General features: G+C 71.1%; 36 protein-coding genes. 25 read left to right on the top strand and 11 right to left on the bottom strand.

Annotated elements, in window-relative coordinates; genetic code table 11:
* The 8 genes from C2L59_RS22070 to C2L59_RS22030 all read left to right on the top strand — a co-directional run.
* The coding region (locus tag C2L59_RS22070; protein ID WP_146060421.1) for an anti-sigma factor at positions 1-483 on the top strand (483 nt) is incomplete at its 5' end.
* A 299-nt stretch (positions 484-782) separates the two neighbouring features.
* Positions 783-1,598: a hypothetical protein gene (locus C2L59_RS22065; RefSeq protein ID WP_233223629.1), complete on the top strand. Its 816-nt coding sequence runs from the start codon at positions 783-785 to the stop codon at positions 1,596-1,598.
* Positions 1,599-1,604: 6 nt separating this feature from the next.
* A complete protein-coding gene (locus tag C2L59_RS22060) occupies positions 1,605-2,414 on the top strand; it encodes an oxidoreductase (protein WP_103351407.1) in 810 nt (269 codons plus the stop codon).
* Positions 2,415-2,682: 268 nt separating this feature from the next.
* Positions 2,683-3,324, top strand: a complete 642-nt coding sequence (locus C2L59_RS22055) for a hypothetical protein (RefSeq protein WP_103351406.1) — start codon at positions 2,683-2,685, stop codon at positions 3,322-3,324.
* A gap of 71 nt (positions 3,325-3,395) precedes the next feature.
* Positions 3,396-4,067, top strand: a complete 672-nt coding sequence (locus C2L59_RS22050; RefSeq protein ID WP_103351405.1) for a response regulator transcription factor — start codon at positions 3,396-3,398, stop codon at positions 4,065-4,067.
* The gene (locus tag C2L59_RS22045; protein ID WP_103351404.1) at positions 4,064-5,407 is read left to right on the top strand and encodes a cell wall metabolism sensor histidine kinase WalK; all 1,344 of its coding nucleotides are present in this window, start codon (positions 4,064-4,066) and stop codon (positions 5,405-5,407) included. The genes C2L59_RS22050 and C2L59_RS22045 overlap by 4 nt, the downstream gene beginning before the upstream one ends.
* A 192-nt stretch (positions 5,408-5,599) precedes the next feature.
* A complete protein-coding gene (locus C2L59_RS22040; RefSeq protein ID WP_103351403.1) occupies positions 5,600-5,851 on the top strand; it encodes a lasso peptide biosynthesis PqqD family chaperone in 252 nt (83 codons plus the stop codon).
* A 449-nt stretch (positions 5,852-6,300) separates the two neighbouring features.
* Positions 6,301-7,098 (top strand): GAF and ANTAR domain-containing protein, encoded by a 798-nt coding sequence (locus C2L59_RS22030; protein WP_103351401.1) that lies wholly within the window; start codon positions 6,301-6,303, stop codon positions 7,096-7,098.
* A gap of 137 nt (positions 7,099-7,235) precedes the next feature.
* Here the strand turns inward: C2L59_RS22030 and C2L59_RS22025 are convergent, their stop codons facing one another.
* Positions 7,236-7,448, bottom strand: coding sequence for a hypothetical protein (locus C2L59_RS22025; RefSeq protein WP_103351400.1), 213 nt, complete (start codon positions 7,446-7,448; stop codon positions 7,236-7,238).
* Between the two features lie 237 nt (positions 7,449-7,685).
* On the opposite strand from C2L59_RS22025, the gene C2L59_RS22020 reads away from it, so the two are divergent.
* Positions 7,686-10,358: a glycoside hydrolase family 9 protein gene (locus C2L59_RS22020; RefSeq protein ID WP_103351399.1), complete on the top strand. Its 2,673-nt coding sequence runs from the start codon at positions 7,686-7,688 to the stop codon at positions 10,356-10,358.
* Here the strand turns inward: C2L59_RS22020 and C2L59_RS22015 are convergent.
* Positions 10,322-12,376 carry a P-loop NTPase fold protein gene (locus tag C2L59_RS22015; RefSeq protein WP_103351398.1) on the bottom strand — a complete coding sequence of 685 codons (2,055 nt, stop codon included), beginning with the start codon at positions 12,374-12,376 and terminating at the stop codon, positions 10,322-10,324. The two genes, C2L59_RS22020 and C2L59_RS22015, sit on opposite strands and share 37 nt — an antisense overlap.
* Before the next feature lie 138 nt (positions 12,377-12,514).
* Here C2L59_RS22015 and C2L59_RS22010 point away from each other — a divergent pair, with 138 nt between their 5' ends.
* The 4 genes from C2L59_RS22010 to C2L59_RS21985 all read left to right on the top strand — a co-directional run bounded on the left by C2L59_RS22010 (position 12,515) and on the right by C2L59_RS21985 (position 18,143).
* Positions 12,515-13,339 (top strand): DUF72 domain-containing protein, encoded by an 825-nt coding sequence (locus C2L59_RS22010; protein WP_103351397.1) that lies wholly within the window; start codon positions 12,515-12,517, stop codon positions 13,337-13,339.
* 880 nt (positions 13,340-14,219) lie between these two features.
* Positions 14,220-14,522 carry a hypothetical protein gene (locus C2L59_RS21995; RefSeq protein ID WP_103351395.1) on the top strand — a complete coding sequence of 101 codons (303 nt, stop codon included), beginning with the start codon at positions 14,220-14,222 and terminating at the stop codon, positions 14,520-14,522.
* Entirely contained in the window at positions 14,519-15,025 is a 507-nt protein-coding gene (locus tag C2L59_RS21990; RefSeq protein WP_103351394.1) for a hypothetical protein, read from the top strand. Before C2L59_RS21995 ends, C2L59_RS21990 begins: the two co-directional genes overlap by 4 nt.
* A gap of 331 nt (positions 15,026-15,356) precedes the next feature.
* Positions 15,357-18,143, top strand: coding sequence for a hypothetical protein (locus C2L59_RS21985; RefSeq protein WP_233223627.1), 2,787 nt, complete (start codon positions 15,357-15,359; stop codon positions 18,141-18,143).
* 9 nt (positions 18,144-18,152) lie between these two features.
* Here C2L59_RS21985 and C2L59_RS21980 read toward each other — a convergent pair whose 3' ends face one another.
* The 8 genes from C2L59_RS21980 to C2L59_RS21945 all read right to left on the bottom strand — a co-directional run bounded on the left by C2L59_RS21980 (position 18,153) and on the right by C2L59_RS21945 (position 29,562).
* Positions 18,153-19,619 (bottom strand): arabinofuranosidase catalytic domain-containing protein, encoded by a 1,467-nt coding sequence (locus tag C2L59_RS21980; protein ID WP_199199187.1) that lies wholly within the window; start codon positions 19,617-19,619, stop codon positions 18,153-18,155.
* A gap of 19 nt (positions 19,620-19,638) precedes the next feature.
* A complete protein-coding gene (locus tag C2L59_RS21975) occupies positions 19,639-22,023 on the bottom strand; it encodes a ricin-type beta-trefoil lectin domain protein (protein WP_103351392.1) in 2,385 nt (794 codons plus the stop codon).
* Positions 22,024-22,061: 38 nt separating this feature from the next.
* Positions 22,062-23,504, bottom strand: coding sequence for an arabinofuranosidase catalytic domain-containing protein (locus C2L59_RS21970; protein ID WP_103351391.1), 1,443 nt, complete (start codon positions 23,502-23,504; stop codon positions 22,062-22,064).
* Between the two features lie 34 nt (positions 23,505-23,538).
* Positions 23,539-24,567 carry a LacI family DNA-binding transcriptional regulator gene (locus tag C2L59_RS21965; protein WP_103351410.1) on the bottom strand — a complete coding sequence of 343 codons (1,029 nt, stop codon included), beginning with the start codon at positions 24,565-24,567 and terminating at the stop codon, positions 23,539-23,541.
* Between the two features lie 107 nt (positions 24,568-24,674).
* Complete coding sequence (locus C2L59_RS21960; RefSeq protein ID WP_199199186.1) at positions 24,675-26,045, bottom strand: RICIN domain-containing protein; 1,371 nt, start codon at positions 26,043-26,045, stop codon at positions 24,675-24,677.
* 55 nt (positions 26,046-26,100) lie between these two features.
* Entirely contained in the window at positions 26,101-27,120 is a 1,020-nt protein-coding gene (locus C2L59_RS21955; protein ID WP_199199185.1) for an RICIN domain-containing protein, read from the bottom strand.
* Between the two features lie 30 nt (positions 27,121-27,150).
* Positions 27,151-28,494 carry a PHB depolymerase family esterase gene (locus C2L59_RS21950; RefSeq protein ID WP_103351389.1) on the bottom strand — a complete coding sequence of 448 codons (1,344 nt, stop codon included), beginning with the start codon at positions 28,492-28,494 and terminating at the stop codon, positions 27,151-27,153.
* Between the two features lie 324 nt (positions 28,495-28,818).
* Positions 28,819-29,562, bottom strand: a complete 744-nt coding sequence (locus C2L59_RS21945) for a FadR/GntR family transcriptional regulator (protein WP_233223626.1) — start codon at positions 29,560-29,562, stop codon at positions 28,819-28,821.
* 307 nt (positions 29,563-29,869) lie between these two features.
* Here C2L59_RS21945 and C2L59_RS21940 point away from each other — a divergent pair, with 307 nt between their 5' ends.
* From C2L59_RS21940 to C2L59_RS21890, 11 genes are all read left to right on the top strand, one after another.
* Entirely contained in the window at positions 29,870-31,195 is a 1,326-nt protein-coding gene (locus C2L59_RS21940; RefSeq protein ID WP_103351409.1) for an ABC transporter substrate-binding protein, read from the top strand.
* The gene (locus tag C2L59_RS21935; protein ID WP_103351387.1) at positions 31,192-32,064 is read left to right on the top strand and encodes a carbohydrate ABC transporter permease; all 873 of its coding nucleotides are present in this window, start codon (positions 31,192-31,194) and stop codon (positions 32,062-32,064) included. Before C2L59_RS21940 ends, C2L59_RS21935 begins: the two co-directional genes overlap by 4 nt.
* A complete protein-coding gene (locus tag C2L59_RS21930; RefSeq protein WP_103351386.1) occupies positions 32,054-32,980 on the top strand; it encodes a carbohydrate ABC transporter permease in 927 nt (308 codons plus the stop codon). Before C2L59_RS21935 ends, C2L59_RS21930 begins: the two co-directional genes overlap by 11 nt.
* Before the next feature lie 30 nt (positions 32,981-33,010).
* A complete protein-coding gene (locus C2L59_RS21925; protein ID WP_103351385.1) occupies positions 33,011-34,924 on the top strand; it encodes a hypothetical protein in 1,914 nt (637 codons plus the stop codon).
* A gap of 25 nt (positions 34,925-34,949) precedes the next feature.
* Entirely contained in the window at positions 34,950-37,319 is a 2,370-nt protein-coding gene (locus C2L59_RS21920) for a ricin-type beta-trefoil lectin domain protein (RefSeq protein ID WP_103351384.1), read from the top strand.
* An 11-nt stretch (positions 37,320-37,330) separates the two neighbouring features.
* Positions 37,331-38,791, top strand: coding sequence for an arabinofuranosidase catalytic domain-containing protein (locus C2L59_RS21915; protein WP_103351383.1), 1,461 nt, complete (start codon positions 37,331-37,333; stop codon positions 38,789-38,791).
* An 11-nt stretch (positions 38,792-38,802) separates the two neighbouring features.
* Positions 38,803-40,776, top strand: coding sequence for an alpha-L-fucosidase (locus C2L59_RS21910; RefSeq protein WP_103351382.1), 1,974 nt, complete (start codon positions 38,803-38,805; stop codon positions 40,774-40,776).
* A 10-nt stretch (positions 40,777-40,786) separates the two neighbouring features.
* Positions 40,787-41,872 (top strand): ricin-type beta-trefoil lectin domain protein, encoded by a 1,086-nt coding sequence (locus tag C2L59_RS21905; protein ID WP_103351381.1) that lies wholly within the window; start codon positions 40,787-40,789, stop codon positions 41,870-41,872.
* A 34-nt stretch (positions 41,873-41,906) separates the two neighbouring features.
* The gene (locus C2L59_RS21900) at positions 41,907-43,070 is read left to right on the top strand and encodes a ricin-type beta-trefoil lectin domain protein (RefSeq protein ID WP_103351380.1); all 1,164 of its coding nucleotides are present in this window, start codon (positions 41,907-41,909) and stop codon (positions 43,068-43,070) included.
* A 94-nt stretch (positions 43,071-43,164) separates the two neighbouring features.
* Positions 43,165-44,805 carry a ricin-type beta-trefoil lectin domain protein gene (locus tag C2L59_RS21895; RefSeq protein WP_233223625.1) on the top strand — a complete coding sequence of 547 codons (1,641 nt, stop codon included), beginning with the start codon at positions 43,165-43,167 and terminating at the stop codon, positions 44,803-44,805.
* Positions 44,806-44,940: 135 nt separating this feature from the next.
* A complete protein-coding gene (locus C2L59_RS21890) occupies positions 44,941-45,834 on the top strand; it encodes a LacI family DNA-binding transcriptional regulator (RefSeq protein ID WP_103351379.1) in 894 nt (297 codons plus the stop codon).
* A gap of 40 nt (positions 45,835-45,874) precedes the next feature.
* On the opposite strand, the gene C2L59_RS21885 is transcribed toward C2L59_RS21890, so the two are convergent.
* A complete protein-coding gene (locus C2L59_RS21885) occupies positions 45,875-47,707 on the bottom strand; it encodes an RICIN domain-containing protein (RefSeq protein WP_103351378.1) in 1,833 nt (610 codons plus the stop codon).
* A gap of 468 nt (positions 47,708-48,175) precedes the next feature.
* On the opposite strand from C2L59_RS21885, the gene C2L59_RS21880 reads away from it, so the two are divergent.
* The coding region (locus C2L59_RS21880) for a glycoside hydrolase family 6 protein (protein ID WP_103351377.1) at positions 48,176-49,159 on the top strand (984 nt) is incomplete at its 3' end.

Below are 49,159 nucleotides of genomic sequence, written 5' to 3'. Positions count from 1 at the left end.
GTCGCCGCCGAGCCGACCTCTCCCGCGCGACGCACCCCGTGGCGCAAGCGTGCACTGATCGGGATCGCGTCCGTCGCCGCGGCGGCAGCGGTGCTCGCCGGCGGCATCAGCATCGGGCTGGACCAGTCGGTCTCCGGCCGCCCGGTGCCGGTGGCCGACGGCCGCGCGGTGACGTCCGCGCCCGACGCGACCACCGTGCGCACGGCCGTGGCCGGCGGCGGCTCGGTCACGGCCACAGCCTCCCGGCAGCTGGGCAAAGTCCTCATCGCCGCGCAGGCCCTGCCGCGGCTGGACGCCGGCCACGCCTACGAGGTGTGGCTGACCGGCCCGGATGCGCCACGCTCGGCGGGCCTCATCCGCCCTCAAGGCACCGTCGAAGCCGTCCTCCCCGCCGGCACCGACGGGGTCGCGGTGACCGTCGAGCCCGCCACGGGATCCCTGCAGCCGACCACGCCATCGATCGCGAACCTCACGGTCAGCTGAACCAGCGCGAAGGCCCGGTCACCGCGGCGACCGGGCCTTCGGCCCTCTCCGGACTGCTCGTGATTCAGGGGAAACGCCGCGCGAGGGTGGGGCTCGTGGTTCGAGAAGCGCCATTCGGCGGCCTTCGCCGAGCACGATGTGACCGTTGCCGCGCAGTCACTGAATCGCGCATGCGATTTTGCGCTGCAGGCCGCCGGGTGACGCCAGCCACAAAGGAGCCGCGACCAACTTCCGCTCACGCACGTGATTGAGCGCTCACAGACGGTCATGTAGATGACCGACCATTGCAACATCCTCACATGCCGATGTGCGGACGCGAGCACGCGTGGGCGGCTCGTATCCGGTTCGGCGGCGCCGCGGTTTGTGCGAAGATGCCGATCATGGGCTCGGACTGGTCGTGGACATTGGTACTGCCCAGCGCGACGTTGAACTCCGCAACGATCGAACTGCTGCTGTCCCTGGCCGACGGGTTCGGGCTGTCGCCGCACCGGCCGGGTGGCGGGATCAACGGATTCGACAACTCGCCGGGCCGCGAGGGCGAACACCGGGTGCTCGACCGCGGACAGCTGGTGCAGGCCCTTGCCGTGGGTTCATGGTCGACCAACCTGTGGACCAGCGCCGCAGAAGATGTCTGGCTGTCCACCAAGCCGGACGGTGGAAGCGGCTGGGACTCCGTGTATCTGTCGTTGGACGCGTGCTACTGCTCGCGGACTCCCGGTGGTGCTCGGGCTGAACCGTTCCGGCAGCTGCACCGGCTGCTGACCGAACTGTGGATCGCGATCGCGGACGAGACCGGTGCGTTGTTCGGCCGCGTCGAGGACGAGTGGTCGTTGGAGCAGATCTGGTCCGAGGTGCCTGATCCGCTCGCCTGGGACGCTCCGCCGGCTCGGGGTGCCTGGCCGGACTGGCTGAGCTGGTGGACTTACTTCGACGCAGACCACCACCGGCTCCTGGCACCCCTCGCCACCGGGCTGGGCGCCGACATCCGCCGATCCCTTGGTGGCGCGACGGTGATCGAGTTGTTGATGGACCCGGCGGCAGTCGACGAGTTGAGGTTCGCTCGGCTGAACCAGGAGTACCGGCAGACCGTCGCAGCTGGTCTTCGTCGCGGCTAGGCAGCGTTGCGGACGGGGTGCGGCGCCCACGTCGTGCTCGCCGTCCGCGATACCGCCGCCGGCGAGGGGGCCGCCCGCCGGATCGGCGGCGACACCGAGGTGCGCGAGCTGGACCTGGCCTCCCTCGAGTCGGTCCGCGCGTTCGCCGCCGAACTGGCCGTCGACCACCCGGCGCTGGACCTGCTGGTCAACAACGCCGGTGTGGTTCTGCTCGGCCCGCGCCGTACCTCGGCCGACGGCTTCGAGCTGCAGTTCGCCACCAACGTGCTGGGCCACTTCGCCTTGACCGGCCTACTGCTGGACAACTTGGCCGCGGCGGGGGAAGCGCGGGTGGTCAACCTCAGCTCCCTCACCCACAAAGCCGCCGACCTGGACTTCGACGACCTGATGTTCGAACGCGGCTACCGGGCCGCCACCGCCTACGGCCGGTCGAAGCTAGCCACCACGATCTTCGGTGTCGAGCTGGACCGTCGTCTGCGCTCCGCGGGACTACCGATCGCGAGCGTGCTGGCCCACCCCGGTCTCACTCGAACCAACCTGACCCCGCGCGCCTGGGAACACCGTGGCCGGCTCGGGCAGGCGATCGCGCGGCTCGGTCTGCTGGCCACCCAGCCGGGGGAACGAGGCGCTCTGCCGCAGCTGTACGCCGCCACGGCACCCGGCGTGCAGAGCGGCCAGTTCTTCGGACCGGCCGGCCTCGCGGAGACGCGCGGCCGCGTCACCGAGGCTCGGCTCACCCCGAAAGCAGCCGACCCGGCCACCGGCCGACGGCTCTGGGCCGCGGCCCAGGAACTGACTGGGGTCGATTACCTCTGAACTTGGCCACCGGCCGAACGGGTCGTGCATCCAGACGCCCTTCTCATGCCGATGTGCGGACGTCGGCTGTCGAGCGCGGTCGTCGATGAGTCCCTCGATGGGGCTGGACGCGAGGTGCCCGGGGCCAGGCAAAGCTCGTGGCGGTCGGAAACCTGCGACGACGTTCCTTAGGTGATTCCAAAGTCGGGTGAAAGTCCCGCTGAAGTGCGGTTGGTGTGGTGGAGACGGCACCGGATGGGCCGGTGCCCTGCATCGAGCGAGGACACACATGGGGATTCGGACCAGACTCGTCGCCGCGGCCATGGTGGCCGGCCTGACGGCCGTGACCGGCGCGGCCGCCGCGTCGGCAGCGGCTCCGGCGGCTCCGTCGTCGGCACAGCCCGACAGCAAGAAGGACAACGGCAAGAAGGACGAAGGCAGGAAGAACGACGAGCAGCTCGCCAAGGTCGCCGCGAGCTTGCACGTGACGGTCAAGCGGCTGACCACCGCCTTGGGCAACCTGAAACGTGCTGTGGTCAACGGAACCGACAAGGCCGCAGCCATCGCCGCGTTCGCCAGGGAACTGGGGATCACGGTCGCCCGTGCGGAGAAGGTGCTGGAGGCACTGTCCGGTGATCCCGGCCCCGGCAAACCCGCTCCCGACAAGGAGGCGGGCGTTCCGGCCGAGGTGGTCAAGCTGCTGGCCGCCGAGCTGAAGATCAGCGAGGACCGGGCCCGGCAGGTGTTCAAGGACCTCGACAAGGTCGGCGGCAAGGGTGACGACGTCACGAAGGATCCGGCTTTCATCGCGATCGCCAAGGGCCTGGGGACCACCCCGCAGCGGCTGCTGGACGCGCTGCGCAAGGTGAAGGAGGAGTTCGCCAAGCAGGAGGGCGGCAAGCCCAAGGGCGGGGCGCCGAGCGGGAAGTGATCCTCTCCGCCGGGGTGTCCGGGCCGGCCGACGGCCGGTCCGGGCACCGTGGTCTGCTCCATACTGGGCGCGTGCGCGTACTGGTGGTCGATGACGACGAGGCCGTCCGCCGTTCGCTGGAGCATGCGCTGCGCCGGGACGGCTATCAGGTGTCCCTCGCGGCCGACGGCGTGCAGGCGCTGGACGAGCTCGGCCGGTCGCGGCCCGAGGTGATCGTCCTGGACGTGCTGGTTCCCGAACCGAACGGCCTGGAGATCTGCCGACGGCTGCGCCGCCGTGGCGACCAGACGCCGATTCTCATGCTCACCGCGCGCGACCTGGTCGAGGACCGCGTCGCCGGGCTGGACGCGGGCGCCGACGACTACCTGGTCAAGCCGTTCGCGCTGGACGAGCTGCGGGCACGGCTGCGAGCCCTGCTGCGGCGCAGCGGCGCGGTCCAGGAGGTGCTGCGGTTCGCCGGCATCGAGATGGACACCACCACCTGCCGGGTGCAGCGGGGCGCTCGGGCGATCGAGCTGACCCGCACCGAGTACTCGCTGCTGGAGTTGTTCCTGCGCAACCCCCAGCGCGTGCTGAGCCGCGAGCTGATCTTCGAATCGGTGTGGGGCTACGACTTCGGGCCCGCATCCAACCAGTTGTGGGTCTACATCTCCTACCTGCGCGGGAAACTGGAATCCACCGGTGAGCCCCGGCTGATCCAGACCGTGCGCGGCCTGGGATACGTGTTGCGGGAAGAACCATGACCTTGCGCGCCAGGGTCGGCCTCGCGGGTGGAGTCGTCGTGCTGCTGGCGCTCGCCGTGGCGTCGTTGGTGGTCTACCCGGCCGTGCGGTCGATCATGCGTCACCAGGTCGACGCGTCGCTGATGCAGAGCATCGGCGAGGGTGATTCCCTCGCCCGCCAGCTCAAGCAGAAGGTCGCCGAGTCCGGCGACAAGATCCCCATCGACGAACCGGTCGAACTGGGCAGCATGCTGGTCCAGTTCGTCGGCGGCCCGGTGTACCCCGGCTCGAACCGGGCCTTCGTCGAGATCACCCGACGGGACGCGGACGTCGCCAACGGCACGCAGCCCGCGTACTTCCAGGACACGACCTACAACGGCGTCGAATACCGCCTCCTCACCTCCGGGATGGGCAAGCCACCGGGTGGATTGATGCGGGTCGCCCAGCGGCAGGACGACCAGGCCGCCATCCTGGCCTCGCTGGCCGCGTTGCTGGTCGCGCTGACAATCGGCGGCGGTCTGGTGGCCGCGGTGACCGCACGGCTGGCGGCGCGCCGCGTGCTACGGCCGGTCCAGCAGCTCACCCGGGCCGTCGAGCACATCACCGCGACCCACGACCTGACCGCGCCCGTCGACCACCTGACCGGACGTGACGAGATCGGCCACCTCGGTCAGGCTTTCGCCGCCATGACCACTGCTTTGGACGCGTCCATGCGGGCACAGCGGCAACTGGTCGCCGACGCCTCACACGAGCTGCGCACCCCGTTGACCAGCCTCACCACCAACCTCGAACTGCTCGCCGACGGCGACGGCCTGCGCGCGCCCGAGGCCCCGGCCCTCGTGCAGGACGCGATCGGCCAGGCACGGGAACTGCGGTCGCTGATCAACAACCTGGTCGACCTCGCCCGCTACGGCAAAAACCCCGCCCACACCGAGGACACCCGGCTCGACCTGGTGGCGAAGACCGTGATCGCCAAGGCCGCCACGCGAACCTCCGCCCCCCGGTTCACGTCCGCCCTGACCCCGTGCCTCGTGCACGTCGACCCGGACGCGATCGAACGGGCCATCGCCAATCTCGTGGACAACGCGGTCAAGTGGAGCCCACCCGGCGGCGAGATCACGATCACCGTGGCCGATGGCCAGTTCTCGGTCACCGATGAAGGCCCCGGTATCCCCACGGCCGACGTGCCGTTCGTGTTCGACCGGTTCTACCGCTCCACCCGGGCCCGGTCGATGCCCGGTTCCGGGCTGGGCCTGGCGATCGTGCGCCAGGTGGTGGAGACCCACGGCGGGCAGGTCGCCGCCGAACCGCTGGACCACGGCCTGCGCATGCGGTTCCACCTGCCGGTCGTGCCCGACTGAGCGGGATCGGAGCTGGGACGCGCCGAACTCGGCGCCGGTGATGCCGGTGCGGATCGAGCCGGGACTGCCCATCCCTTCGGCACCACGCCACCAGCCCATGGGAGGGCCACGGGCGGCAACCGGTGGCGGGGCAGCCCATTCATGGACTGCCCCCTTCCTGCGCTCGCTCATGCCGACCTCACGTGCACCGGCATGACCGTGCGAATGCACCCCAGCGTCGTCGTGACAGCGACCGAGAACGGAATGGTCCTGCTCGACCAACGAGCCGGATGGTACTTCGAGCTGAACCCAGCGGGCGCGAGCATCGTGCACGCCCTGACCGAGGGCGCCGACCCGGTGCGGGAAGTGGTCGGGCAATCCGCCGTACCCGCGCAACAAGCGGCCGGGGACGTCAAGGCGTTCCTGGAAGCACTGCTCGGGCGCGGACTGGCGGTGCCGCGATGAGCAGGCCGACGGCTCTGCCCACCCGGCCGACGCTGGCCTGGTGGCGGCGTCCCCCGGCCCCGCTCGCGGTGGCCGGCGCGCGGTGCAGTGCCACGGCGAAGGCTGCCTGCAACGCTCCCTGGCCACGACGCTGCTGTGCCGGCTGCGCGGCACGTGGCCGACCTCGTGCACCGGGAACGGAGCCGGCGTCCCGCCGGGTTGCCCAGGCAGAGATGAGGACGGCCCTGCCGGCCCTGCGTCTGGACCCGGCAGGGCCTGGACCCGAAAGAACCCGTACGGGAGATCCGGATCCACGGTTCCCTTACCTCGTTGTCGGGCGGCGAAACGCGAATCGCTTTCGGCGCCCGGCTCGTTGAGGCTGGTAGCGGCTTGGCGCCCCGGCGGACTACGTTGGTCGTCGCGATGGTTGAGAAGGCAGCCGTCTTCCGCAGCAACTCGGGGAGACCGGCATGAGCAGTGATCAGGACTGGCGGCGCGACAAGGCGGAGTTCGTCGCCGACCTGGAGCCCCGGCGGCTCGGCCCCGGCCCCTTGGCCGAGCAGTTCGCCCAGCTGGCGCGCACCCTGCTCACCGCCCCCACCGTCGAAGACGTGCTGCAGCGCGTGCTCGAGGCCACGACGGTGATGGTCCCGGCGGCCGACCTGGCCAGCTTCACCCTGCTGGACGCCGACGGCCACTTCCACACCCCCGCCGAGACCGACGAGGTCGCCATCGAACTGGACCGGCTGCAGTACCGGTTCCGGGAAGGCCCCTGCGTCGAAGCCGCCGACCCCGGCGGCCCGGCCGTCGCGATCGCCCCGGACCTGACCGCCGAACCGCGCTGGCGCAAGTGGGCGCCGGCCGCCACGGAACTCGGGATGGGCTCCGTCCTCTCGACCGCGCTGATCAGCGGGCCGCCCGCCGGCGAGTCCAGTGGCGCCCTCAACGTGTACTCGCGCTCCCGGCACGGGCTCGACGCGGCCGACCGCGACGTGTTGCTGCTGCTGGCGACCCACGCCTCCCTTGCTCTGGCCGCCACCGATGCGGTCACCCGCGCGGACCTGCAGGCCGCACATCTGCGCAAGGCCATCGACAGCCGGGACGTGATCGGGCAGGCCAAGGGCATCATCATGGCGCGCCGGGGAGTTTCCGCGGACGCGGCGTTCGATGTCCTGCGGCGGACGTCCCAGAACCTCAACGTCAAGCTGGCCGAACTCGCCCGGACGCTCGCCGAGCGCCACACGGAGATCGACCTGCCCATCCGCTGAGCCGAAGAATCAACCGCAGTGCCGTGAACGACCAGGACCGCCGCCGCTTCCCCAAGGCAGCCGGGATGACCGGACTCGGGGTCGTCGGAGCGGGCGCCCTCGGCGAGCTCGCCGCCACTGGACTGGCGCGGACAGGATCAGGCTTCGTCCTTGCGCAGCAGTTCGGTGATCGCGTTGCCCTCGGTGACCGTGAGCGGCCCGGGACAAGGTATTCGCAGTTGGTCGGCGAGTGCCGGGCCGTGGAGATCGGCGGCGGTTTCGACCAGCAGACACAGCGTGTTCACCGCTGTGCGCGTCTTCTCCGTGGGCCGGTCGAACTGGCCACGGACGAGGACGCGGTAGGTCGGCATGGCGTCAGGCCGGCGACACGCAGCGTCAGCGCCGACGGATCATCGACGTGCTGAGAGCGCTCCCAGCTGCTGGCGGTAACAGTGGATCGCCGGCGAGCGGGTCAAGACCGCTCCGTTGCGCCGGATGGCCCTGCGGGGCGCCGCCGAATCGACCACCGAAAAAGTCGATGCTTTACACGGCGGATGCGGCTTCTTACCCTCTGATCCTGGAAGCGCTCCCAGAGACGAGGAGACGGCGTGCGCACTTCAGTGTCGAAGGCGATGTCCCAGGCGGTCGTGGTCGTGCTCGTTCTCGGCCTCGCGCTGGTCGCTCCGGGGGCGGCCGGCGGGGCCGGGAAGTTCAACTACGGTGAGGCGCTTCAGAAAGCCGTCTGGTTCTACGATGCCCAGCGGTCCGGGGTGCTTCCCTCCGGGAACCGGGTTTCGTGGCGGGGGCCTTCCGGGCTCGATGACGGGAAGGATGCCGGGCTGGATCTGACCGGGGGGTTCTACGACGCCGGTGACCACGTCAAGTTCGGGCTGCCCTTCGAATTCAGCATGACCATGCTCGCCTGGGGGGCGTTGGAGAACCGCGCCGCCTACCAGGACTCCGGGCAGTGGGGTGCCCTGCTCTCGAACCTGCGGTGGGGTGATGACTGGCTGATCAAGGCGCACCCGCAGCCCGACGTGCTCTACGGCCAGGTCGGCAAGGGCGACGACGACCACAAGTGGTGGGGGCCCGCCGAGACCATGACCATGGCGCGGCCCGCCTACCGGATCGACGACTCCTGCCCCGGCTCGGACCTCGCCGGTGAGGCCGCCGCGCAGATGGCCGCCAGCTCGATGGTCTTCCAGGGCAGCGACTCCGCCTATGCCGCCACCCTGCTCACGCACGCGAAGCAGCTGTACTCGTTCGCCGACAACCACCGGGGCGTCTACTCGAACTGCATCACCGACGCCCAGAACTTCTACAAGTCCTGGAGCGGCTACCAGGACGAGCTGGTGTGGGGCGCTATCTGGCTCTACAAGGCCACCGGCGACGCCACCTACCTCACCAAGGCGCGCGCCGAGTACGAAAAGCTCTCCACCGAACCGCAGACCAGCACCCGCTCCTACCGGTGGACCCTCGCCTGGGACGACAAGTCCTACGGCGCCTACGTCCTGCTCGCTCAGCTCACCCGCGACCCCGAGTACGTCGCCGACGCCAACCGCTGGCTGGACTGGTGGACCACCGGGGTCAACGGCCAGCACGTGCCCTACTCCCCCGGCGGGCAGGCCGTGCTCGACCAGTGGGGCTCGCTGCGGTACGCGGCGAACACCGCCTTCGTGGCGCTCACCTACTCGGACTGGTTGCGCGCCAGCGATCCGACGCGTGCCGGCACCTACCACGACTTCGGCGTCCGGCAGATCAACTACGCGCTCGGTGACAACCCGCGCGGGGCCAGCTTCGAGGTCGGGTTCGGCGTCAACCCGCCGCGCAACCCGCACCACCGCACCGCGCACGGCTCCTGGGCCGACAACATCAACGAGCCCGCGCAGAGCCGGCACATCCTCTACGGCGCCCTCGTCGGCGGCCCCAGCTCGGCCAACGACTCCTACACCGACGACCGCACCAACTACACCATGAACGAGGTGGCCCTCGACTACAACGCCGGCTTCACCGGCGCGCTGGCCCGCCTCTACGGCGAGTACGGCGGGTCGCCGCTGGCCGCCTTCCCGCCCAAGGAAACCCCGGACGGCCCGGAAGTCCTGGCCCAGGGCGCGCTGAACCAGCCCGACGGCGGCACGTTCACCGAGGTCAAGGCGTACGTGCTCAACAAGTCGGCGTGGCCGGCGCGCACGTTCACCGGCTCCCTGCGCTACTACTTCACCCTCGACGGCGCCACCACGCCCGGCCAGATCTCGGTCAGCTCCGCCTACAACCAGTGCGACGCGCCGAGCGTGCACCAGTTCTCCGGCTCGACCTACTACGTCGAGGTGCCGTGCTCCGGCGGCGTCGCGCCCGGCGGCCAGTCCCGCTACCGCAAGGAAGTGCAGTTCCGGATCAGCAGCGCCGGCACCTGGGACCCCGCCAACGACTGGTCGCACACCGGCCTCGCGCCCAGCGGCAGCGCGCCCGCCGACGCTTCGCGGCTGGTGCTCACGCAGGGTTCCACCGTGCTGTGGGGCAGCCAGCCGGGACCGTCCACAGCCGACACCACGCCGCCGACGGCACCGACCGGGGTCACCGCCACCGCCGGCCGCACCAGCGTCGGTCTCAGCTGGACCGCCGCCACCGACGACGTCGGCGTCGCCGGGTACGACGTGCTCGGCTCGGCCGGTACGGTGCTCGGCAGCGCGACGAGCACCAGCTACCAGGTCACCGGCCTCACCCCCGGCACCGCGTACACGTTCTCGGTGCGCGCCCGGGACGCCGCGGGCAACCAGTCGACCCCGAGCAGCCCGGTTTCGGTCACCACCACGACCGGCGGCGGCGACCCCGGCACCGGCTCGCTCGCCGTGCAGCAGCACGGCGGCAGCGTCACCGACAGCCAGATCCGCACCAGCCTGCAGGTCGTCAACCGGGGCAGCACGCCCGTCGCCTTGACCGGCGTCACCGCGCGGTACTGGTTCACCGGCGACGCCACCAACCCGGGTTACCAGATCTGGTGCGACTACGCGGTTCTCGGCTGCGCGAACGTCTCGCTGCGCGTGGTGAAGCTCGCCACGCCGCGGCTGGGCGCCGACGCTTACGTGGAAGTCGCCTTCAGCGGCGGTACCCTCGCCGCCGGAGCGGCGACCGGCGAGCTCCAGGTCCGGGTGGCCAAAGCCGACTGGTCCGCCTTCAACCAGGCCGACGACTACAGCTTCCGGACGGCGGCGTCGTTCACCGACCTGAGCACCGTCACCGCCTATCAGTCCGGCGCGCTCGCCTGGGGGACCGAACCGTGATGGTCGAAGGAGAACCGCCGGACGAGCGGCAGCCAATCGAGGTAGAGGCCGAGTTGCTGCGGAAGATCCTCGATCGCGCTGACCGTGGCGATGAGGCTCGCCAGCGTCGGGTCGTCCCATGGGTGCGACGCGACTTCCGCCCAGGTCTGCCGTTGAAGCACCTCGCGCGAGGTGAACAGCTCGCCGGTCGCGCGGGCGTCGTCGGCGTGCAGCGCGAGCAGGACGATGACCGCTTTGGCCGGCTCGGCCGCGCCGTGGGTGAACTCGGCCAGTTCGACGTTGGTCAGCCGCGACCGGATGAGCCGGTAGAGGTTCAGCAGCCGCTTCGCCGTCCGGGGGGTCGGTACCAGGTTCCCCACCTTGCAGAGGAAGTCCACCTCGGCCGCGGAGAGTTCCAGCTGTAGCGGGCGCACGTCGATCTCCGGGTCCTCCGGTGCGGGACGATCCCGGGCGCCCGGGGTGGCCGCGGGCGTCGGGCCGGCCGGCGGTCGCGGCAGCGTGGGCGCCATGCTCCGGATGAGGCCCTGGTAGGCGTCGTCGTCCATCGCGGACAGCTGGAACGGGATCTGGAAGATCTTCTCCAGGTACTGCTCGGGCGCCAGGTCCGTGAGCAGGTCCGCGTAGTGGGTCGTGATCGCCTTCCGCAGCCACCGGGGGTCGACGCCGACGACCACGACGAACACCGGCAGCGCGACCAGCAGGTGGATGGCTTCGAGGACCTTCACGACCACGTCGCTGGGGCAGCGGTCGAGGTCGTCGATGTACAGCACGACCCGCTCCAGCCCCCCTTCCTCCCGGGCGAGGATCGCGGCGAACGTCTCCAGGTCCCGCCGGAGCAGGGAGACGATGCCGAGGTGGCGGCGGTAGTCGTCGCTGGCGTAGCGGGACTTGGCGAACGCGGCCGCGTCGTGGCCGGGCGCGAGGTCGCCGACGGCCCGCTCCAGCCGCTCGGCTTCGGCGTCGAGTTCGGCGAGCCGCTGGTCGGTGGCGTCCTTCGCGCGGTCCGCCGCGTCGGAGATCCGGCGCACCGCCTTCCGGACGGTGGTGATGGCCGGGGTGGCCGCGGCGAGCAGCGAAGCAGCACCCACCACGGCCGGCCACAGTGGTCCACGGACCACGACGGCCAGCACGACGGCGAACGCGAGGCCGATGGCGAGCGTCGTCCACGCACGGACGTCACCGCGCAGGAGCTGCCACCCGCGCCGGAGTTCGGTCGTCACGCCGGCTGCCTCGCCGGCGAACTCCTTGATGTGGTCGGCCGTGGCGGCGTCGACACCGGTCTCCTGGGCGATCCACGCGAAGTCCTCGGCGGTCAGGCCCAGCCGGACCGGGGCACGCTCGTGCCTCGCCGCGACGAGCATGCGCTCCAGGCGCACGGCGCTGAGCTGCGTGAGCAGTGAACGTTCGGTGCGCCGCAGCTCGGCCAGCTCGTGGGCGCGGCGGGTCAGGTCGTCCTCCGACCCGCTGGCGGCGATGTGGTCGAAGATGTGCGTCGCGAGGCTCGCCCAGAGATTGGCCTCGGCGTAGTGCCACGCGTTGAAGGTGACCTGGCGGACCGACGAGCAGAACGTGGAGATTTCCGGTCCCCGGCGTCCCGCGGACCGTTCGGCGGTTTTCGCGGCCCCCGCCATCGCCCGGATCCGGCTTTGCATACTGCGCATGAAGAAGCTCTTGCCGGTTCCCCAGTTCCCGAACAACCCGATGGACAACGGCGGCGCGATCAGGCGCGACGCGACGAGGTCGGCGAGCATGTCGACGTCGGCGGCGATGCCCATCCGGTCCGGGCCGTCATCGGTGTCCGCGTGGAAACCCGCGGCGTGGCGCACCGGCGGCAGGTCGAACCCGTTCGGCGGCGTTTCGGCGTCGTCGGACGGGGATTGCACTCGATCGGGGGGCGGCGCGCTCGACGCGACCGCGGTGGACAAGACGTCGTCACGCCGCTTCCGGTATTGGTCGGCCGACACCTTTCCGTTGGCAAGCTGCAAGTCGAGTTCGCGGAGTTCGTCCTGCCAGGTCACCTGCGTCGTCCCCCGGGTGTCCGGTTGTCCCCACCAGGCCGGATGTCGTTTGCGCCGCGGGCCGCGTTACGGTCGCCCGGGAGGTTTCACCGATCCGAGGGAGCTGACGCCGTGGCAGGTCTTCACGTCGGCTGCGCGATGTGGACCCACAAGGCGTGGCCGGGCCGGTTCCTGCCGCCGTCGGTACCGGCCAAGGAACGGCTGCGGGCCTACGCCGGCTGGTGCAACGCCGTCGAGGGCAACACCACCTTCTACGCCACGCCCGCCCGGGACACCGTGGCCACCTGGGCGCAGCAGACCGATGACGACTTCCGGTTCGTGGTCAAGGTGCCCAAGGTGGTCACCCACGAACGGCGGTTCGCCGGGGTCGAGACCGAGATGCGGGCGTTCCTGGACGCGCTCGAACCGCTGGGTGACCGGGCCGTCCTGTGGACGCAGCTGCCCGGCTCGTTCGGGCCCTCCGACGTCGATTCCCTCGGGCGGTTCCTGCGGCGGCTGCCGGCCGGGCGGCGGCGGGCCGTCGAGGTGCGCCACCCGGCGTTCTTCACCGACGCCCGGTCGACGTCGCTGCTCGAGGAGACGCTCGGGACCGCGGAGGCCGAGTGGGTGCCGTTCGACACCACCATCTTCTTCGGGCGGCCGCCGGGCAGCAAGGCCGAGCAGGAAACCTGGGCCAAGAAGCCGCGGCTGCCGCGGCGGACGCGGGCGCTGACCGACCGGCCGATCGTCCGCTACCTGGGGCGGGACTCGGCCGAGGAGACCGCCGAAGGGTGGCAGCCGTGGACCGCGGTGGTGGCGGCCTGGCTGCGCGAAGGGCGGTCGCCGACGGTTTTCGTGCACACCCCGAACAACGACGAGGCGCCGGCGCTGGCCCGCCGCTTCCACGACGACGTGCGGGCGCTGGTGCCTGATCTTGAGCCGCTGCCGGAGCCGGAGCCGGTCGAACCGGCGACGTTGTTCTGAAGGATCTTCCGGTTCGGGCCCTGGTGACCGTGCCGGCCATGAATCACAGAAAGGCGCGGCCGGTGGAACAAGCGCGCTCCGGGGGGCGCCGGCGGACCCGGCGGCGCAGGAGGGAAGGGTGCCCTCGACACGAACGGCGCCCGACGTCCGGGCGCGGCGAGCGGGCCTCCCGGCAATGCCGGCCCGGCCGGGCTCGCGGGCAATCAGCAGACCCGGCAGCTTCCGGCCACCGACTTCTGGATGGTCGTGCGGGCCGAGCTGGGCGCCGACATCGCGACCAGCTCGGCCCACTGGTACGCCATTGCCCAGTACTGTTTCCGGCAGGTTCGCGGCACGCCCACGGCAGCCGAGGCGGATCGGATCATCGAGCTGCTCGATCTGGTCATCGCGACCTCGCCGGCCGCGGATCAGGCCCTCGCGACGAAACGGCAGTTCCTCAACGGGGACGATGCGATCGGGATTCCCCGCAACCTCGACGTCGTTCCCGATTTCGAGCGGTATCTGCGGCGGGTGACGCTGTACGGTCAATTGATCGACCAGCTTTTCGGCGACGCCAAGGACATGCTTTCCGCCGTCACGTCGACCGGTCTGACCGAGGCGCAGCTGAGGGTGCAGCTGAACAAGCTGGACACCACCGCGTCCGTGCTGAACGCCGCGCTGGAGGACGCCAAGGAGTCACTCGCCGAAGCGGAGACCGACGAAGCGAGGGGCAAAGCTGCGGTGGTCCAGACTCCGCACGGAGGGGGCCAAAGACGCCGCCGGGCACAGAACGCCGGACGGCCACATCGATGTCGACGCCTGGGCGGCGGCCGCGGGAGGCGTCCTCATCAGCTTCGCGAAATTCGTCAAGGACATCGACCAGGCAACCGGCGATCCGGCGTTGAAGTCGCTGGTCAAGGACCTCGCCAAGCTGCTGCAGGAGAAGCGTTCGGCCACCGAACGCGTGAACGCCGCCAAGCGTCAGGTGCACCTGGCGCAGCTGAGGGTCGACGGCCTCACCCGAGAGCGCGCGGACTACGAGAACCTGTACGCGCGAGCACGCGACGACGCGGCCCTCCTGCGCCGGACCGCACTGACCATGATCGCCGCCACCCGGCGATACGGCGACGTCTTCCTGGAAAGCCAGGTGCGGGCGGCACGGGCGGTGGAGATCTACACCTGCGGGATCAATCCGCAGCCATGACGCTCGACCGGCGGCACGTGCATCCGGACGTCGAACGCGACTTCGACGAAGACCTGATCGATCCGGCGGCTTACCAGGCACGTTTGCTGGCCGGCACCCGGGAGCTGGTCCTGGTGGATCTCATCGCCGGGTTCGACGACTACGACTACCAATCCTTCAAGGACGACGAGCACGACCTGACGATAACCGGCGAGCAGGAACTCGAGCAGTTCCGCACGACGCGGACGATCTCATTCACCGTGAACCCCGATGATCTCGCCGGCGATCGGTGGCAGGCGAAGGTCGAAGCGGTGCGGGTCATCCTGCACGACGTCACCGCGGCAACGCCGATCTTCGCCATGGTCGTGGCCCACGGAGCACGGTGTACCGACCGGCTCAAGGACGGCACTGACGTCACCCAGTACCTCGAGTCCCGGTCCATCCTGGTCCAGGTGGCACCCGACACGGCCGGCGCCGTGGCGATCGGCGCCGCCGCGGCGCCGACGACCGAACGCCCGAGCTAATTCTGGCGCCGCAGTTTGTCGACCGAATGGACGTTGTCGATCGAAGCGGGGGTAGCCACGTCACGCAGCGTGGATCTCACCGCCCTGAGCCGGATCGAGGTGGCGTTTTCCTACAAAGCCCTCACGTCCTAGCGGCTGTCGAGGGATGCGCACAATCACCAGAAGAACGCCTGTGCAACTCGATTCGATCTTGGAACTGTCGTGGCGGTAGCGGCCGGGGTGACCGGCTTCGCCGTGTTCGCCTGTCCCAGGGGTCGGCCTCATCCACGACACGCCGGGCAAGCCGTGAATTGCGGAACCGGTTCCACGGCAAATGTGCCATTCTGTTCGGATGGGGAGAACGGGACCGCTCGGCTTTCTCGGTGCCGACGTGCTGGTGAAGCTGATCGGGGCGCTGTGCCTGCGGCCGCGGGTCGGGGATCGGCCGCGGAAGCTGGATGATCAGTGCCGGTGGGGGGACTACCAGGACGAACGGTCCGAACGGCGGGGGCTGCCCATGGTCTGCCTCGTGCGGCCGGGGGAAAACGGGGATGTGCTCACCGCCATTGCCGAACGGCTGCGGAGTGCCAAACCGCAGGGCAGCATCCGGTATGCGCGGCCCGATCTCGCCGCCCATGAGGGGCGGGATGAGGCCGGGGCCGCCACCGCCGACTCCGTCACCGTCGTGCGGGACGTGCTGCGGGAAGCGCGGAAGGAGCTCGGGGACAGCGCGTCCGCGCACACCAGCCGGCTGCCGTTTCCGCTGTTCGACCTCGTCTACTGGCTCATGCTGCAGGACTACGACGGGCGGGACGATCCCGACGGGGTGCTGCGGCGGGCCATCCGGCGGATCAGCCTCGCCGAACGGTTCAGCTCCTCGGCCGAGGACGCCGTCAAGCAGCTGCCCGAGAACCAGGGCATCTGGAAGGTCTTCTCGCTGCTCGTGCGCGGGCTGACCCTGCTGACCTTCCGGGTCGCCGTCACCGGGCGGGTGCCCGTGCTGTCCGGGCGGTACCGGTGGTTCCTGCGGCAACCGCACCTGGCGCCGGAGATGTCCGGCAGCTTCGTCCGGTTCGCCCGGCGGCTCACCGAGGGGCAGTGGCAGGAGGAGGCCCCCGAATACGTCTGCCGGCTGCTGCTCAACGCCTTCCTCGAAGACCTGCGGCGCGCCTACCGGCTGCGGCCGTGGCGGGTGTGGCGGCGGCGCCGGATGACCTACCCCGTGCTGCTGCTGGACGAGGTGAGCGTCGGCAACGGCGGGTACCGGCTGCTGGAGCTGGTCAACTCCGTCCGCAACCAGGTCGGGCGGTTCGACCCGCTGCTGGTGGTCAGCGCCAGCCCCCTGCCGCCGCCGGACGCGAAGCCGACCACGCACCGGCCGCAGTTCCAGGCCGAGCAGGCGCGAGCCGCCTACGTCGCCTGGCAGAACCAGCTCGAACGCGACCGGCGGGAGCGGCAGCCGACCGCCTGGTACCTGCCGATCGGCGTCCGGCCGCCCGCCGACACCGACGAGCCGAAGGTGCGGCAGATGCTGCAGACCCTCGGCAGCGACTACCGGTTCCGCCGGCAGGTCCGGCCGCCGTGGTGGGCGAGCCGGTGGACGCGGATCGGCGTGCCCGTCGTGGTCGTCGCGCTGGTCGCCGGGTTCGTCGCCTACCGCCACCGCGACAGCTACGCCGAGCACTGCGGTTCCGACAACCTTTGGTTGACCTGGACCGGCAGCGAGTGCGTCGGCACCACGGACGGCGCCCAGGACGTCTTCCAGCCGTCGGACGCGACGATCCGGCAGGTCGAGGCGGTCGTGCTGGACCAGAACCACCGCGCGGAGCAGCTGCACCAGGCCCACCCGGAACGGCCGTACATCACGCTCGTCGTGCTCGAGGCGCTGACGTCGTCCAACAACCTCGCCGAGGGGCTGACCACCGAACGCGAGTCGCTGGAGGGGTTCGCGGTCGCCCAGCTGCGGCAGCTGAACGCGCCGGGCTCGGCCGACCCGGTCGTCCGGCTGCTCATCGCCAACGCCGGGCGCAACATGCGCGAAGGCGTGCGGGTGGCGAACCAGCTGCGGCAGCAGGCCGAGCAGGACAAGAGCATCGTCGGGGTCGTCGGGCTGGACCTGAGCAGCGAGCCGACCCAGCGGACCATCGCCGCGCTGACCAACGCCGGGCTGCCGATGGTCGCCTCGACGCTGTCCGCGGACCCGCTCGCCGACCTGAACCCGATGTACTTCCAGGTGACACCGCAGAACCGGCGGGAGGCCGCGGTGGCGGCCGGGTTCGCCGAGCAGCTGCCCGGGCCGCGCGCGGTCCGCATCTACTACTCCGACGACGACGCCGACGTGTACAGCACCAACCTGCGCGACGACGTCCTGAAGGCTTTCCAGGCGAAGAAGTTCCAGGTCGAAGCCCGGGCGTTCACCCCGGACGGCGGCCTCGGCGGGCCGCCTTCGCACGTGCGTTACGGCGAGACGCTGCTGGGCAACGCGGGCGCGGCGGGCCGGGACACCTGCTCCTACGACGGCCTGGTGTTCTTCGCCGGCCGGGGTGTCCCCGACTTCGGCCAGTTCCTCAGCAGCGCCGCGCAGTGCGGCAGCCGGGCGACCGTGATCGGCGACGACGACGTCACGCGGTTCGTCGCCGACCAGGGCGAACGCCGGCGCAACCGGGCACTGCCCTACTACTACCTGTCGTTCGCCACCTCCCCGGTCACCGAGCCGAGCGGCGCCGCGCTCGACTTCTACACGACGTTGGACGAGACGCTGTTCCCGTTCGAGCGGACGCCGGAGGGCCGCTCGTACGACGGCCACGCCGCGCTGGCCTACGACGCCGCGCAGGTGATGATCGTCGCGGCCGCGTACCTGCGCGAGACGGCGGCCGAGATCCCGGTGACACCCGGCGCGATCTGGCGCGAGATCACCGCGATCCACACCTCGCGCCCGGGTGCCGAGCAGGTCAACAAGTACCTCGAAGGCGTCACCGGGACCATCGACTACGGCGGGGACATCAGCCGGAACGTGCCGCAGAACAAGCCGGTCGCGGTGATGGGCGTGTCCGGCGGCGAAGTCGACAAGTCGGTCCACGGCTTCTGCGGCGCGGCCGACGGTCCGACGTCCGACACCTGGTGCCCGCCCGATCCGTGACAGGTCACGCTAGCCGAACGTCCACTGCTGGTTGCTGCCGCCGTTGCAGGTCCACAGCTCCACCGGTGCGCCGTCGGCGGTCGAGGCGCCGGTCACGTCCAGGCACAGTCCTGATTGGACGCCGGTCACCGTGCCGTTGGCGTTGACCGTCCACTGCTGGTTGGCCTGGCCGTTGCAGGGCCACGTCACCGCCTTGGTGCCCGCGCTCGTGCCCTGGCCCGAGGCGTCCAGGCACAGCGTCGCGCCGCCGAGGGTGGCGGTCAGCCTGCCGTCCGCCGTGCGGGTCCAGGTCTGGCCCGCCTGGCTCGCGCAGCCGGCTATCTGCAGCTGCGTGCCCTGGGTCGAGTTCGGCGCCGACAGGCACTTGCCCGCGCCGACCGCGTGCACCGGGCCGGTGCCCGTGTTGCTGCCGCCGGTGCCGTACCCGGCCGCGACGATGTTCGCCTGCACCGCGCTTTCCGTGGCGTCCGACGGATAGCCGGACGTCATCACGCCTTCGTAGAACGTGCCCGCCGATCCGATGCTGTTGTCGCCACCCGTGCCGAGGATGATGGCGCCTTCCTTGCGCATCGGGTTGTAGCCCGAAACGTTGGGGCGGACGCCGTTGTAGAACGTGGACACGTCGCCGGACTGGGCGTTGCCGCCGCGGATGGCCCAGTGGTTGGGCTCGCCCTTGATGATCGCCGTCAGGTAGCGGTGGCTGATGCTCGGGTCGTTGGCGTTGTAGCGCTGGTTGACCCCGGAGAACAGGCCGTTCTCCAGGTCGGCCATGATCCACGGGCCGTTGCCGGCGCCGTAGCCCCAGACCCTGATGTTGCCGAAGTAGATGGCCTCCATGGTGCCGTTGCCGTTGTCGCGGCTGTTGCGTTCGGCGTTGCCGTAGTCGAAGCAGCAGCCGCCGTTGTAGTGCGTGCCGTCGAAGATCGCGTACATCCCCTCCGGCTGGTCACCGGTCGCGACGCCGTTCGTGTTGTTGTTGCGGTACCCCGTGCCGGGCGCCACGTAGACGCCGTAGGCCTTCTGACCGCCGACGGTGGTCGGGGCGGCCGCCGCGTTGGCGAGGTTGTCGTAACCGCCCGCGGCCGGCCCCTGGAAGCCGCCCGGCGGCGCCTGCGTCAGGCGGTTGTTGCGGCCCGACTGGTCGTAGATGACCGTGATCAGGCAGGTCGTTCCGGCGCAGAAGGAGTCCTGGGCCGCCGCGTTCGCGACGCCACCCGCGCTCAGCACGCCGATGTCCTGCGTCTTGCTGTCCGACGCGCGCCGCACCTGGTAGAGCGCGCCGCTGTAGGCGCCGTACAGCGCCCGGGTCGTCGAATGCGCGGCGACGCAGGGCGTGCCGCCGGCCGCGTAGATGTCGCACGGCCCCTGGGTGGCGGCCTGGGCGCTGGTGACCGGGCCGGTCACCATGCCCGCGGCGAGGGCCAGCGCGGCCCCTGCGGTCGGCAGCCACCGTCTCCGTCGTGGTTTCGAGATCATCGGGGAACTCCCTCCGTCGTCAGCTCCGGGCCCACTTCTGGGCCGCGCCGCCGGTACAGGTCTGCAGCGACACGGGAGCGCTGTTCGCGGTGCCGTTCGGACCGAGGCACAGTCCGGACTGGACGCCGGTGATCGTGCCGTCGGTCGCCGCGTTCCACTGCTGGTTCGAACCGCCCGTGCAGTCCCAGATGATCACCTTCGTGCCCGGCGTGGTGGCGGCGCCCTCGGCGTCGAGGCACTTGCTGCCGTACACCTGCAGCTGCTTGCCGGACGTCAGCGTCCACTGCTGGTTGCCGCCGCCGTTGCAGTCCCACAGGGACACCTGCGTGCCGTTCGTCTGGCTCACGTTCGGGACGTCGAGGCAGCGGCCGGCGCCGGTGTTGCGGAGCACGGACGTCGATCCGCCGCCCGAGCCGGTCACCGCCAGGTTGTCGAACTGGGCCGTCTCGCCCTGGCTCGTGCCGATGCCGACCTGGCCGGCCGGGAACGTCGAGTCGGTGACCGAGCCGACGACCGTGCCGTCCACCGAGGCCGTGATCGTGCTGCCCGAGAAGCCCAGGGACAGCTGGTGCCAGCGGTTGGTGCCCAGCGCCGTCGTCGTGCCGCTGCGCAGCGTGGTGACCTGCTGGCTCGTGTTGTTGCGCTGGATCGACCACGCGCCCGTGTCGCTGACCCGCAGGTAGTACGCGTTCACCGCGGCCTGGTTGCCGGTGTCCTGCGAACCGACGCGGCCGAGCAGCTGGACGTACCCAGCCTTCTCCAGCAGCACGTCCGCGTTCACCGCGTAGTTGCTCCAGGCCACATTGCCCAGCAACGCGTACGGGTCGGTCAGCTTCTTCCACGGGATCGCCTTCTGCGGGGACGCCTGGCGCACGCACGTCCCCGCGCGGCCGGCGCCGCACGCCGCCGTCTCGAACGCGCCTTCCATGTCCATCAGGTACTTGGCTTCCTTGCCCGCCGCGTACCCGTCGAAGTCGTCGCTGTAGGGCAGGTTCAGCGAGCCCTGCGGCGGGCTGACCGCGGTGCCCTTGCCCTGCCCGGTCGTCGTCGTGATGGTGTACAGGTAGCCGGGCTGGGCGGTCAGGGAGTAGGCCCCGCCGGCCGGGGTGATGTCCGACGCGTGCACGAAGAAGTCCGCGGAGTTGCCGGAGTTCAGGTTGGTCGCCCACACGTGCACCTGGCCGGTGGACAGGCCGCCGGTCGTGGTGAAGTTCAGCGTCTGGGCCGAAGTGGCGTCCATGGTTTCGATGACCGTGCTGTAGTCACCGGTGTTCGGTGCCTTCAGCGTGACGTAGCTGCCGTTGGACCGGTTGCCGCCGAGGTAGCCGCTGGACGCGTCGAGGTACTTCCAGCCGGGTGCGGTGAACTGGGTCGTGTGCGCCAGCGCCCACGCGTCCTTGCCGACCGCGTAGTAGCCCGACCACGGCTGGTTGGCCAGCATCAGCCCCACGGTCGGCCACGGGATGTTCGGCGTGGTGGCGGCGATCAGGTCCCAGTTGAGGTACGCGGTCATCTTGCCGTCGAGGTAGACGCGGTTGATGCCGCGGGCCAGCGGCTTGGCGCCGTCGTTGTAGTCCTGGGAGCCGTTTTCGCTGGACCACAGCGTCTTCCCGGTGGCGGTGACGTTCGACGGCACGCTGCAGGAGGTCTGCGCGCTGAGGTAGCCGCAGGTGTAGTGGGCGCTGAGGACGTCGGTCGCGTTGCGGTAGGCCGTGTTCGTCGAGATCGCGCCCGCCGGCCCCCAGTCCCCCGGCCACGAGTCACCGGAGATCACCTTGACGCCCGCGTACCCGTTGGCGTTGAGCGCGTTGCGCATGGTGACGGTCCAGTCGGCGCTCCACTGCTTCTCGTTCTGGACGGTCGTGAGGTAGTCGATGGTGAGCCCGTGCTGTTTCGCGCAGCCCAGCCAGGACAGGTAGTAGTCGACGAGGTCGTTCGAGAAGAACGTGCCGTTGCCGATCCAGCCGGGCGCGCCCCACGGCAGGCCGACCAGCCGGATGCCGGGGTTGCGCGCCTTGGCCTGTTCCATGATCCACCACTCGTACCCGCGGTTGCAGTCCAGGTCGCCGCGGAAGTGGGCGTGGCTGGGCTCGGCGCCGCTGGTGGAGTTCGTGTCCCCGCCCATCTCCACCTTGAGGATCTGCAGGGCGGCGCCGTAGCCGGGTTTGAACAGGTAGTCGAGGATCTGCCCGCGCTGCGGCTCCGGGTAGTCGATCAGCAGGCGGCTGTTGCCGCCGCCGCCGCTCACCGCGCCGACGCCGTCGAAGGTCCGGCCGGCCGAGCCGCCGTTGAGCGTGATCGAGGTGGCGGCCTGGGCCGGTGCGGCCGCGGCCACGACGCCGGCGCCGAGGACGGCCGCAGCGACCGCGACCGCGCGGATCCGCCGGAGCAGGGTTCCGGGCATGGCAGTTCTCTCTCTTCCGACGGAGGGGGTGGGGGTGGTCATCGGTAGCCGGCCGCGACGACGTTCGCCTGCACCGCGGCTTCGGTCGCGTCCGAGGGGTAGCCGGCGACCATGGCTCCTTCGTAGAACGTCCCCGCGCTCAGGTTCGCGCCGCCGCCGGGCTTGCAGCAGTCACCGCCGCTGCCCAGCACGATCGCGCCCTGCTTCTTCATCGGGCTGTAGCCGCCGGGCAGTGCGCCGTCCCACATCGTCGTGAGGCTGCCCGACTGGGCGTTGCTGCCCTTGAGCGCGAACCGCGACGTGCCGTTGTTCTTCAGCATCGCGGTGACGAACTTGCTGGGCAGCGCCCGCTGGTTCGGGTTCCACGACTGGCTGCCGCCCGGGTACAGCCCCCACTCGAGGTCGGCCTGCACCCACGGACCGCCGCCGCTGCAGCCGCCGAACCAGCACTCGGTGCCGAAGTTGATCGCGTCCATCGCGCCGGCCGCGTCGGCCTTGCGCGTCGTTTCGCTGTTGCCGTAGTCGAAGCAGCAGCCGCTGTTGACGTGCGTGCCGCTGGTCACCATGTACATGCCCTCGGGGGCGCTGCCGGTCGGCACGCCGGTGAGGTGGCCGTCGCGCCAGTAGCTGTTGCCGGGGTTGATGTACAGCGAATACGCCTTGGTGCCGCCGACCGTCAGCGATTCCGACGTCGCCTTCGCCGGGCTGCTCTGGTTCGAGCCCGGGACGACGCTGGATCCCTGGTACCACAGGTCGTTCCCGCGGCCGGACTGGTCGTAGACGACCGTGACGACGCAGGTGCTGCCCGCGCAGAAGGCGTCCTGGGCCGCGGCGTCGGCGTTGCCGCCCGCCGCCAGGACCCCGACGTTCCGGGTCGTGTTGTCGGACGAGCGCCGGACCTGGTACAGGTTGCCCGCGTAGGCCCCGTAGAGCGCCCGGACCGTGCTGTGCGCGGCGACGCACGGCGTGCCGCCGGAGGCGTAGATGTCGCACGGCGCCGTGCCCGACGGCGGCGGCGGGGTCGTCCCGCCGGTCCACTGCTGGTTCGCCCCGCCGTGGCAGGTCCAGAGGATGACCGCGGTGCCGTTGGCCGTGCCGGCGCCGTTGACGTCCAGGCACAGTCCCGATTGGACACCGGTGATCGACCCGTCGGCGTTCCGCCGCCACTGCTGGTTCGCCCCGCCGGAGCACGACCAGCTGATCACCGCCGTGCCGGGAGCCGTCCGGTTGCCGTAGGCGTCCACGCACCGGGTGCCGGCCAGCGTCCGCAGCTCACCGGCCGCGGTGAACTCGAACGCCTGCCCGGCCTGCCCGGCGCAGTCCTGGATCTCCAGGGCCGTCCCGGGTGCGTCGGTGTTGCCCCGGACGGTCAGGCACCGCCCCGACGCCGAACTCACCAGCGGCGCCGGGGCGGCCGAAGCCGGTGTCACGCCGGTCAGCGCCGTCACCACCAACGCGGCCAGCAGCACGATCACGCGCACGGATCCTCCTCGATAGACGTCCACAAGAGACTGTTCAGGCCGATTCGCGCAGTACCAGCCGGGTGTCGAGCACCGTGCGCTGCCGCGGGGCGGCGCCGGCGATCATGGCGAGCAGCTCGCCGGTCATCCGCGCGCCCATCTCCTCCACCGGCTGGCGCACGGTGGTGAGCGGCGGGTCCGTCCGGCGGCTGATCGGCAGGTCGTCGAAGCCGATCAGGGCGACGTCCCCCGGCACGTCCCGGCCGGCCCGGCGCAGCGCGCGCAACGCCCCGACGGCCATCATGTCCGAGGCGGCGAAGATGGCGTCGACGTCCGGACGGCGGTCCAGCAGCCGGGCCGTGGCGTGCTCGCCGGAAGCCTGCCCGAAGTCGCCGAACACGACGAGCCCGAGGTCGTGCCGGCCACCGCCCACCATCGCCTGCCGGTAGCCGTTGAGCCGGTCCACGCCCGCGGTCATGTCCTGCGGCCCGGCGATGGTCGCGACCGTCCGGCGGCCCGCCGCGAGCAGGTGCTGGGTGGCCAGCCGCGCCCCGCCCTGGTTGTCGACGTCGACGTACGAGAGCCGGTCCGACTCCGCCTGCCGGACCGGGCGCCCGCCGAACACGACCGGGATGTCGACCCAGTCCAGGTCGAGCGGGCGGCGGCCGTGCATGCCGACGACGAGCGCCCCGTCGACGTGCCCGCCGTCGAGGTAGCGCAGCACCGGCGCCTGGTAGTTCTCCGTCGCGGGCACGGTGAGCAGCACCAGCTGCAAGCCGACCGCGGACAGCTCCCGGTCGGCCCCGGCGGCGATCCGCGGGAAGTAGGGGTCGGTGAACAGCCGCAGGGCCTCTTCGCACACCACCAGCGCGATCGAGCCGGTCTGCGGCGGGGGCGCCGCGCGCGCCGCGCGCTGGCGGGCGTAGCCCAGTTCCAGCATCGCGGACTCGACCTGCCGGCGCCGTTCCGGGCTCACCCGGGGAAACCCGTTGAGCACGCGGGACGCGGTGGCGGTCGACACCCCCGCCGCCCGTGCGACGTCGGCCAGGGTGGGGCGGAAGTCGGAAGACTCGGCGGACACGATGGCACCTCCCAAGACGACTCTGTCCGGTGGCACGTTTCAGGATATCCCTTCACCGCAACGGAAAGGAGTGTCCGCCGGCGGGTTCCGGCGGACACCCCGGTCCGGGTTCAGGCGCGCTGGAGCTGGAACCGCTGGTTGGGGTTGCCGGTGAACGTCCACTGGGAGATCCGGGCGCCGTCGGCGGTCGAGACTCCCCACACGTCCAGGGCCAAGCCGCTTAACCGGTTAACCAAGCTGACCGCGCCGCTGCCCTGGTCGACCACCCGCCACTGCTCGGCGGTCGAATCGGTGTCGGCCTGCTGGCTGATGTCCGCGCCGCTGCCGGCGTTCGCGGCCTGCAGCACCAGTCCGCTGTTGCGGGCCCGGACGCGGTAGTAGCCGTCACCGGAGTCCACGAAGTCGAACTGCTGGCCCAGCCCGCCGTTGGCGGATTCCTGCTCGATGAGCGCCCCGGCCGCAGTGGACGCGCCGGTGATGCCCACGAGCTTGCTGCTGTGCTGGGCCACCAGCTTGTAGTTGACGCCGGTCTGGACCGGCGGGTTCGGCGGCTGGGTGGAGGAGTCGAACTGGGTGATGAACTTCCACACCTCGCCCGAGGTCCAGGTCTGCCAGCCGCTGCAGGTGCAGCCGTCGCGCGGGCCGGGGTCGTGCCCGCCGTCGAAGGCGGCCCAGACCACCGGGTACCCGGCGCGGCAGCCGGAGTAGGTCGTCACGATGTGGGTGTGGCTGCCGGCGGCGGGTTCCGGCGGGTTCTGCGGGGTGCAGCCGTTGTTCCGGACGAACTGGTCGCGCAGCGAGCGCCCGGACGCGATGGGCAGGACGTTGTCGCCGATGCCGTGCATCCCGATGTACGCCACGGGCTGGGTGCCGCCGTTGCACCCGCTGAGGTTCGCGCCGGAGTAGACGGCGACCGCGCGGAACACCGTCGGCCGGGCGCAGGCGAGGGCGTAGCTCATGGCGGCGCCGTAGCTGAAGCCGCCGGCGAAGACCTGCGAGGTGTCGACGCACAGGGCTCCTTCGAGCTGGCGCAGCAGGTCGTCGATGAAGGTGATGTCCTGGCCGCCCGGGTTGGCCCAGCCGTTGCCGTTGCCCTGCGGCGCCACGAAGATGGTGTTGTTGCCGGCGTTGTCGGCCAGCCGGCGGAGGCCGTAGTAGGACCAGTTGTAGCCGTCGGTCCCGCCCGAGTCGACGTCGTTGGCCGTGCCGCCGCGCCAGTGCAGGCCGACGAAGAGCCGGTAGGAGTGGTTGTTGTCGTAGTTGTTCGGCACCCGCAGGATGTAGCTGCGGTTCTGGCCGCCGCTGGAGATCGTGTGGCTGCCGCTCGCCAGCCCGGGTGCCTTCCCGCAGCCCGCGGTGCCCGCGGCCGCCGTCGCCGGGGCCGCCGCCGCGGTGCCGGCGGCCTGCGCGGGAACTTGGCCGGCCAGCGCGAGGAGGGCCCCCGCCGCGAAGGCCGCGAACAGGGCCTTATACCTCACCATCACGTGGCTCCCTCTGCTCTTCGAACATCGTCGTTCTCCAGGGGTTGGGGGTGAATCAGGTGCGGTTCCACTGCTGGTTGGCCCCGTGGTTGCAGGTCCAAAGAATCACCTTGGTGCCGTTGGCGGTCCCGGCGCCGGACGCGTCCAGGCACCGCCCGGCGTTCGCATTGGCCAACCGGGACGTATCCGGCGGCGGGATCGTCCCGCCGGGCCCGAGCGGGCAGCTGGCCTGGTACTTCGAAATGCCGCTCGTGTTCGACAACGTCGGGCAGAGGAACGGCGGGTAGCGCGTGTCGGCGTCGACGAACACCTTGAGCCAGACCATCATCACCCGGGCGAAGGCGCCCGAGTTCCCGCCGCCGCCCCCGGCCGCGAAGCCGTGGCCCTCTCCGGCGATTTCCGGGTAGGCGCGCGGGACGGTGGCCGGGATCGTGGCGTACGCGCTCGCCAGGTACGCCGGGGTGACCGTGGTGTCGGCCTGGCCGCCGAACAGGATCGTGGGGACCGAGGTGCCGCGCAGGATCCCGTCGGGAACGTACGGCGCCATGCCGACGGCGCTCCGCAGCGACGGCCGCCGGGTGGCCGCGACGAGCGCGCCCCCGCCGCCCATCGAGTGGCCGCCGACGGCGAGCCGGGTCCGGTCGACGCGGTCGCGCACCGGGCTGCTCGTCACGAGCCAGTCCAGCGCGGCCAGCAGCTGGTCGGCGCGTGCGTCGGCGTAGTCGCTCAGGCTGTTGGTCTCGATGCCGACCACGACGAAGCCGAAGGAGGCCAGCCGGGGGCCGAGCCACCCGTACCAGCGCCACTCGGTCCCGTAGCCGGGCGCGATGGCGATGGCGCCGAACGTCCCCTGGCTGGTGTCCGTGGGGTAGTAGACGATCCCGCCGCCGAGGCCGTTGCCCTTCGGGATGGTCGTCTGCGCGGTGGCGAACGGGCCGTGGTCGGCGGCGATGCTCGCCGGCGTGGGATCCGGGCCGCGCTGGTACGGGTTGTCGGCGGCGACCGCCGACGACACGGGCGCCAGCCCCAGCACGACCCCGAGCACGGCCAGCGCGCCGCGGAAACGTCGCCACATCTCGATGTCCTTCCTCGTGCGGGGGCCGACTCAGGCGGCCGGGACGGTCCACTTCTGGTTCTGGCCGCCGGTGCAGGTCCCCAGCCGCACCGCGGTGCCGTTGCCGGTCGAGCCGGCCGGGAGTTCGAGGCACAGCCCCGACTGCGTAGCGGTGACGCTGCCGTCGGCGTTGCCACGCCACTTCTGGTTGGCCCCGCCGTGGCAGGCCCAGATGATCACCGCGGTGCCCGGGCTCGTCGCGCCGCCTTCGGCGTCGAGGCAGCGCCGCGCATCACCGGAGTAGACGGTCAGTTCCCCGGCCGTGGTCGCGGTCCACACCTGGTTGGTCCCGCCGTGGCAGTCCCAGACCTGCAGCCGGGTGCCCTGGGTCGTCGACTGACCCGGAACGTCCAGGCACCGCCCGGCGGCCACCGAGCGCACCGGGCCGCCCGTCGGGGTGGGATTCCCGCCGCTGTCGTCGAGGCCGAGGAAGGAGATGGCGTAGGCGAGCATCCCGGCCTGCGGCAGGGTGTGCCCGGTGCCGGCGATCGTGATGCCTTCCACGGTGGCGTGGGTGCCGGTGTCGCCGTAGCGGTTGCGCGTCCAGGACGACTGCGGGTGGTCGGTGAAGGACGGTGTCTGGGTCAGCGAGTGCAGGGCCGTCCACTGCTTGATCTCTTCGCCGTAGTTCGGGTACGCCAGCGTGGTGTCGGTGTTCCCGTGCCAGAGCTGCATCCGCGGGTAGGCGCCGGTGTAACCGGGGTACATCGCGTGCGCCTGGTCCGCCCACTGCTGCGCGGACCTGACGACGTTCCCGCCGGCGCACTGGCTGTTCCAGAGCGAACCGTCCGTCGTCGCGAAGCACCCTGCCGGCACCCCGGAGAACGCCGAAGCGGCGGAGAAGACGTCCGGGTACTCGGCGGCCAGGACGTTCGTCATCATGGCGCCCGAGGAGAAGCCGCTGACCACGATCCGGGCCGGGTCGACCGGGTAGTGCTGGCGGGTCCAGGCGACCATCGCCATGATCCCGGTGGAGTCGCTGCCGCCGTCGCGGGTGAGCCCGGCCCTCGTGGAGACATCGAAGCAGTGGCCGTCGCGGGTGGCTTCCGGCACCACGACGATGAACCCGTACCGGTCGGCCGCCGTCGCGTAGTCGTGCCCGTTGCCGTTGAAGATCGCGCTCGCCGAGCCGCTGCAGTAGTGCACCAGCACGAGCAGGGCGGGCTTGGCGGCGAGCTTGTCGGGCACGTACACGTACATGCCGAGGTTGGTCGGGTTGGTCCCGAAGCCGGTCACCCGGGTCAACGTGGCGGCCGCCGCCGGGCCGGCGGTCAGCAGCGCCGTCAGGGGCAGCACCAGCAGCACCGCGAGGAGGACGCGGACGAGGCGGCTCATCGGCGAGGTGTTAGCGCTCACATTTCACTGCTTTCAGGAGGACGTGGGTACGCGGTGAAATCGTCCGGCTACCGAACCGAACGGACCCAGTCAAGATAGGAGCGACCGGCCACGGTGGTCAATGAGCAATTTTCCCACCGGCACGGACAATCCGGTCCGAAGATTTACGAAAGCCGGGCCTGGACAGGCAAAACACCCGGCGGGACCGGCTGACGGACAACTCGGCCGGAGGTGAAACTTACTCAGCTGCAACGAATCCGGCACTCCGGTCCACAATGGAATCTGCGCAGCACGGAGCCCCGGAGCCGCGCTCCGGGAACCCGCTCACTGGCCGAAGAGCCGCCGCTGGATCTCCCGCCGGTAGTCCTCCAGGGTGTTGTCGAGGTGGGTGGCGGCCGCCCGGGCCGCCGCGTCGGGGTCGCCGTCGCGGATCGCCCGGAAGATCGCGGTGTGCTCTTCGATCGCGCCCGCCGCGTGCCCGCCGATCGAGCCGGACATGCCGATGATGTTCGACTGGCGTTGCAGGCGGCGCGCTTCGCGCACGGCGGCGACGAGGAACTGGTTGTGCGACGCGGCGGCGATCCCGAGGTGGAAGTCGTCGTCGCCGCGGTCGAACAGGATGGACTCGCCGCTCACGTGCCCGTGCCGGCAGGTTTCGGCGGCGGCCTCGATCGCGCGCAGCTCGGCCGGGGTCGCGTTGGCCGCCGCCAGCCGGCTGGCGGCCGTCTCCTGGATCCGGCGGAACTCGAAGAGCATGTAGACGTGGTCCAGATCGGCGGGCAGGAAGAAGGCGCCCCAGAGGGACCCGCCGAGCATGCCCTCGTCGTCGGAGACATACAGCCCACGCCCCTTGTGCGCTCGCACCCGCCCGAGCGCGGAAAGGATCTTGACGGCCTCCCGCACCACGGTCCGGCTGCTTCCCATCCGCGCCGCCAGCTCGTTCTCCGTCGGCATCCGGTCACCGGGCCGCAGGGCCAGCTCGGCGATCAGCTGCAGGATCTGCTCGGCCACCACTTCGTAGCCGGGCCGGTACGGGGCAGGCGGTGCGGCTTGCTCGTCACGGGTCACCGGATGAGTATGACTCAACGGTCACCGGCTGAGCACCCTACCTCGCGGGCCCGCCGGTCGGTCAACCCTTGCTCCGGCACCGTGAAAGTTACATCCGGCGCGCGGCAAGCGGGCCAATGAGCAGGCACGTCCTTGACGCCGTGCGACCCTGCTGTTCTCATGGATCACCGGGCCAGGACCGCGAAAACCCCGGCGCAGCAGTGAAACCGTCGAAAACCGCGGTCGTACAGGCCGATCGAATGAGTCTTACTCATCCTTCACCGGAATCGCCTGCCCTGGCGGGTGCCACGACGAAGTGGAGTTGCTGATGAGGGGCAGGAAACGCGCCGCCGTCCTCGCCGGGGTGCTCGCCGCAACCGTCGCCGCCGGGTGTGCGGGCGGCGGGACCACCACACCGGCCGGCAGCGGCTTCACGCCGGCGCCGCAGACCGACGGCCCGCTGACGGTGTGGGTCGATTCCACCCGGATGGCCGCCGCCCAGCTGTACCAGAAGCAGCACCCCGAGGCGAAGCTCGACATCGTCAGCTACGACGGGGACGCCAACGGCTCGAACTACCTGCAGACCAAGGTCGGCCTGTTCAACCGGACCGGCGACGGCTGGCCGGACGTGGTGTTCAGCTCGCAGAACAACGAGGTGTCCTGGGCCCGGCAGGCCGGCTTCACCGCGCCGCTGGACAAGGACCTGATCCCGAAGTCCACTTTGGACCAGTGGGCGCCGGGCGCCAACGACCCGTGCACGGTGGACGGCACGCTCTACTGCCTGCGCAACGACCTTTCCCAGACCGTCCTCTGGTACAACCAGACGCTGCTGAAGCAATGGGGCTACCAGGTGCCCGCGACGTGGCCGGAGTACGAGGCGCTGGGCCGGAAGGTCGCCGCCGAGCACCCGGGCTACCTGGTGGGCGCGGCGGGCGACACGTTCACGCCGGAGATCTACCTGTGGGCGAGCAAGTGCGGCGCCAACCGGATCACCGGCCCGAAGGCCGTCACGGTGACCGCCACCGAGCCGAACTGCACCCGGATGGCGCAGCTGCTGGACTCGCTGGTCCAGGCGGGCAGCATGTCGGCGGGCAGCGTGTTCAGCTCGGACTTCGACAAGAACTCCGCGGACAAGATCCTGCTGATGCCCGGCCCCTCCTGGTTCGGCGGCGCGCTGTTCCAGGGCACGTTCAAGACGCCGAAGGGGCAGATCGCGGTCGCCCCGATGCCGCAGTGGCCCGGCGACCCGGCGCCGTCGGTGGGCAACGTCGGCGGCGGGACGTGGCTGCTTTCGGCGCACAGCCACCACCTCAAGGCGGCCGCGGACTTCCTGGTCTGGGTGACCACTTCGGACGACTACCAGGGCAAGCTCGCCCCGGGCTACCCGGCGCACCGCGCAGCCGCGAAAACGTGGCTGGCGAACCAGGCGTCGTCCGGCTACTACGCCGGGGACATCGCCGGGCCGCTGCAGGCCGCGGCCGGCCAGGTCTGGTCCGGCTGGGGCTACGGGCAGTTCAGCCAGGAGGCGATCTGGGCGGCCACCGTCACCCCGGGCCTGACCGCGGGCAAGAGCATCGTGTCGCTGCTCCCGGCGTGGCAGACCGCGATCGTGGACCACGCCCGGTCCACCGGGTACCAGGTCACCGGGCCATGAGCGCGCCGGCGGCCCGGCACCGGGCGGGCTACGGCTTCGTCGCCGCCTACGTCGTGCTGCTGATCGCGTTCGGCGTCGTGCCGACGGGCTACGCGATCTCCTTCGCGCTTTCCGACGCGGGCGGGAACTTCACCGGGTTCGCGAACTTCGCGACCGCGGCCCGGGACTTCCGGTTCGGGGCCGCCGTCGCGCACGTCGGGGTGTACCTGCTGTGCTGGCTGACGACGCTGGTGGTGTTCGTGGTCGGGCTGGCCCTGCTGCTGCACCGCCTGGGCACGCGCCCGGCCGGCAAGGTCCTGCGGTTCCTCTACTACCTGCCGGGCGCGCTGGCGGGTGCGGCGAGCGTGCTCGTCTGGCTGTTCATGCTCGACCCCGCGGTCAGCCCGGCCGGGTTCCTGTTGCGGGCCCTGGGTTTCGAAACTTTCGGCCAGGTGGTCGCGCTGGAGCACCTGCCGGTGCTGTTCACCCTGATCGCCTTCTGGACCGGGGCGGGCGGCTGGATCGTCGTCATGTACGGGGCGTTGAACACCATCTCCCCGGACGTCCTCGAGGCGGCCCGGATCGACGGCGCCGGTGCGTGGCAGACCGCGTGGCGAATCCAGATCCCGTTGCTGCGGCGGTGGATCGTGTACATGGTGATCCTGGCCTTCGCCGGGGGCACCCAGCTGTTCGTCGAGCCCCAGCTGCTGACCCAGGCCAGTGTCGGGGTGGCCGGCCGGGACTACTCGCCCAACCAGCTGTCCTACGACTTCGCCTTCCAGAACAACGACGTCGGCACCGCCGCGGCGGTTTCGGTCGAGCTGCTGGTGGTCAGCCTCATCGTCGCGGCCGTGTTCGTCACGAGGTCGAGGTTCTTCGATGCGGACTGACCTCGAGCGGCCGCCCGCGCCGCCCCGCGTGCCCGCCCCGGCGAAGCCGCGGCACCGCCGCCGGCTGCCCAACCCGGTGCCCGGTCTGGTGCTCGCCCTGTTCTTCCTGTTCTTCGTGCTGCCGGTGCTCTGGCTGGTGCTGGCCGCCACGAAGACCGACGACCAGCTCGTGCACGGCCACCCGCTGTCCGCCGGCTCGTGGCGGGCACTGGCCGCCAACTGGGACGCCCTGACCGGGTACCAGGGCAACGCGGTGTTCCGGTGGCTGGGCAACTCGGCGCTGTACTCCTTCGCCGCGCTGGCCATCACGCTGGGCGTGGCGATCCCCGCCGGGTACGCGCTGGCGAAGACCGCGTTCCCCGGCCGGCGCACGCTGCTCGTCACCACCCTGGTCGTCATGCTGATGCCGAACGCGACCCTGGTGGTGCCGCTGTTCCTGGAGCTCAACACCGCGCACCTGATCGGCACCATGTGGTCGATCGTGCTGCCGTACGCGTTCTACCCGTTCGGCGTCTACCTCGCCTACATCTACTTCACCACCGCGGTGCCGGACGAGCTGCTGGACGCCGCACGGCTCGACGGCTGCACGGAGTTCGGCGCGTTCCGCCGGGTCGCGCTGCCGCTGGCGATGCCGGTGATCGCACTGGTCGGCTTCTTCAGCTTCGTGGCCAACTGGACCAACTACTTCCTGCCGTACGTGATGCTGCCGGAGAGCGACCAGTTCCCGGTCCAGGTCGGCCTCGGGACGCTGCTGAACGACGTCCCGCAGTTCAACCCGACGGCCGGCGGCCTCGCCGTCGAACGTCCGGTGCTGGCGCTGGCCACGCTCGTGGCGATCGCCCCCGTGCTCGTCGTTTTCCTCTTCTCCCAACGGTTCCTGGTCACCGGAATGCTCGCCGGAGCCACCAAGAACTGACCCCGCACCCGCGATCGGAGGACGCCCGGGATGGATCCCGTGATCACGGCTTCGGTGCCGCTGCTCGAACCCCCCGGCTGGGCCGTGGCCCAGCGCGGCCTGTTCGACCTGCTCGACCGGGCCTGGCGCGCGTTCGAGACCGACTTCACCGGGCCGGACGGCCGGCTGGCCTACGACGGCCGGCTCTCCACCCGCGACGGCGTGGACGACTTCTACGAAACGTTCTTCAACTGGCCGCAGCTCTACCTGCTCGGCGGCGCCGACGACCTGCTCCCGGCGGCCGAACGGCACTGGGAGGGGGTCACCCGCCAGCTCGCCGAGCTCGGCATGCTGGACCAGGAGTACGAACGCGGCTACGACTGGTTCCACCAGGGCGAGAGCCTGCTGCTGTTCTACTTCCTGTGCCTGGCCGCGCCCGGCCGCTGGACCGAGCGGGCCCGGCGGTTCGCCGACCTCTACGTCGACCCCGCCCACGGCAACTACGACCCGGTGCACCGGATCATCCGGCGCCCGCACAACGGCAGCGACCGGCAGCGGAGCGGCCTGTTCGACGGCCGGTCCTACCCGTGGCTGCCCGAAGAGGCCCGGATGTACGGCTTCCCGCTGGACTGGGTCCTGCCGCCGGGAGCCGGAGAACCCCCGCGCGACGAAGACCCGCGCCTCGGCGAGCAGCTGCGCCGCCGGGCGGGCGTCGGTGACACCGCGGTCAACCTGGCCGCGACCGGGCTCGTGCAGAACGCGCTCATCCTGACCGGCGACCCGCGGTACCGGGACTGGATCGCCGAGTACGTCGGGGCGTGGTGCGCCCGCGCGGGCGCCAACGGCGGGATCGTGCCGGACAACGTCGCCCCGGACGGCACGGTCGGCGGGCTCTTCGAGGGCCGCTGGTACGGCGGGCACTACGGCTGGTCCTGGCCGCACGGCTGGTACAGCGTCGGGCAGGCCGCCACGGTGGCCGCCCTCGCCGCGGCCGCGGCCACCGGCGACGACTCCTTCCTCGACCTGGTCCGCCCGGCGCTGGACGAGGTGATCGCCCAGGGCAAGGTGATGGCGTTCACCGAGGCGGACTCCAGCCTGCAGTCCCGCTGGACCGCCCAGCTCGGCCCGGACACCGGCACGCCGACGCTGCACGTCCCCTACCGGTACGCCGACCGCGGCTGGTTCGACTACAACCCGATGCTGCTGGCCGTGCCGATGGCGCTGTGGCACCACTCCGCCGCGCCCGCCGACCGGCAGCGGATCGAGCGGCTGCGCGCGGCCGCCGGGCACGACTGGCGGACCGTGCGGCCGTTCCGGTCCAAGGAGGAGGCCGGGCACGAGGAGCCGTGGTTCGCCTTCCTCGCCGGCGACGACCCGAGCTACCCCGAACGCATCCTCGCGGCCGCGCAGGCCCAGGTCCGCCACCGCCTGGCCCGGATGGAACGCCACCGCGGCCGGCCCGTCGCCGAGGCCGACATCCACGTGTGGCAGCAGGCCAACCCGGTGGTCACCGAGGCGCTGGTCCAGCTGACCTGGGGCGGCCCGCAGGTGCTCTACAACGGCGGTCTGCAGCAGGCCCGCGTGCGCTACTACGACGCCGAGGCGGCGCGGCCCGGCCTGCCGCCCTCGGTGGCGGCGCTGGTCTCCCGGATCGAGCCCGAGGCCACCGTCGTCGACCTGGTCAACCTCGATCCGCGGACCGACCGCACGGTGATCGTGCAGGCCGGCGCGTTCGGCGAGGACACCATCCGCACGGTGCACCACACCGTCTGCGAAGACCCGTCCTGGCTCGGCGGGCTGTACGACTACGGCCACTCGGAACCCCGGGTGACCTCAGCCGCGGCCCGCGTCGACGGGCCGTGGCTGGCCGTGCGGCTCCCGCGGTCCACCACCGTCCGGCTCACCCTGCAGCTCGACCTGCGCACCCGCCCGCCGTCGTACCGCACGCCCTTCGACGCACCCTAACCCCCGTCCCGGAGAGGTCCCCGCCATGCCGCCGAGCACCAGATCCGTCGTCGCCGCGATCGCGGCCGCCCTCGCGGTGTCCGCGTTCACCGCACCACCCGCGCACGCCGCGACCGTCACCATCGCCGTCGCCCCGGGCGGCAGCGACACCAACCCCGGCACCCCCGAGCAGCCGGTCGCCACCCCGGCCCGGGCCCAGCAGCTCGCGCGGGCCCAGTCGGCGGCCAACGACGTCGTCGTGCAGCTCGCCGGGGGCACCTACCGGCTGGCCGCCCCGCTGACGCTGACCAGCGCCGACTCCGGCCAGAACGGCCACACCGTCACCTGGCAGGCCGCGGGCGGCCAGACCCCGGTGCTCTCCGGCGGCAGCCAGGTCACCGGCTGGGCGGTGCAGGACTCCGGCCAGAACATCTGGGTGGCGTCCGTACCGGCGGGGGCCGACTCGCGACAGCTGTTCGTCGACGGCTCGCTGGCCCCGCGCGCGGCGGTCCCGTTGTCGCGCAACGACGTCCAGTTCACCACCAGCGGCATGACGATCACCAACTCCGCGCTGAACTACCTCGCGACGCTGCCGCAGCAGAACCGGATCGAGGTGGAGAGCCAGAACTCGTTCACCGACCGGTACTCCCCCGTCGACCACGTCAGCGGCTCGTCGATCGTCATGCAGCAGCCCGCGTGGAACAACAACAACTGGGGCTACGACACGCTCGCCAAGCCGTTCGGCGGCGGCCAGCTGTTCCTCGAGAACTCCTACTCGTTCCTCAAGAACGCCGGCCAGTGGTACCTCGACCCGTCCGCCGGGAAGCTGTACTACAAGGCGCCCGCGGGCTGGGTGCCCTCGAGCCACGACGTCGAGCTGCCGCGGCTGACGTCGCTGCTGCAGATCAGCGGCAGCTACGACAACCCGGTGCGCGCCCTGGCCTTCAAGGGCCTGCGGTTCGCGCACACGACCTGGCTCACGCCGAGCACGTCGGTCGGGTACGCCAACCAGCAGACCGGCACGTTCCTGCCGGCCGCCGCGCCGATGCCGGCCGACTTCCTGACCTCCTGCCAGTCCGGCTGCCGCCTGTTCGAGGGCGCCCGCAACGGCTGGGCCCAGGCACCCGCCGCCGTCCAGGTCTCGGCGGCCACGGGCATCACGTTCAGCGGCAACACCTTCACCCTGCTCGGCCAGGTGGCTCTCGGCATCGGCAACGACGCGAACGCCCACGCGTCCGGCGTCGGCCTGGGTGCGTCGTCGATCACGGTGGACCACAACACGTTCGCCGAGGTCTCGGGCGGCGGCGTGATCGTCGGCGGCGTGCGGCCCGACGCGCACCACCCGTCGAACGCGGCGATGACGAACAAGGACGTCACCATCTCGAACAACACGGTCAGCCGGGTCGCCCTCGACTACCGGGAGATGGCCGGCATCCTCTCCACCTACGCCACGCACACCGTGATCACGCACAACGACGTCGCCAACCTGACCTACGACGGCATCGACGTGGGCTGGGGCTGGGGCGCGAACGACCAGGGCGGCAGCCAGGACTACCGCAACCGCGGCCTGTACGACTTCCAGCCCGTCTACACCACGCCGACGACCCTGCGGGACACCGTCGTCAGCTACAACCGGGTGCACGGCACCAAGAAGCTGATGCACGACGGCGGCAGCATCTACAACCTCTCCGCCAACCCGGGCAGCTCCATCGACCACAACCACGTCTACGACAACAACCGCACGGTCGGGCTGTACCTGGACGAAGGTTCCCGGTACGTGACGCTGTCGGCCAACGTCATCCAGGACTCCGGGGTGTGGGCGTTCACCAACGCCAACGGCAACAACAACACCAACGACAACACCTTCAGCGGCAACTGGTACAACGGCGGCGCCACGCAGGTGGCCACCGGGTCGCCGCACAACAACGTGCTGACCGGCAACGTGCAGGTGAGCGGCACCAACTGGCCGTCGGGCGCCCAGCAGGTCATCGCCGCCGCCGGCCCGGGCGGCAGCGGTCCCGGCCCGGTCGCGGGCCCGGTGCGGGCGACCGGCGCGGGCCGGTGCCTGGACGTCAACGGCGTCAGCACCACCCCGGGCGCCCAGGTGCAGATCTGGGACTGCAACAGCGGCACCAACCAGTCCTGGACCCGCACGAGCGCCGGGGAACTGACCGTCTACAGCGGCACGCGGTGCCTCGACGCCAGCGGCCAGGGCACCACCCCGGGCACCAAGGTGGTGATCTGGAACTGCAACGGCCAGGCCAACCAGCAGTGGCAGGTCAACGCCAACGGCACCATCACCGGTACCCAGTCGGGGCTGTGCCTCGACGTCACCGGCTCCGGCACCGCGAACGGCACCCCGGTCCAGCTCGCCACCTGCACCGGCGCCACCAACCAGAAGTGGACCCTCGGCTGAAAGGTTCCGTCATGCTCCCGTCGCTGAAGAGAAAGCTGCTGACCACGGCCGCGGCGCTCCCGCTCATCGCCGGCACCCTGCTCGGGCTCGGCCCGGCCGCCGGGGCCGCGACGCAGCAGGCGTGCGACATCTACGCCGCGGGCGGCACCCCGTGCGTCACCGCGCACAGCACCACGCGCGCGCTGTTCGGGGCGTACAGCGGGCCGCTGTACCAGATCCAGCGCGCGTCCGACCAGCGGTACCTGGACGTCGGCCTGCTGGAGGCCGGCGGGTACGCCGACTCGGCCCCGCAGGTGTCGTTCTGCGCCGGTACCCGGTGCACCGTCACGAAGATCTACGACCAGACCGCGAACCACAACGACCTGCCGATCTCGTGGGGCGGGTTCTGGAAGGGTCCCGGCCCGAACGGGTCCGACATCGGCGCGGACGCGATGGCGCTGCCCGTGACGGTCGGCGGGCACCCGGCGTACGGGATCAAGGTCACCCAGGGCGTCGGCTACCGCGTCGACAACGCCAAGAACGTCCCGGTCGGCGCGCAGCCCGAGGGGATCTACATGATCACCTCGTCGAACTACGTCAACCAGTGGTGCTGCTTCGACTACGGCAGCGGGGAGATCTCGCACAACGACACCGGCAACGCCACCATGAACGCCATCTACTGGGGCACCGCGTGCTGGTTCAACGGCTGCACCGGCACCGGCCCGTGGGTGGAGGCCGACCTGGAGAACGGCATGTACCACACCGGTTCCGGGTCCAACAAGGACCCGAACAACCAAGGCGTGCACCACCCGTTCGTCAGCGCGTGGCTGAAGAACAACGGCACCAGCAACTTCACCCTCAAGTACGGCGACGCCACCACCGGCGGGCTCACCACCCCGTACTCCGGCGGGCTGCCGCGCGGCTACTCGCCGATGAAGCTGGAGCCGTCGATCCTGCTGGGCACCGGCGGCGACAACAGCGTCTCCGGCGTCGGCGAGTTCTTCGAAGGCGCGGTGACCAGCGGCTTCCCGTCCGACGCGACCGAGAACGCGGTGCAGGCGAACATCACCGCGGCCGGCTACGGCACCGGCGGCGGCCCGGCGACGACGGGTGCGCTGCGCGGGGCCGGCTCGAACCGGTGCCTGGACGTCAACGGCGTCAGCACGAACCCCGGTACCCAGGTGCAGATCTGGGACTGCAACGGCGGCACCAACCAGACGTGGACCCGCGGCGGCACCGGCGAGCTGACCGTCTACAACGGAACCCGGTGCCTCGACGCCAGCGGCCAGGGCACCACCCCCGGCACCAAGGTGATCATCTGGAACTGCAACGGGCAGCCCAACCAGCACTGGACGTTCAACGCCAACGGCACCGTCTCCGGGGCGCAGTCCGGGCTGTGCCTCGACGTCACCGGGTCCGGGACGGCGAACGGCACCGCGGTCCAGCTCGCCACCTGCACCGCCGCGAACAACCAGAAGTGGACCCTCGGCTGAAAGGCTCCGTCATGTCTTCGTTCGAGCTCTCGCGGCGCAGGCTGCTCGCGGTGACCGGCGTCGCCGTCACGGCGAGCGTGTTCCGCGTCCGGACCGTGTGGGCCACGGAAGGGCCGGGCAGCTACAGCCCGAGCTGGTCGTCGGTCGACCAGCACCCGCCCGCGCCGGAGTGGTTCCAGGACGCCAAGTTCGGCATCTACTACCACTGGGGCGTGTTCAGCGTCCCCGGGTTCGGCAACGAGTGGTACCCGCGCAACATGTACATCGGTGGCTCCAGCGAGAACAACCACCACAAGGCCGTGTACGGCGATCCGTCGGCCTGGCCGTACCAGAACTTCATCACCGGTGCCCGGGACAAGGCGGGCAACTGGGTCCAGTTCGCGCCGAAGCTCAAGTCTGCGGGCGGGAACTTCGACCCGGCCGAGTGGGCGCAGCTGTTCGCCGACGCCGGCGCGAAGTTCGCCGGGCCGGTCGCCGAGCACCACGACGGCTACTCGATGTGGAACAGCACCGCCAACGAGTGGAACTCGGTCCGCACCGGGCCGCAACTGGACCTGCTGCGGCTGCACGCGGACGCGATCCGCGCCAGAGGCCTCAAGCTCGTCACCGCGCTGCACCACGCCTACCACTTCAACGGCTACTACGACCACGTGCCGAACCAGCCGACCGAGTCGCTGCGGCGGCTGTTCGGCCAGAACGGCCGGACCGCGGAAAACCAGCTGTGGTACGACAAGCTCCGCGAAGTGGTCGACGGCTACCAGCCCGACCTCGTCTACCAGGACTTCGACCTGAACCTGGTGGACGAAAGCCAGCGGCTGAACTTCCTCTCGCACTACTACAACCAGGCCGTCGCCTGGAACAAGGACGTCGTCGCCTCCTACAAGGACGGGTTCAACAACCGCGGGGAGGTGTTCGACTTCGAACGCGGCGGCCCGGGTGACATCATGACCCCGTACTGGCTGACCGACGACAGCGTGTCCAGTTCCAGCTGGTGCTACACGGCCGGGATCGGCTACTACTCGGTCAAGGCCATGCTGCACTCGCTGATCGACCGGATCAGCAAGAACGGCAACATGCTGCTGAACATTGCGCCGATGGCCGACGGCACCATCCCGGCCGGGCAGCGCACGATCCTGCTCGGCATCGGCGACCACCTGAAGCGGTTCGGCGAGTCGCTCTACGCCACCCGCGCCTGGGCGGTGTACGGCGAGGGGCCGACGAAGATGGGCGGCGGCTCGTTCACCACCCCGGTGGAGGGCACCCGGACCGACATCCGGTTCACCCGCAGCAAGGACAACACCGTGCTGTACGCGACCGTGCTGGGCTGGCCGGGCAGCACCTTCCACCTCACCACCCTCGGCTCGAACCGGATCAACCTGTCGACGCTGACGTCGGTCCAGCTGCTCGGGCCGGCCGCGGGCGGCGTCACGAACCTGCCCACCCGCAGCCAGGACGGTTCGGGCCTGCACATCACGATGCCGTCGGCGAACCCGCCGTTCGACGCCCTGGCGTACGTGGTGAAGCTGACGTTCTCGGGCCCGGTCCCCACGCCGGGGTCCGCACCCCTGCCGACCGGCTGGGCGCGGATCGCCAACGTGGCCACCGGGCTGGTGCTGGACGGCGGCGGGAGCGTCGCCTCCGGGTCGCACCTCAAGCAGTGGAACTGGGACGGCAGCACGAACCTGCAGTGGCAGCTGGCCGACGCGGGCGGCGGCTACTACCGGATCGTCAACCGCACCAACGGCCTGGTCGCCGACAGCGGCGGCAACTCCGCGAACGGCGCCGCCTGCCTGGAGGCGACGTCGAACGGCAGCGCCGGCCAGCAGTGGCGGCTGACGAGCCTGGGCAACGGCCGGTACCAGATCGTCAACCGGGGCACCGGCACCGCGCTGGACGGTATGGGCCGCACGGCCGCCGGTTCCGAAGCCGGGTTGTGGGCACCCAACAGCAGCACCAACAACCAATGGACGATCACCGGCGTCTGAGGGAGAAACCATGACATCACGACTGCGGTGGCTCGCCGCCGCGGCGGCCCTGGTCGCCGGGGCGCTCCTGCCCGGCACGGCGGCCGCGGAATCGAACGGCGGGGTGCGGGTCATGCCGCTGGGCGACTCGATCACCGACGGCACCCAGGTGCCGGGCGGGTACCGGATCGGGCTGTGGCAGCGCGTCACGTCGGGCGGCTACCAGGTGGACTTCGTCGGGTCGCAGTTCAACGGCCCGGCCACGCTCGGCGACCACGACCACGAAGGTCACCCGGGCTGGCGGATCGACCAGATCGACGCGAACATCGTCTCCTGGCTGCGCACCACCACCCCGCACACGATCCTGCTGCACATCGGCACGAACGACGTGCTGCAGAACTACAACGTCGGCCAGGCGCCCAGCCGCCTGTCGGCCCTGGTCGACCACATCACCGCCACGGCACCGGACGCCGAGGTCTTCGTCGCGACGATCATCCCGATCGCCAACTCCGGCCAGGAGGCCGCGGCGCGGACGTTCAACGCGGCGGTGCCCGGGATCGTGCAGAGCAAGCAGAACGCGGGCAAGCACGTGCACCTGGTCGACCAGCACGCCGCCCTCACCACCGCCGACCTGATCGACGGCGTCCACCCGACGGCCACCGGCTACGACAAGATGGCCGCGACCTGGTACGCGGCCCTGCAGGCGGTGCCCGGCAGCATCGGCACCCCGGGGACGTCGGGGGCCAAGCAGGTCGTCGGCACGCAGTCGGGCCGCTGCGCCGACGCCGGGAGCGCGGCCAACGGCACGCAGGTGCAGCTGCAGGACTGCGGCAGCGGGTCCGGCCAGGCGTGGACCCGGACCGGCGCGCAGCTGTCGGTCGCCGGGTCGAAGTGCCTGGACGCGTCCGGGGCGGGCACGGCGGCCGGCACGGCGGTGATCGTGTGGGACTGCCACGGCGGAACCAACCAGCAGTGGACGGTCGGTGCGAACGGCGCGATCACAAGCGTGCAGTCCGGCCTCTGCGTCGACGCGACCGGCCAGGGCACCGCCAACGGCACGAAGCTGGTCCTGTGGACCTGCAACGGCCAGGCCAACCAGCAGTGGACGCTGCGCTGAGCGCTCCGGCCACGGGAACCGAAGGGACACCGCGATGAAACTCAAGCACGCCTTGGCCGTGGTCGCGCTGGCCGTGGCGGGGCTCGTCGCCCCGGCCGCCGGCACGGCCCCGGCCGCGCACGCCGACACCCTGATCTGCGACCAGTACGGGTCGACCACGGTCGGCGGCAAGTACGTCGTGATGAACAACCGCTGGGGCAGCAGCGCCCAGCAGTGCATCAACGTCACGGGCAACGGGTTCCGGATCCAGACGCAGCAGGGTTCCACCTCCGGCGGAGCACCGCTGTCCTACCCGGCGATCTACGTCGGCTGCCACTACGGGAACTGCTCGCCGGGGACGAACCTGCCGCGGCAGCTGAGCCAGATCGGCAGCGTGCCGTCGTCGATCTCGTACAACTACGTCGGCGGGTCGACGTTCGACGCCTCCTACGACATCTGGATGGACCCGACCGCGAAGACGACCGGGGTCAACCAGATGGAACTGATGATCTGGTTCAACCGCACCGGCGGGGTCCAGCCGGTCGGCAGCCGGGTGGGTACCACGTCGATCGGCGGCCGGAGCTGGGAGGTGTGGCAGGGCAACAACGGCGGCAACGACGTGGTGTCCTACGTGGCCACGTCGGCCATCTCGAGCTGGTCGTTCAACGTGCTGGACTTCCTCCGGGACGTCGACGCCCGCACCCGGGTCGACAGTTCCTGGTACCTGACCAGCATCCAGGCCGGCTTCGAGCCGTGGAGCGGCGGCGTCGGCCTCGCGGTCAACTCCTTCTCCGCCGACGTCACCGCGGGGAGCAACAACGGCGGCACCGGGCAGGCCATCGTGGGCCAGGGCAGCGGCCGCTGCCTGGACATCGAGGCGAACGGCACCGCCGACGGCACCGCGGTCGAGCTGTGGGACTGCCACGGCGGGAACAACCAGAAGTGGGTGCGCACCGGCAGCACGTTGACCAACCCCGCCACCGGCAAGTGCCTGGACGCGAACAGCTCGACCGCCAACGGCAGCCCGGCGCGGCTGTGGAGCTGCACCGGTTCAGGCGGCCAGAACTGGCAGGTGAACGGCAACGGGACCATCACCAACCCGCAGTCCGGGCGGTGCCTGGACGCGAGCGGGCAGGCCACCGCCAACGGCACCCGCGTGCAGCTCTGGGACTGCGCCGGCAACGGCACCCAGGCCAACCAGGTCTGGTCCCTGCGCTGATATCCGTGAAATTTTCCGGCCGGGCTGCGGCCTTGTGTTAGCGTTCACATTCCGCCGCAGTCCGGCCCCCCGTCGATGTCGCTGGGAGTTTCCGTTGTCGCACGCAAGTCACCGTCCCCTGTGGAGGACAGTCATCGTCCTCTTCGGACTGGTCGCCGCCTCGATCGGCGCCGTGACGCCGCCGGGTGCCGCGGCCGCGCCGATCACCAAGCCACCCATGGGGTGGAACTCGTGGAACTCCTTCGCCGGGGCCATCGACCACACGGCCATCGAGCAGCAGGCGGACGCCATGGTCAGTTCCGGGATGAAGGACGCCGGCTACGAGTACGTCAACATCGACGACGGCTGGTGGACCGGCAGCCGCGACTCGGGCGGCAACATCACCGTGGACACCACGAAGTGGCCCGGCGGGATGTCCGCCATCACCGCCTACATCCACAGCAAGGGCCTGAGGGCGGGCATCTACACCGACGCCGGCCGCAACGGCTGCGGCTACTACTACCCGACCGGGCACCCGGCCTACCCCGGCAGCGGCGCCGAGGGCCACTACGACCAGGACTTCCTCCAGTTCTCCCGCTGGGGCTTCGACTACGTGAAGGTCGACTGGTGCGGCGGCAACGCCGAGCGGCTCGACGCGCGCGCCAGCTACACCGCGATCAGCGACTCGATCGCCCGCGCCACGGCCCAGACCGGGCGGCCGATGACGTTCTCCGTCTGCGAATGGGGCGGGAACCAGCCGTGGAACTGGGCGCCGGGCATCGCCGACCTCTGGCGGACCAGCGGCGACATCATCTACTGGGGCGAGAAGCCGTCGATGTCCCGCGTGCTGGCCAACTTTGACGCCGCGCAGCACCCGGGCGCGCAGAGCCCGGGCCACTACAACGATCCCGACATGCTCGTCGCCGGCCTGTCCGGCTTCTCGGACGCGCAGAACCGGACCCACCTGAGCCTGTGGGCGATCTCGGGCGCGCCGCTGATCGCCGGCAACAAGCTGAGCGACATGAGCGCCGCCACCCGCGCCGCGCTGACCAACCGCGAGATGATCGCCGTCGACCAGGACGCGCTCGGGCGGCAGGGCACGAAGGCCGCCGAGGACGCCACCGGGCTGCAGGTGTACTCGAAGGTGCTGACCGGCACCGGGCGCCGGGCCGTCGTCCTGCTCAACCGCACCGGCGCGGCCGCGACGATCACCGCCCGGTGGGCTTCGCTCGGCCTGACCGGCGCGGCCGCGGTCCGGGACGTGTGGGCCGGCGCCGACCGTGGGAGCTTCACCGGCAGCTACGCGGCTTCGGTCCCGGCCGGGGAGGCGGTCCTGCTCACCGTCACCGGCAGCGACGGCACGCCGACGGGCGGCGGCCCGATCACCGGCAAGCAGTCCGGCCGCTGCGCCGACGCCGGGAGCTCGGCCAACGGCACCCAGGTGCTGCTGCAGGACTGCCAGAGCCGGCCGAGCCAGACCTGGACGCGCACCGCGGCCCGGCAGCTGACGGTGTCCGGCGGCAAGTGCCTCGACGCGTCCGGCCAGGGCACGGCGAACGGGACCGCGGTGGTCGTCTGGGACTGCAACGGCCAGGCCAACCAGCAGTGGACGGTGAACGCGAACGGCACGGTGACGGGCGCGCAGTCCGGCCTCTGCCTCGACGCGAGCGGCCAGGGGACGGCGAACGGCACCAAGCTGGTCCTGTGGTCCTGCAACGGCCAGCCGAACCAGCAGTGGACGGTGCCCGCGGCGTGACCGCCGGGCCGCCGGCCGGTGATCGAATCGCTTCGACGCCTTGCGCGTCCCCGAAGTGTCCTCTAGCTTCGAGAGTTGTCGATGCGGTTCGACGAACCGGCCGGGCCGTCGTCTTCTGGGGGTAGTCGAGTACGCATGCGCAAGCGCGGTCACCATCGGCGCACCGGGACCCGGCCCACGGCCGGGTCCCGGACGCACGTCCTCGCCTTGGTCGTCCCGCTGCGCGCCGGCGCCCACGACGTCGTGGTGCAGGAGTTCGTGACCGCGGCGATCGCCGAAGCCGGCGCCCGCGACCACGCCCTGCTCCTGCTCACGGCCGAAGACGGCCCGGCCGCGCTGCGCCGCGCGGTGTCCTCGTCGGTCGCCGACGGGGTCGTGGTAATGGACGTCGAGGCCGCCGACCCGCGGGTGGCGGTGCTGCTCGGCCTGGGCCGGCCGGCGGTGCTGATCGGCGTCCCGGACCGGCCGCGCGGGCTCGGCTGCCTGGACCTGGACTTCGCCGCTGCGGGCGCGTTGTGCCTCGGCCACCTCGCCGGCCTGGGCCACCGGCACGTGGCCCTGATCGGCTCACCGCCGTCGGCCTACCGCCGCGGCACGAGTTCCGCGACCCGGCTCGTGCGGGGGTTCACGGCGGAAGCGGCCCGCCGGGGCATCCGGTCGACGACGCTGGCGTGGGGCAACACCCACTGGCGGACGCTGCGGGGCCTGGACGCGCTGTTCAGCCGGCACCCGGACGTCACGGCGCTGGTCGTGCACAACGAAACGGCGCTGCCGTCGGTGCTGGCCGGGCTGAGCCGGCGGGGCCTGCGGGTGCCCGACGACATTTCGCTCGTCGCGGTCTGCCCGGAAAGCCTGGCGGCGCACCACCCCCTCGAGCTGACCACCGTGGCGATCCCGGCGCGCGAGATCGGCGCGCTGGCCGTCGAGACGGTGATCGGGCAGCTGGCGGGGGCCACCGAACCCGGGATCCGGCTGCTGGCCCCGGAACTCGCCGCCCGCACCAGCACCGCGCCCCCGCCGCTCCGGTGACCGGGAACCGGCTGCGCGAGCACCCGGTTCCCGGCCCCGGTCAGGCCGGCGCCTTCCCCCACAGCCGCCAGGTCTGGTTCAGCGGGCTGCTCTGGCCCACCGGCTTGCACGTCCACTGCAGGACCTGCGCACCCGGCGCCGTCGAAACCCCCGACACGTCCACGCACTTGCCGCTGTGCCGGGCGACGAGCTGGTAGTCGCGGGGGTCGTTGCCGCCGTAGGTCACCTTCCGGAGGGTGAACTGCTGGCTGGGCGAGCCGTCGGCGCACGTCCACTGCTGGACGGCGGCGCCGTCGGCGGCCGACGCGCCGCTCACCGCGAGGCACTTGCCCGTCTGCTGGCTGACCACCGTGTAGGTGCCGGCGGCGCCGGTCACCGGGCGGAAGTTCCACAGCTGCTGGTCCCCGCCTTCGCAGGAGTACTGCTGCTGCTGGTTCCCGTCGGCCATCACCAGGTTCGTGTTGTCCAGGCACTGCTGGGAGTGCTGGGCGACGGCGACGGAGGAGAACCCGCTGTCCCCGGGCGGCAGGAGCGTGATGGTGGACGTCTCGTCCGCGTCGGCGTGCGCGACGTTGACCGTCACGGCGTTGCCGGCCACGGTCACCACGGAGTTCTGCACGGTGACCGGCCCCTGGACCGCGCCGCCGCCGTTGTACGGGATGCGCTGGACGAGCACCCGCACCTGGTTGTCCTGGACGATGCCGCTGGTGGTGTCCAGCCCGCGCAGGGTGACCGCCAGGTTCCCGGTCGAGCTGCCGCCGCCGACGAGGACCTTCGCGTTGCCGGCCGTCTTCGTCGCGAAGGCGTCGTAGGCCGCGGTGGGCGTGACGGACGCGATCCGGCCGGTCTGCGAGGCGTAGAACCGGTGGACCCACCACTCGCCCTTGGGCAGGTACTGCCCCGCGGAGTTGCGGGTCAGCAGGTTCGCGAGGTCGTTGTGCAGGTTCGCCCCGCTCGCCCAGTTGGCGCGCAGGCCGTCGGCGCCCGCCCGCTCCAGCCGGGCGATGTACCAGGCGCCGTCACCCGGGTTCTGCTCGTTCGGCGCGCCGTATTCGTTGATCTGGTACGGCCTCGGGTGCGGGATGCCGCGCGGGTCGAGCGAGGCGTTCGCGGCGGCGACGTTGGCCACCGGGTCGCCCGGCAGCGAGTGCCAGCTGACGATGTCCGGCACCGCGTTGGCGGACTTGACGAAGTCGAGGTACTGCGTCCACCACCCGCCGCCGGACGGGACGCACGCGCAGCTCGGGCCGACGATGAGCTGACCGGGGAAGGCGGCGCGGATGCGCTGGTAGCCGCGTCGCCACAGCTCGAAGTACTGCGCCTGCGGGCGGTTCCAGAACAGCGAGATGTTGGGCTCGTTCCACAGGTCCCACTGCACCGGGGCGCCGGTCGCGCGCACGTCGGAGATCAGCCGGGTGAGGAAGTTGTCGTAGTCGGTCCAGTCGCCGTTGTCGCCCGGGAAACGGGAGATCGCCGCGCCGTCCGCGCCCCAGAGGTCGTGCACCAGCAGGACGAACTGACCGCCGAGGGCGCGGGTGCGCAGCAGCTGGGCGCGGGTGGCGTTCCACCGCCGGTCGTACCGCCCGGCCACCCAGCCGCCGGGGCTGTCGAGCTGCGCGCCGCCCGCGCGCATGGCCTGGAACTTCACGTCGCGGAAGAAGTGGTCCGCCGGCGCCGAGGCGTTCTCGGTCATGCCGTAGATCCACCCGGACGCGCGGTAGGTGGGCGTGCCTCCGGCGACGGAGAAGTCCACCGAAACGGCCTCGTCCGCGGCCTGGGCGGGGCTCACCGCGACCCCGCCGGCGAGGGCCAGGCTCACCATCAGGGCAGCCAGGCCGCGGCGGGGACGTCGTCGTTCGATCGTGCTGTCCACGTGCGACTCCTTCGGGGCAGGGGGACCAAGGCATCGAACCGGTTCGACCACGCAAGAAGGTACGCGTCCGATCTCGTTCGTACAAGGGAAGTTCGGAGGTCGAACCGGATCCGCCCAGCGGCCCGCCCGAAGGGTGGCGTCCCCCTCCGGGCGGCTTCCGGGTGCGGCGAGGTCGAATCGGTTCGACGGTTTCACCGGATTCGAAGAGATCGAACGGCCCTTTTCCGATCGCGGTTTCCCGGCTACAGTTCCGGGTCGCTGGGAGCGCTCCCAGCCAGTTCGGATCGGCGACGACAGGCGAGCCCCCGCACGCGGCGGGGCCGGCTGCGGATGGCGGATCGGCCCAGGTCCAGGCCGGGAATCCCGCCCGATCGCCGGCCTGCGGCCGTGGGCACCCGGGTGGCCGCCGCCGCAGGCACCAGCGTCAGCGGTTCGGTCGAAGGAGAAACTTACATGCGAAGCAGGGCAATGGCGGCCGGGGTGATCGCCGCCCTCGCCACGAGCGGGGTCGTCGTCATCACCACGTGGGCCAGCGCGGCCGGCTCGGCGTTCTACGTCGACCCGGGCACCAACGCGGCCAAGTGGGTCGCGGCGAACCCCGGCGACTCGCGGACCGCGGTCATCCGCGACCGCATCGCCTCGGTGCCGCAGGCGAGGTGGTTCACCACGACGAACACGTCCACGGTCCGGAGCGAGGTGGACGCCTACGTCGGCGCGGCGGCCGCGGCGGGCAAGGTCCCGATCATGGTCGTCTACGACATCCCCAACCGCGACTGCGGCGGCGCGAGCGGCGGCGGCGCGCCGTCCCACGACGCGTACCGGGCGTGGATCGACCAGGTGGCGGCGGGCCTGGCGGGCCGCCCGGCGGCCATCGTGCTCGAGCCGGACGTGCTGGCCCTGATGACGAACTGCCAGAGCGGCGACCAGCAGAGCCAGACGACGGCGTCGATCGCGTACGCGGGCAAGAAGCTGAAAGCCGGTTCTTCCCAGGCGAAGGTGTACTTCGACATCGGGCATTCGGCGTGGCTCTCGCCGGGCGACGCGGCCTCGCGCCTGCGGTCGGCCGACATCGCCAACAGCGCCGACGGCATCTCCACCAACGTGTCCAACTACCGCGCCACGGCCGACGAAGTGGCGTACGACAAAGCGATTCTCGGCCAGCTGGGCGACTCCCGCCTGAAGGCGGTGGTCGACACGAGCCGCAACGGCAACGGCCCCCAGGGCAGCGAGTGGTGCGACCCGGCGGGCCGCGCGATCGGCACCCCGAGCACGGACCAGACCGGCGACGGCCAGATCGCGGCGTTCCTGTGGATCAAGCCCCCGGGCGAGGCGGACGGCTGCATCGCAACGGCGGGCCAGTTCGTCCCGCAGCGCGCGTACGACCTGGCGATCGCGGCGGGCCCGGTCCAGACCACCACGCCGACGACTCCGACCACACCCACCACGCCCACC

The organism is Amycolatopsis sp. CA-128772, from assembly GCF_002904295.1.
In the GTDB taxonomy this organism is placed as follows: domain Bacteria; phylum Actinomycetota; class Actinomycetes; order Mycobacteriales; family Pseudonocardiaceae; genus Amycolatopsis.
The sequence above is the reverse complement of the archived record's forward strand: the minus strand, read 5'-3'. Positions and strand labels throughout refer to the sequence as shown.

Coding starts and splice junctions, on each gene's coding strand:
- C2L59_RS22065 (WP_233223629.1), top strand. CDS start 783: ATGCCGATGTGCGGACGCGAGCACGCGTGGGCGGCTCGTATCCGGTTC.
- C2L59_RS22055 (WP_103351406.1), top strand. CDS start 2,683: ATGGGGATTCGGACCAGACTCGTCGCCGCGGCCATGGTGGCCGGCCTG.
- C2L59_RS22045 (WP_103351404.1), top strand. CDS start 4,064: ATGACCTTGCGCGCCAGGGTCGGCCTCGCGGGTGGAGTCGTCGTGCTG.
- C2L59_RS22040 (WP_103351403.1), top strand. CDS start 5,600: ATGACCGTGCGAATGCACCCCAGCGTCGTCGTGACAGCGACCGAGAAC.
- C2L59_RS22030 (WP_103351401.1), top strand. CDS start 6,301: ATGAGCAGTGATCAGGACTGGCGGCGCGACAAGGCGGAGTTCGTCGCC.
- C2L59_RS22025 (WP_103351400.1), bottom strand. CDS start 7,448: ATGCCGACCTACCGCGTCCTCGTCCGTGGCCAGTTCGACCGGCCCACG.
- C2L59_RS22010 (WP_103351397.1), top strand. CDS start 12,515: ATGTGGACCCACAAGGCGTGGCCGGGCCGGTTCCTGCCGCCGTCGGTA.
- C2L59_RS21990 (WP_103351394.1), top strand. CDS start 14,519: ATGACGCTCGACCGGCGGCACGTGCATCCGGACGTCGAACGCGACTTC.
- C2L59_RS21985 (WP_233223627.1), top strand. CDS start 15,357: ATGGGGAGAACGGGACCGCTCGGCTTTCTCGGTGCCGACGTGCTGGTG.
- C2L59_RS21980 (WP_199199187.1), bottom strand. CDS start 19,619: ATGATCTCGAAACCACGACGGAGACGGTGGCTGCCGACCGCAGGGGCC.
- C2L59_RS21975 (WP_103351392.1), bottom strand. CDS start 22,023: ATGCCCGGAACCCTGCTCCGGCGGATCCGCGCGGTCGCGGTCGCTGCG.
- C2L59_RS21960 (WP_199199186.1), bottom strand. CDS start 26,045: ATGGTGAGGTATAAGGCCCTGTTCGCGGCCTTCGCGGCGGGGGCCCTC.
- C2L59_RS21955 (WP_199199185.1), bottom strand. CDS start 27,120: ATGTGGCGACGTTTCCGCGGCGCGCTGGCCGTGCTCGGGGTCGTGCTG.
- C2L59_RS21950 (WP_103351389.1), bottom strand. CDS start 28,494: ATGAGCCGCCTCGTCCGCGTCCTCCTCGCGGTGCTGCTGGTGCTGCCC.
- C2L59_RS21940 (WP_103351409.1), top strand. CDS start 29,870: ATGAGGGGCAGGAAACGCGCCGCCGTCCTCGCCGGGGTGCTCGCCGCA.
- C2L59_RS21935 (WP_103351387.1), top strand. CDS start 31,192: ATGAGCGCGCCGGCGGCCCGGCACCGGGCGGGCTACGGCTTCGTCGCC.
- C2L59_RS21930 (WP_103351386.1), top strand. CDS start 32,054: ATGCGGACTGACCTCGAGCGGCCGCCCGCGCCGCCCCGCGTGCCCGCC.
- C2L59_RS21925 (WP_103351385.1), top strand. CDS start 33,011: ATGGATCCCGTGATCACGGCTTCGGTGCCGCTGCTCGAACCCCCCGGC.
- C2L59_RS21920 (WP_103351384.1), top strand. CDS start 34,950: ATGCCGCCGAGCACCAGATCCGTCGTCGCCGCGATCGCGGCCGCCCTC.
- C2L59_RS21915 (WP_103351383.1), top strand. CDS start 37,331: ATGCTCCCGTCGCTGAAGAGAAAGCTGCTGACCACGGCCGCGGCGCTC.
- C2L59_RS21910 (WP_103351382.1), top strand. CDS start 38,803: ATGTCTTCGTTCGAGCTCTCGCGGCGCAGGCTGCTCGCGGTGACCGGC.
- C2L59_RS21905 (WP_103351381.1), top strand. CDS start 40,787: ATGACATCACGACTGCGGTGGCTCGCCGCCGCGGCGGCCCTGGTCGCC.
- C2L59_RS21900 (WP_103351380.1), top strand. CDS start 41,907: ATGAAACTCAAGCACGCCTTGGCCGTGGTCGCGCTGGCCGTGGCGGGG.
- C2L59_RS21890 (WP_103351379.1), top strand. CDS start 44,941: ATGCGCAAGCGCGGTCACCATCGGCGCACCGGGACCCGGCCCACGGCC.